The following is a 57671-nucleotide window of genomic DNA, read 5'->3' on the forward strand; positions in this document are numbered from 1 at the left end:
TGAACGTAGTCCAGATCTCTTCCAGACGATCCAGCTCGCGCTGCGAACGGTCGCGCAGCTGACGCATTTCGCGCTCGCCGCCGTCCTTCACCTTGCGACGTACGTCCGACTTGGCACCCTCGGCTTCGAGCTCGGCGATGTCGGCCTCGAGCTTCTGCGCACGAGCTTCGAGGTCGGCGTCACGCTGATCAGCGACCGACTTCTTCTCGACCTCCATCTCGGCCTCGAGAGTCGACAGCTCGTTGTGACGGAGCTCGTCGTCGACCGTCGTGATGACGTAGGCAGCGAAGTAGATGATCTTTTCGAGATCCTTCGGAGCCAGGTCGAGCAGGTAGCCCAGACGTGACGGGACACCCTTGAAGTACCAGATGTGCGTGACGGGAGCAGCCAGTTCGATGTGACCCATGCGCTCACGACGCACCTTGGCGCGAGTGACCTCGACGCCACAACGCTCACAGATGATGCCCTTGAACCGGACACGCTTGTACTTACCGCAGTAGCACTCCCAGTCCCGAGTGGGGCCGAAGATCTTCTCGCAGAAGAGGCCGTCCTTCTCGGGCTTGAGCGTGCGGTAGTTGATGGTCTCCGGCTTTTTGACCTCACCGTAGGACCACTGACGGATGTCGTCCGCAGTGGCGAGGCCAATGCGAAGTTCATCGAAGAAGTTGACGTCGAGCACGTAACTTCCTTTCCCCGTTATGGGTGTTGTACCAAACTGCCATTGAGAACAGTCATATGAGAAAGAGCGCCCTCGGGCCTGCGATAACCGCAGGCCCGAGGACCGTAGAACTACTGAGCGAGGTCGTCGACCGTTGCAGCTTCGTTGCGGGAGAGGTTGATTCCCAGGTTGGCTGCGGCACGCTCGAGGTCCTCGTCGTCACCGTCGGCCATCGTGATGGCAGCGCCGTCCGAGGACAGCACCTCCACGTTGAGGCACAGTGACTGGAGCTCCTTGAGGAGCACCTTGAAGGACTCGGGGATACCGGGCTCGGGAATGTTCTCGCCCTTGACGATTGCTTCGTACACCTTCACGCGGCCGACAACGTCGTCCGACTTGATGGTGAGAAGCTCCTGCAGCGTGTACGCAGCGCCGTAGGCCTGCATGGCCCAGCACTCCATCTCACCGAAGCGCTGTCCACCGAACTGCGCTTTACCGCCGAGGGGCTGCTGAGTGATCATCGAGTACGGCCCGGTCGAACGAGCGTGGATCTTGTCGTCGACCAAGTGGTGCAGCTTGATGATGTACATGTAGCCCACGGACACCGGGTATGGGAACGGCTCGCCGGAACGGCCGTCGAACAAGGTGGCCTTTCCGTCGGATCCGACCATCTGCTCGCCGTCACGGTTGGGAATCGTGCTGGCCAGCAGGCCGGTCAGCTGATTCTCCTTGGCGCCGTCGAACACCGGGGTAGCGATATTGCTGTCCGCAGGTGCCGAGAGCATCTCCTCCGGAAGACGCTCGGCCCAATCGGGCCGGGTGCCGTCCGTGGCCACTTGAACATTCCAGCCGGTCTTGCCGATCCACCCGAGGTGGGTCTCCAAGATCTGACCGATGTTCATACGACGCGGAACGCCGTGGGTGTTGAGGATTATGTCGATCGGGGTGCCGTCGGACAGGAACGGCATGTCCTCCTGCGGGAGGATCTTGCCGATGACGCCCTTGTTACCGTGGCGGCCTGCGAGCTTGTCGCCGTCCTGAATCTTGCGCTTCTGGGCGACGTAGACGCGGACCAACTCGTTGACGCCGGGAGGCAGATCGTCATCGTCGTCGCGTGAGAACACGCGAATGCCGATGACCTTTCCGTTCTCGCCGTGCGGAACCTTGAGCGAAGTATCGCGAACCTCGCGAGCCTTCTCACCGAAGATGGCACGCAGGAGACGCTCTTCCGGGGTCAGCTCGGTCTCGCCCTTCGGCGTGACCTTTCCGACCAGCACGTCGCCGTCACGAACCTCGGCACCGATACGGATGATGCCGCGCTCGTCGAGGTCAGCGAGGACCTCGTCGGAGACGTTCGGAATGTCACGAGTGATCTCCTCGGCACCGAGCTTGGTGTCGCGAGCATCGATCTCGTGCTCCTCGATGTGAATCGAGGTGAGAACGTCCTCTTCCACGAGACGCTGCGAAAGGATGATCGCGTCCTCGTAGTTGTGGCCTTCCCACGGCATGATCGCCACGAGCAGGTTCTTACCGAGCGCCATTTCACCGTCTTCGGTGCATGGGCCGTCGGCGAGGACCTGGCCGGACTCGACGCGCTGACCCTCGTCCACGATCGGACGCTGGTTGGCACACGTGCCCTGGTTGGAACGCGCAAACTTACGCATCCGGTAGGTCTTGCGGCTACCGTCGTCGGCCATGACCGTGACGTAGTCGGCGGAGACCTCTTCCACAACACCGGTCATTTCGCTGATCACGACGTCACCTGCATCGACTGCGGCGCGCAGCTCCATGCCGGTACCGACGATCGGCGATTCGCTGCGTACCAGCGGAACGGCCTGACGCTGCATGTTCGCACCCATGAGGGCACGGTTTGCGTCGTCGTGCTCGAGGAACGGAATCATCGCGGTTGCGACCGAGACCATCTGGCGCGGTGAAACGTCCATGTAGTCGATGTCCGAGGACGACACGAACTCGACCTCGCCACCCTTACGGCGAACAAGAATCTTGTCCTCGATGAAATGGTCGCTGTCGTCCAGAGGCGCGTTGGCCTGTGCGAGCGTGTGGCGATCCTCTTCATCGGCCGTCAGGTAATCGACATCGTCGGTGACCTGGCCGTCGACGACCTTGCGGTACGGGGTCTCGATGAAGCCGAACGGGTTGACCCGTGCGTATACCGACAGCGAGCCGATCAGGCCGATGTTCGGGCCTTCAGGGGTCTCGATGGGGCACATACGGCCGTAGTGCGACGGGTGAACGTCACGAACCTCGAGGCCGGCGCGCTCACGGGAGAGACCACCCGGTCCGAGAGCCGACAGGCGACGCTTGTGCGTCAGACCCGACAGCGGGTTGTTCTGGTCCATGAACTGCGACAGCTGGGAGGTTCCGAAGAACTCCTTGATCGCGGCGACGACGGGACGGATGTTGATCAGGGTCTGCGGCGTGATGGCCTCGACATCCTGAGTCGTCATACGTTCGCGAACGACGCGCTCCATGCGGGAAAGCCCCACTCGGATCTGGTTCTGAATCAGCTCACCGACGGTACGGAGACGACGGTTACCGAAGTGGTCGATATCGTCGACCTCGACAGGAACCTCGACACCATCCGGCGCCGTCATCGAGGTGTCACCTGCGTGCAAACGCACGAGGTACTCGATGGTGGCGACGATGTCTTCTTCAGTGAGCGTCGAAGCGACAATCGGCTGACCTGCATTGAGGCCGAGCTTCTTGTTGATCTTGTAACGACCCACGCGAGCGAGGTCGTAGCGCTTGTCCTTGAAGAACAAGTTCTCCAGGAGCGTCTGCGCGCTTTCCTTCGTGGGCGGCTCGCCCGGACGCAACTTGCGGTAGATGTCGAGAAGCGCCTCGTCGGTACCGGCTGTGTTGTCCTTCTCCAGCGTGGCCATGAGGATCTCGGAGAAGCCGAAGCGCTCCGTGATCTGCTCCGTGGACCAGCCGAGAGCCTTCAGCAGCACCGTGACGGGCTGACGACGCTTGCGGTCGATACGAACACCGACGGTGTCGCGCTTGTCGACGTCGAACTCCAACCAGGCACCGCGACCAGGAATAACCTTGACGCTGTGCAGGTCCTTCTCCGTCGTCTTGTCGACCGAATGATCGAAGTAGACGCCTGGAGAGCGAACGAGCTGGGAAACGACGACGCGCTCGGTGCCGTTGATGATGAATGTGCCCTTGCCGGTCATCATGGGGAAATCACCCATGAAGACCGTCTGGCTCTTGATCTCACCGGTGTTGTTGTTGATGAACTCGGCCGTCACGAACAATGGCGCCGCGTACGTCATGTCCTTGTCTTTGCACTCGTCCATCGAGGCCTTGACCTCGTCGAACCGTGGATCAGAGAAGGAAAGGGACATAGAGCCCGAGAAGTCCTCGATCGGGGACAGCTCGGTCAGGATGTCCTCGAGACCGCCGGAGACACCACTGTCTCCGCGCGCGGCGGCACGGTCGCGCCAACTCTGCGCACCTACCAGCCATTCGAAAGAGTCCGTCTGTACATCTAGGAGACCGGGTACCTCCAACGGCTCGCGAATATTCGCGAACGAAACCCTCCTCGGGGCTCCCGGTGTTCCGACAACTGCCTTGGTCTGGCTAGAGACTGCCAAGATGCGTCCTTCCAGCACCTCACGCGGGCCGCTCGTGCAGTGCGACCGCCGCTGTATCTGCTTGCTTAATGTGGGGCGAATTCGCTGGTCACAACCCGAACGAATCCCCATCACAACACCGACGAAGTAACCACTTCGCGGCACAGCAATCGAGAGGTGGACAGGAGGCACCCAGCGCAACGCCCAAAGGTACCCCATACGTGCGCACAGCGCAACAGGGGCATCAAAAGTAGCACCCGGGATTCGAACCTGCGAGGCCTTCAGAACGGCGTGTCGCAGACCGTGCGTTCCGACCGAACACTCCGGTCGTTCACCGCGGGGGTGCTTACTGACGACAAGACTGGACCCTGCGCGCCCGCGCGTCAAGAGGGCCGGGCGGCGAGTCCGCATTCCCTGCGCTTTCCATGCGCGTTCTACTCAGGTTTCGCCCAACCGAGGCCCGCACCCACCCCACCATCGCTTCAATGGGCCACTCATACGATCAGATGACTTGGGTGCGCCATTCATGCGACCGGGACGCTTGTTGTCGACATCGGAACGCTGTTCCGCTCACTTTCCGATCGTCGATATCGCTTGTTCATCTCGAGCGGGCGACGTGCCGGGCGGGCCGTAGGCACCCGACCACGCCCACCCGTCACCACCGTTGCCGGCTCGTTCTACTTCTTCTCGCGCCAGCGGGTCGCCTCTGCCAGCTCGAAACCGTAGCGGTCGGCCAGCTCCCCGAGCCGTTCGACATTCGCACCGTCCAGAGCGGTACCGAGGCTACGAAGTTCGAATTGCCGCGACAGCGACAACAACATCGTCTCGGCGAAGCATGCGTAAGTCAGGCCAGGTGCGAGGCCGAAAGTAAGACCGAAATCCGAACCCTCGGGCAGACGCACGATCCCACCGTCGAACACGGTCACGTCGGGGCGGACGAGGCCGACGTCGTAAGGAATGTTCGGCGGCTGAGCGACGTCACACACAATCGCGTTCGGAGCCAGGTCGGCTGCTTCGATCAACGCGTGTGGGGCCGACGTCGCCGCGATCACGATATGTGCGCGCGCAACGCCCGCTGCCGGGTCGTCGAAGAATTCCAGATGCCCCGATCCGATCAAGTCGTCGACCGAGCCCCCTGCCCGCTCTGCCGCATCGGCCAGCGCACCTCTCCCCCCACGCGCGGCAGCTGCGATTTCGATTGCTGCATCCCACAGTTTCGGGGCAATCTGTCCTCGTTCACCGGGACGGCCCACCAAAGTGACGGTGCCGACGTCGGGCGCCAGTGCTCGCGCAATCGTCCGACCGATCGCACCCGCGGCACCGAGGATGGTCACACGAAGATCTGCAAGGTCGAGCCCACGCTCAGCGCAAACACGTCGCACCGCTCGGATACTGGCTGCTGCGGTGAACGAGTTACCCGTCGTCACGACGCCCGACATCTCACCGAGCGCCAGACCGTTCGCGGTGACCACTGAGGAGTACCCACCCAGACCCACAACTTCGGCTCCCGCGTCGAACGCCAACTCCACTGCCGCCGACACCGACGCCACAGCTACTTCGGGCGGCAGCTTCAGCAGTGCCGCCGAGGTATACGGCAGGCCGATCAGGTACCCGTGTGCCGCAGCCCCTGATGTCGGAACCACTCGGCCACTGCCGATGACGAAGGGAGACGGATTCAATTCCGAGGTTGCCGAGGCGAATCGATTCAACAGTTCCGCTCGCTCCGCATGTGTGAATTCGACAAGAGTCGGGTCGAACGCACCGAACACCTCCAAGTTCAGAGGGTGCGCGATGAAGCCGAATCGGTGGTCGCTCTCCTGCGCCGGTAGGTGCGGGATCCGCCGAGCTCCAGTCGGATATACCGTCGGCTCCGCTTTGGCCGGCCGTCCGACGAGGTGGCCGATCAAGCCGCCCAGATCACCCTCTGCCACGAAGGAGAGGGCACGATCCAAAGCCGCCACGAACTGACGACATTCGGAGTCGGACACCGTCAGCGGTGGCTCGACACGAAGCACCCGCGCCCCGAACAGGGTCGGCGCGAGACGTATTCCTTCGACCCGTGACAGATAGGAGGAGATCATCACCGCAAGGTTCTCCTGATGCGCGATGGAGCCGAGGAGCGACTGCACACCCACGAAATTGATGTCGCCCGTCAGCTCGACACCGAGGAGAAGTCCACGCCCACGAACATCGGTGACGACCGACGGATACTTCTGTGCGACCCTTTCCAATTCACGCTTCAACACCTCACCGCAGTCACGGACTCGTCGGACCAACGCTTGACTGTCGGCAATCAATTCATTCACCACGGCCACTCCGACGCGAGCGGTCAATGCATTTCCGGCGAACGTCGAAGTGTGACGGAGAGAGAAGCTTTCACCAACCAACTCCGGCTTGCACAGCACTGCGCCACTGGGGAGAACACCGCCGCCCAGAGCCTTGGCAAGCGTCAAGATGTCCGGGACTACCGATTCGTGCTCGCAGGCGAACATCCTTCCAGTTCGCCCCAGCCCGGTCTGTACTTCGTCCACTGCCATGAGAACTCCATGTGCAGAGCAGATTTCACGTACGCGACGCAGGTATCCCTCCGGTGGCGTGATCACCCCACCCTCCCCCTGAATGGGTTCGACCATGAACACCGCGTACTGATCTGGATTGTCGGTGAGCGCCGCGTCGAGCGCGTCACTGTCACCGAACGCAATAGTGGCAAACCCGGGGGCCGGAGCGCCGAAGCCCGCCTGATACTTGGCATTCCCGGTTGCCGACAGTGCGCCGAGGGTTTTTCCGTGAAAGCTGTTGTCGGTGCTGAGAACTCCCAGTCGCCCTGTCGCTGATCTTGCGATCTTGATGGCGACCTCCACCGCCTCGGCGCCACTGTTGACAAACGTGACACGCCCCAAGCCCGCAGGCGCGACCGCGACCAAACTCGACGCAAGATCCCCCGCCGCAGAGAGCACCGCCGGTTGCACGAAGACGGCCTCACCACTGTTGCGTACGGCGTCCATCGCCTGCCACACACGTGGAGGATTGTGCCCGAACGGCAAGGCTCCGTATGCGCCCGCAAAATCGAGATAGCTTCGACCTTCGGCGTCGAACAAGACTGTGCCGTCGCCCCGTACATACTCCGTGTCCAGGTCGACGGCGCTCAACAGCCGCATCAGCTCGGGGTTCACCCGCTCCGAAAATCCGACCCTCCCGGTGGACTGCGTTGAAACTCGTGCAATTGTCGTGTCGGTCATGAATGCTCCGTCATCTCGCGAAACCCGCCCCTGGCCGCCCGCGCACCCCCGCGGCGACCTCGAGCAACCAGAGCTCGCCCCACTGCAGGACGCAGTCGCGATGTTAACCGCCGACAGTGTTCACCCCGCCCGTGAATCCAGTCACAAGGGCGCATCCGACCGACGAAACAGCACCTTTCAACCACTCATGGAATGCGAAACGAGAACAGCACTACTTATCCGACAGCGCCGACAACAGCCACTTCCCGTCGACCTTCTCGAGGTTGATGGTGATCGGTCCTTCGGCATTGCCCTGCGCGACACCGGCCTGCGTCGCACTGACATTCAGGTTCGCCACCAGTTCGGCTTTGTCGTCCTCGAGGATCGCGACACCGATGTCGGTCAAGCTTGCCTCTGTCGCCGTCTGAGTCTGCTGAACCGCCGACTTGGTCGTCTCGGCTGCCTTGTCGAAATCGGACAGCATCTGCGGATTCAGGTACGACCGTGCTTTGTCGAAATCCTCGTCGATGGTCGTATCCTTGTACGAGTACAACGTTACGACGGCATCCGTAGCAGCACGAGTGGCCTCGGATGTTGCGCCCTGATCTACCCATGCCTGGTTGTCGATCGTTGCGCCAGGCCGAAACGCCGCAACCACTGCAAAGGCCGCCAGGACGACGGCGACAGCGCCGACCGCAACGACCGGTTTCCAGTTCGTTCGATTCGAAGCAGTGACAGCGCCTGCTTTCGGAGCTTCGACGGGCTCTGTCGTGTCTGCTTTCTCGGCCTTCGTAGTGGACACCTTCGGCTTCGCTTGCGCTGTAGCACTGTTGGACTGTGAGGTTGGCTCGACCGTGCTCCCAGGGAACGTCGTGTCGGCCGCTTCTGGAGACCCTTCGGGGGCGACAGAATCCTGCAGCTGTGCAGGTTCTTCGTGTGGAGGTCGGTTCGATCCGGCGACCTTCTTGCGAGCCTTGCTGGTGGTGTTGGGGGGAACTATTTTCCGGCGCTGAGGAGGCACTTCGGACAACTCCTTGTGAGATACGTTCTTCGACCGACGCATACGTGGTTCGACGAACCATCGGGATGGACTTATGGTCCACCGGTCGCGTCGGGTACTGGCGCGGGACCTTCGACTGTGGACGGCGCCGCACCTGGATCAACCGGCACGGCATTCGGGTCCGCCGGGACTGCATTCGGATCGACAGCACCGTTGTCGAGGGCGATTCCGGTCCCTACGGGGTCGACCTTGCTGGCCTTCCACGTGCCGTCGACGTCTTCCATGAACAGACGCAAGGTCAGCTTGCTTTTGACTGCGGGGCGATCCGGCCAGGTCGTGGTCGTGGCGATGACCACGAGCGCCGTTGCGGTTCCCTCGTCGGCACTGAGTTCGGTGAGGGTGCCGTGAAGCAGTTCGGCTGAACCCTTGGCGCCCGAGTTGCGTACCTCGTCGGAAATGGTCGACTGAGTGGAAGTCAGGTCGTTCAACATCGAGTCGCCGGTGATAGAGGACTTCATGTCCTCGAACGACTGGTCGATATTGGCTGCATCGACGGTGTTGAGATTGATCGCCACCTGCTGCGCACCGGTCAGGGCGGAATCACGGGTGTCGGCGATGGGCTTGTCGACGAAGAGAGCTCGCCCCCAGCCAATTCCGAACCACACTGCAGCGACGAGCGCTGCGACGGCAACGAGGGATACGCCGATCAGGACCGGCCTTGCTTTGTTCTTCGACCCAGGAGACGACGGTGTGGCCTCCTGGGCGTCGGTGTTTGACGTCACACTCACAACCCTACTACTCAGTAACTTCGTTCCCTGTCTTCTATCGTTCCATCGGTAGGAACACAGCCACCGGCCACGCTACCGACGCTTACTTCGGCGACGCTCCTACCAGGGGCGCTAGCTGAGTGGCGATCGGATTCAGGTTGAGCTTGTCCGGATCGACCTTCGGCTTCAGATCCCATGGTTGGGGGGTCGCCGGGTCTGCGAAAACGATACGATTCGAGCTACGCACACCGGTGATACTGCCCTGTGGCGTCGCACAATTCGCTTGCAAGTTCAAGGGATAGTTTTCCTGGGTCGGATCGAAGTTGGGGTTCTTCGCCTTCTCCTCGTCCAGGATCGCCTGCGAACCCTCGTAGCCGATTGTGCAGGGTGGTGGATTGTTCGCTTCCAGCAATAACCCCTGGTGGACGGTGCCGTCCCCTGGCGTGATCGTGCTCGCGCCCGCTGCTAAGGCCGGCAGGAAGATCAGCAACGGTTTCAGCGCAAGCGTTCGCGGCGCGGCAAGCGAGGTCACCGAATTGATGTTCGTCAGATCCGTCGTCAGAGCCGGACCGGCTTCCGCAATCAACGCGCCCACCTGATCGCTTGCCGCTGTCCCGGTATTGATCAGCCGTCGGATATCCGGATCGTTGCTTCGGAGCTGGGCTGTCACGTTGTTCAGATCGTTGCTGAATTGCCGAATCGACGAGGACTGTTCGGATTGCGTGTCCAGAACCGTTCGGGTGTCACGAACGAGCGCGAGCGTCTGGGGTAGTGCCTCGTTACCGGTCTCCGTCAGCGTTCCAAGCGAATCGATCAGTAACTGCAGGTCGTCGCCCTTGCCATTGAATGCGGCTCCGAGTTCCTTCACTACGGTGGTCAGATTCTTTGTCGGAATCGAACTCACCAGCCGATCGGTGCTGGCGAGCACCTTTTCCACCGGGACAGGAGTCGCCGTGTTCGCCTCGGTGATGATCGAACCATCTTCCAGATACGGTCCCTCGTCGCCTGTCGGCTGCAGATCGACATACTGCTCTCCGATCGCGGATCTGTTGGCAACCACGGCCTTCGCCGAAGACGGAATGCTCGGTCCACCATCGTTCAACAGCAACTCCACGTTGATGCCATCCGAGGTCAGCGACAAAGCGCCGACCGTTCCCACCGGCACACCGCGGTAGGTCACTTCGGCATTCTTGAAGATGCCCCCGGAGTCCGCGAACTGAGCGTTGACGCTGTACTGCCCGAAACCGAGCAGGTTGTCGAGACGAACGTACTTTCCGCCGACGTAAAGAACTCCGAGCACGGCGACGAGGACGAACGCGATGAGCTGAAATTTGACCAGCCTCGACCTCACTGTCCACCTCCGAATTGCTCGATCAGATCATTGAGCGGACCGAACGGGGTCGGTTCCGCATCACCGTTCACAACTGCCGACACCGGCTCGGTGCCTGGTGCCACCGGCACACCGGGCGCCGGTGTAGGGGCAGGAGTGATTGGCGGCAACGGCAGCAACGAGACTGTGGGCCAGCCTGGACGTGGCCCGTTACCGTTGTAGTACGGGTTCGTCGGGTCGACCAACGGCAATGTGTCACCGAACTTCGGCGGGATGTAGACCGGATCGCCCTCCCCGACACCGAGATTACGCAGAGTAGTTCCGATCGACAGATCGAGTGAGAGGAAGAGATTGGCCGAGTTCCCCTGAGTCACCTCTTCGATACCGTCGGGGAACGGAAGCGTCGGGACAAGAGGCGCCGAGGTGACGATGTCGTCGGCCGCGCCCGCGAGCGCCTGCAGCGTCGGCCGAAGCGCACGTAGATCGGCGATGAGATCGTCCTTCGACTGCTCGATGACATCGGTACCGACGGTGCCGAGACGATCGAGCTGAGACAGCATCTGGGTGAGCTGCGGACGCTGCTGCTCCAACGTCGCCGTAGCGATCGGCAGGTCCTGCAACACCCTGTCGATCTTCTCCGTTTGACCACTGACCTCGGTCGTCAGAACATCGAGTCCGTCCAACGCTCTGGTGATGTCGTTGCGCTGCTCATCCAACCCGCCGATCAGCGTGTTCGCCTGCTCGAGCAAACTCCGGGTCGTCCCTTCTCGACCGGAAAAGGCCGCGTTGAGCTCCTTGACGATCGGGGCTAGCTGACCGACACCACCGCCGTTGAGCAGCAACGACAACGCGCCGAACACCTGCTCGATATTGGTGGTGGCACGAGTCCGATCCAGCGGAATCGTGTCACCGTCGGACAGCTTCTGCGGATCCGCATCGCCCTCGGGCACCGTCAGCTGAATGAATTTCTCACCAAGGATCGACGTCTGGTCCACGGCGGCAAAGGCATTGGCAGGCAGATCTACCGAGTTGTTGACGACGACACCTACATTGGCCGTCCATTCCCCGTCCGCGACTGTGATCGAGTCGACGCGTCCAACCTCGACGCCGTCGACCTTGACCGTCGATTGCGGAACCAGATCGAGGACGTCCTCGAACTGGATCGTGAGGTGCATCGGATCACTGCCGGTGTCCGCGCCACCGGGCAGCGGAATCGAGTAGACCCCTTGCGAGCATGCACTAGCCGACAATACGACGATTGCAGCTCCGACGATCGCGACAAGTGGGCGCCTACCCATTTTCGACGTGCTCACTGTCCCCCTCCAAGCGACTGCTCGATTCCGGGCAATGGGGTTCCGCTGCTCAGACGCGGTGAGACCGTTCCCGGCACAGTACCCGGAACCGCATTTCTTTGTTCCTTTTCACCGCTGAGCAATCCGAACGGAAGGATGAGATCCGGATTGTCGAGGACTGGTCCCTGGATCAGCTTGGTGAACTCACCGCACCGGTCGATGATCGGCTGAATCTGGGCACCCAGTTGTTCGAATCGCGGGTCGCCCGGCACGAGCTTGCCGAGGTCGATCAGCCTGCATACGGTTCCCAGCGGATCTTGAGTCTCACCTTGCAAGTTGGCACGGGAAGCAAGAGTTCCGGACTCCGCGTCGTACGAGTTGACCAGATTACTGATCGCAAGCGGCAGAATCGTCAGCGTTTCGACCAGCGACTCCTTGTGATCCGAAAGCGTCTGCGTCGGCTGCACCAATCCGTTGGCCGCTGTGACGAGCTGTTCACGGTTGTCTGCGACGAACACAGCGACGTCACCGAGGGAGATGGACAGTTGATTCAATGCAGCGCCCAGGTCATCGCGCTCTCCATTGAGGAAGCCAGTCAGGTCTGCGAGCTGATTGTTGAACTCCCGAACCTGCTGATCGTTTGCAGCAAGCGCCGACACGAAGGTCTGCAGGTTCTTCACCGTGTCGAACAAGTCTCCACGTGAGTCGCTGAGAGTTCGCGATGCCTCGGACAGCTGAGTGATCGTGTCCCCCAAAGCTTCTCCGTTACCTTCGAGGTTGGCTGCGCCGGTGTTGACGAGATCGGTGAGAGCACCGTTCTTGTTCGCCCCGTCCGGCCCGAGAGCACTGGAGAGCTCCTCGATACTGGCGTAGAGCTGATCGACCTCGACCGGGGTGGCAGTGCGTTCGCGCGGAATCACCGCGCCGTCGGCCATCGTGTCGCCGCCGGTGTAAGCGGGGGCAAGCTGAACGTATCGGTCGGACACCAACGATGGTGTGATCTGAGCGGCCTTGGCATCTGCGGGAATGTCGACACCACGCTGGACGCGCATCTTCACCTCGACTTGGTCCCCCTGTGGCACCACGGAGGTCACTTTCCCAACCTCTACCCCCAGCACGCGCACATCGGAACCGGAATAGATTCCGACCGACTTGTCGAAATAGGCGGTGATGTTCGTCGAACCAGCGCGGGTGAGCAGCCACCAGCCGCCGACTGCGACGACCAGGGCGACGATGACGACGCCGATGATGAGCACACGGCCCCCGCCGGCCTTCTTCACGGATTCTCCGGTGTCACTCATCAGTTGCCCCCCAGGTCTTGCGCAGGCTGACGGTAGCCCGGGATCAGCGGCAGGCCAGGAGGCGTGAGGTTGGCCAACGTGATGTCGAGCCAGCGTCCGTTACCGACGACGTTGGCGTAGAGCCGCACGAAGGGTGCGTAGAGCTCCAGTCCACGGGAGAGCGCGTCGTTGTTCTCGTTGAGAATGTCGATCACTCCGTTCAACTGCTGGAGCATCGGGTTGATCTGCTCTTCGTTGTCACGAACCAGCCCGGTGAGCTGCGTCGACAGGCGCTGAACGCCGGTCAGGAGCTGCGAGATCGACTGCTGCCGGTTGTTGAGTTCGGCCAACAATGGGCCGGCGTCGGTGATGAGGCGGTTGAACTCTTCGTTTCGGTCGGCGAGAACCTTCGACGTCTTGCCCGTCGCCTCGAAGAGCTTTTTCAGATCCGTGTCACGGCTGGCGATGGTCTCCGACAACCGGCTCACCCCGTCCAGCGACGCCCGAACGTCGGCCGGGGTTTCGGAGAACGCTTGCGATAGCGCCTCGAAGCTCGATGCCAGCTGTGGGGTGTCGATGTCGGTGATGGTCGATGCCGCGTCGGAGAACGCGTCGATTACGTCGTACGGGGACGTGGTGCGCTCCAACGGGATCGGGTCCTTGGGTTTGAGCACCGCGTCTCCGCGGGGATCGATGGCAAGGTACTTCTGACCCAGCACGGTCTTGATCTGGATGGACGCGGACGAGTTGTTGCCGACCCATGCGTCCTGGACTCGGAAGTCGACGACGACGCGGTCGCCCGCGAGTTCCACGGAGTCGACCTTGCCGACCTTGACCCCGGCGATGCGAACTTCGTTGCCGGGCTTCAGGCCTGCAGCTTCCGAGAACTCGGCGCTGAACGTAGAGCCGGCTCCGAGAATGGGAAGCTTGTCGAGAAAGAAGACCGAAATTGTCGCAAGCAGCACGATCGAAATGCCGAGCGCGCCTAGTACCAGCGGGCTTCGCTTTGTCATCCTTGAATCCCCCCAGCTTTGCAACGCGAAGCCGAGTTCGTGTACAGCGGCTGATTCACAGTCGGAAGTCCGGTCGGCAAATTCAGATTGGGTGAAGAACCCGGCCCGGCCTTGATGTCGAGACCACACAGATAGAAGGTGAACCACGATCCCTGCTGTGCGGTACGAACCAACTTGTCGAGCTTCTTCGGCAACGTCTGGATCACCTTCGTCAGGTCACCTTCTCTGTTGTTCAACGTCGTCGCCAACGTGTTGAGCGAAGCGATCGAACCCTGAATCGCCGGACGTGTCGGTTCGAGCAAGCCAGCCGTCGCATCGGTCAGCCCGGCGAGCGAGGTGACGGCCGAACCGACTACCTCACGGTCGGCGGAAAGTCCCGACACAAGTTGCTGGGTATTGACGATCAACGAATCGAGTTCCTTGTCATGCTGATTGACCGTTTGCAGCACCGTATTGAGATTGGTGATCACGGCACCGATCACCTGGTCCTTGTCTGCAACGGTGTTCGTGAGGCTCGCGGTGCTGCGTACCAACTCCGAGATCGTCCCCGACTCACCCTGGAAAACCTGGATGATCTGGTACGACAGCTTGTTCACGTCGTCGGCGTTGAGTGTGGTGAACAACGGACGGAAGCCGTCGAACAACGTCGTCAGATTCACCGCGGGTTTCGTCTGCGCCAACGGAATCGTCTCGCCCGGGTTGATCTTGCGGCCCTGCTCACCGGCACCCTGCTCGAGGGCGATGTAACGCTGGCCTACCAGGTTCCGGTACCGCAGATTCGCAGTTACGGTGGCCGGCAGCCAGTCTCGACCCGACACCGAGAACTCGACTTCCGCCTCGCGCTCGTTGACGATCTTGATGTCTTTGACGTCACCGACGCGGACGCCGGCGATGCGGACCTCGTCGCCCTTGTTCAGCGACGCCACATCGCTGAACACAGCGCTGTATGTCTCGCCACCGCCACCACTGATGTTGGCAATCGAGAATGCGAGCGTCGCGGTGGCCAAGATCGTCACCACTGCGAACGCGATCAACTTGACGAGTGGAGCAATAAGTCCCCTCATTTGATGGTCACCTCCGCTCCTCTCAGTGCCGGCGCGCCCAAAGTCGTCGTCCACGAGGGAATCTCGTCCGGGGTCACTCCCCCTGCCTGGCCGTAGATCACGGCCAGGGTGTCGCGCTCGTAATCGGAACCCTCGTAGCTTGCCGGAGCACCGTCACCGGTTGTCGCCGCCCGGGGAACTGTCGAGTACTGAGGGACCGGCAGCTCCGGAATATCTTGCGGGCCTGGGTTTCTGGATGGAACCTGGTAGGAGCCGTCGTTCGCCGAACCACCGGGATACTGGGGAAAGAACTCGCCTGCAGCAGTGTCCGCCGGGGTGTAGCAGCGCGGTCCGCGATCGTCGAACAAGCGCGGCTCATCCTGATTGGGCAAATACCGCCCCTTGGGGTTGACGAATGAGGCCGAGACGTTGATACCTCGATACTCGTCACCAACGCCGACGACCTCTTGCGCGCGCGCCACAATGGGGGCGAACTGTGCAAATGTGCATCCGAACGACGGCGAATACTGTGCCAGCAACTCCAGCGCCTCCCTCGAATCGGCAGCGATAGCGATCAGATTCGACGAGTTGGCCTGGAGGAAATCGGCTGTACTCGAACTGGTCGACGTCAACGAGGTAATTAACGTATCCACCGCAGGACGCTGTTCTACCAACGTGTTTCCGGTGACGCTGAGATTGTCGAGAGCATCGATCAGCTGCGGAGCCGCATCGGAATACGTCTCGGAGAAGTCGGCAAGGCCACGCAGACCCTGCTGAATATTCGGGAGTTCGGTGTTCAAGCCTTTGAAGATATTTTCCAACCGGTCGATCGTGAAGCCGAGCTGTTCACCGCGCCCGCTCAGCCCCTGCGCCAGCGCACCGAGCGTACTCGCCAGGTCCTGCGGCGGAATCGCTTCGAGCAACGGCAGCAGATTGTCGAGCAATTGACCGACCTCGATCGCATTGCCGCTGGTGTCCTGCTTCAACACAGTGCCGTTGGTAATCGGCGACGCCGTATCACCCGGTGGGACTATCAGCGATACGTACCGCTCACCGAACAACGTCTTCGGCAGCAGCCGAGCCGTGGTGTTCGACGGGATCAACTCCGCCTTGTCCGGATCGATTGCCAGATGTGCAGTGACCACTCCGTCTTGGGTAGACGCCGAGCGCACCTCACCGACGATGAGGCCGCGGACCTTGACGTCTGCGTTGGACGGCAAGGCGTTGCCTACCGAATCGGTCACGAGATCGATACTCACGACCTTCTTGAAGGTCTTGTTGTACGAGGTGATCGACCACCCGACGAACAGGATGAGAATCAAGAAGAATGCAAGCCCGAGCAGAAGTCGCCTCAATCGCGATGGCGAGTCGATCATCCGGCAACCCTCACTGTGGTGGTGGTTCCCCAGATAGCGAGACTGAGGAAGAAGTCCAGAACAGCAATCGTCACGATGGCGGTTCGAACAGCGCGTCCCACGGCGACACCCACGCCCGCCGGACCGCCCGAAGCATGGAATCCGTAGTAGCAATGGATCATGATCAACACGAAGGCGAAGATCAATACCTTCAGGAACGAATACAGAACGTCTTCCGGCGGCAGGAAGAGGTTGAAGTAGTGGTCGTACGATCCGCCGGACTGACCGTTGAAGATCGTGCTGATCCCACGCGAAGCGATATACGACGCGAGCAGACCTACGATGTACAAGGGAATGACGGCGACGAACCCTGCAATCATGCGGGTCGTGACCAAGAACGGCACGCTGGGGACCGCCATGACCTCCAGCGCGTCGATCTCCTCCGAGATGCGCATCGCTCCGAGTTGCGCTGTGAAGCCGGCTCCTACCGTCGCGGACAGTGCGAGACCGGCGACGATGGGGGCGATTTCGCGGGTATTGACGTATGCGGACAAGAAGCCGGTGAGGACGGAACTGCCGAGCTGCTCCAGTGCGGCATAGCCCTGCAGTCCGACGACGACGCCCGTTGCGCCGGAGAGCATCACGATGACACCGATAGTGCCACCGATGACGGCGAGCGCACCACTACCGAAGGTGACCTCTGCAAGAAGACGCAGAACTTCCTTCTTGTAATGAATCAGAGTCCGAGGTATCCACCCGATGGCACGGGCGTAGAAGGACATTTGCTCGCCGGCTTTGTCGAGCACGTTCAGCGGTGCACTCGCAACGCGTTTGACGCGCATGAGGGTACGGTCGCCCCGACCTTTCGAGATGGTCATTGCGGGTCAGCTTCCCTTCGCCGGAACGACCTGGAGGTAAACCAGGGTGAGAATGAGGTTGGCGAAGAACAACAACAGGAAGGTGATGACCACCGTCTGATTCACTGCCTCACCCACGCCCTTCGGACCCGGGTTCGGGTTGAGGCCCTTGTAGGACGCGATGATTCCGGCGATGAGGCCGAAGATGGCCGCCTTCAATTCCGCAACGTAGAGATCCGGAAGCTGGGCGAGCGCCGAGAACGACGAGAGATAGGCGCCCGGAGTTCCACCTTGGAGAACGACATTGAAGAAGTAACCACCGGTGATGCCGACGACCGATACGAGGCCGTTGAGCAGCAACGCGATTAGGATCATCGCGAGGACTCGAGGAACCACCAGTCGATGCACCGGATCGATCCCCAACACGCGCATTGCGTCGATCTCTTCGCGGATTGTCCGCGAACCGAGGTCGGCGGTCACTGCAGAACCAGCAGCGCCGGCAATGAGCAGTGCCGTGACGATCGGACTTCCCTGCTGAATGACGGCCAGAACACTCGCGGCGCCGGTGAAGGACTCTGCACCGAGCTGCTTGATCAGCGAACCGGTCTGAAGCGAGACGACCGCGCCGAACGGAATAGCAACCAGAGCCGTCGGCAATATCGTGACGCTGGCGATGAACCAGGCCTGCTCGATGAACTCACGGAATTGAAAAGGCCTTCTGAACGTGTTCCGTGCGACGTCTACGAGCAGTTCGACAATGTTTCCGGCTTGCGCAATTGCGGCTTCCGCCGGAGCGAAAACGGATTTCTTGGAACTGCCCATAGCCCTTACTGTCCCCGCCCCTGCGATGGGTTGTGGCCCGGATCGCTGTGCCCCGCCTCGTAACCAGAGTTGTCGTACCCGGAGTTGTCCTGACCCGGGTTGCTGTAACCGGAGTTGTCATAGGCAGCGTTGTCATAAGCAGCGTTGCCGTAAGCAGCGTTGCCGTAAGCAGCGTTGCCGTAAGCAGCGTTGCCGTAACCCTGGTTTCCGTAGGCAGCGTTGTCGTTGACCTGGCCCTGACCTGATTCGGCGTAAGTGCCATCTTCGTATGAGCCCGCGCCACTGTATGCCGGAATGTGGTCACCCGGGTCGGTGGTGTCGAGGCTTTCCTGAATGGCGACCTGTGCGCTGTGCGGGAGCGTGTGCATGATCTGGCGTACTCGTTCCTGACGACGCCCGACCGCCTTGCGCACCGGGGTGCCTGGGGTGGCCTTCATCTGCGGGACAATGCCTTCGACGTCCTCGACGCCGCCGGCATGGTGCCCGGCATCGACCATCGCCTGCTCCTGCGCCATCTGCGCTTCGTCCTTCTCCTCCGACATTCCGATCGGTCCGATCATCGTGCCGTTCAAGAACTGCTTCACCACCGGCTCGTCGGAGGTCAAGAGCACCTCACGGGGACCGAACATCACCAGCTGACGACGGAAGAGCATCCCGATGTTGTCCGGGACCGTCCGCGCCAGGTTGATGTTGTGCGAGACGATCAGAATGGTCGCATCGATCTCGGCGTTGATGTCGATCAAGGTCTGCGAGATGTAGGTCGTGCGCACGGGGTCCAAACCGGAGTCCGGCTCGTCGACGAGGATAATTTCCGGGTCGAGTACCAGAGCACGAGCCAGGCCGGCTCGCTTGCGCATACCGCCGGAAATCTCACCGGGAAGCTTCTCCTCCGCGCCGATCAGACCCGTCAGCTCCAGCTTCTCCATGACGATCTTGCGGACGTCCGACTCGGACTTCTTCGTGTGCTCACGAAGCGGGAACGCGACATTGTCGTAAAGATTCATCGAGCCGAATAATGCGCCGTCCTGGAACAGGACCCCGAACAACTTGCGGATCTCGTAGAGCTCACGTGAGGAGCACTGCAAGATATCCGTGCCGTCGATGAAAATCTTGCCGTGCTCAGGACGGAGCAAACCGATCAACGACTTCAGGAACACCGACTTGCCCGTACCCGACGGCCCCAGCAGCGCACTGACTTCGCCCGACGGCAACGTCAAAGAGACGTCCTGCCAAATCTTCTGTACACCGAAAGACTTGGTCAATCCCTCGACCGAAACCTCGACTCCCACGCTGACCTCCACAGTTCATTGACATCGACCCTCATGTGGGTTGCGTCACTCTATCGCATGTAAGTGTCCGCACCGACATTGGAGCCTACTGCCGAGTAACAACATCCTCGGACCCGGGCCCGAATCCTGTAGTCAGTGTGACCCATCACAGCGCGGCACGCGGGCAACTCGCCGAATTTGCGCTCAGCTCCGAGTGTCGGCGCTGTGAACGAGCGCCGGTATGTCGCCGAACACTGTTTTCGGCGGGTCGATCGACCATCCGGTCACCATTCGGCGCATAAAGCAGAAGGCACGCTCCGAAAGAAATCTCTCCAGAGAGCACGAAAGGGCCATCCCCGGTGTGGGGATGGCCCTTTCGTAGTAGCAGAACAGACCGACAAGACGGCCCATCAAGAATTACTTGATGGAGATCTTCGCGCCTGCTGCTTCGAGCTTCTCCTTGGCTGCCTCGGCAGCATCCTTGGCGACCTTCTCCAGGATGGCCTTCGGAGCGCTCTCGACGAGATCCTTGGCTTCCTTCAGGCCGAGGCCGGACACGACCTCACGGACGACCTTGATGACCTGGATCTTCTTGTCGCCAGCCGACTCGAGCACGACGTCGAACTCGTCCTGCTCTTCTGCAGCCTCGGCCGGAGCGCCGGCTGCGCCTGCAGCGGCAACTGCGACGGGAGCGGCTGCGGTGACCTCGAAGGTCTCCTCGAATGCCTTTACGAACTCACTGAGCTCGAGGAGGGTGAGCTCCTTGAACTGGCCGAGCAATTCTTCGGTGCTGAGCTTCGCCATGGTGGCGGGTCCTTCCTGATAAGTACTCCAGTCGCTGATCCGCGACAAAAGTGTTTCGGGTTGAGCTGTTCGCTGGTGCGCGGATCAGCTTTCGGCGGGAGCTTCCGCCGGGGCTTCTGCTTCTACAGGAGCCTCGGCAGCTGCGGGTTCTCCTGCTGCCTTCTTCTCCTGCAATGCGAACGCCAAGCGGGCGAACTGCGATGCGGGAGCGTTGAACAGGCCTGCAGCCTTCGACAAGTTGCCCTTCATGGCACCTGCGAGCTTTGCCAACAGGATTTCGCGCGACTCGAGGTCGGCGATCTTGTTGATCTCGTCCACGGACAGCGTTGCGCCGTCCATGTAGCCGCCCTTGATGACCAAGGCCTTGTTGTCCTTAGCGAAGGCCTTGATGGCCTTCGCAGCGTCGACCGGCTCGCCCTTGATGAATGCAATGGCGGTCGGTCCGACGAACAATTGGTCGAGCCCGGTAATACCGGCCTCGGCAGCTGCACGCTTGACCAGGGTGTTCTTGGCGACGGAGTACGTGGCACCATCGCCAAGTGCACGTCGGAGCTGCGTCAGACCGGAAACCGACAAACCGCGGTATTCCGTGACGACAGCAGCCGTCGATCCCTTGAACTGTTCGGTGATCTCCGATACTGCTGAGATCTTTTCGGGCTTTGCCATACTTCGCCTCCTCTCGTTGAGGTTTTGTCGATCGCGAGAGGGCCGGAAAACGACGAACGCCCCGGCGCAAGAAGCACACGGGGCGTAGACATACATACGGCTCGGAGGCCGTGCAGCAGGTCCCTGACCTCGTTCTCCTGCGTGGGTCGTCCGAACATGCTCGGACCTTCAACCGCATACCTCTCAGGACGTTCTGAAATCAGAACAAGCCCTCGAGAAAGGCGGTGACCAACGGTCTTGGGTAGAACTTGATTTGGGCGGATCATCCCGCGGTCACTCGAAGGTCACCGTGATCAGAACCGTCGCCCAGGCTACCTCAGCCAGGGCGCCAACTCCAAACGAGCGGAGACCGGCCCGCCTGGCTTCTGGAAAGAGCTGCATGCGGGGCATGGTCGGCTTCCTGTGATTGCACACCAACTACTCGCCGAACGCACTGTCAGTTGGGACAATATTGCCGTGTTGTAAGACAAACGGCGTCGATGACTGTTCAATCGGATACATGACGGCAGCACAACTACGTCCACTGCTTCGCCCCGGTCGCGCCCCCGGGTCGGGAAGCGAGCGCGACCCCAGCGGGGGTACCGCAGCTCAGCGGTGGCGTGCACTGATCGATGAGCACCCTCTCCACCCGAAGATCGCGATCTCGAAGAACGTACGAATACCGATGAGCGACGGCGCTGTGTTGCGCGCCTACGTCTTTCGCCCTGCCGATGCATCTGGACGTGCTGTGCACGCCGAGTTTCCTACCGTCCTCAACATCACGCCCTACAACAAACTGCTGATCAAGGGGATCGACTCGGTCCTCGACACGCCGGTGCTCGGCCCCCTGATCAGAAAGTTCTCTGCATCGTTCGACCTGAGGGGAACCCCATTCGACGGCATCACCGAGATGACTCGGGTCGTCGCAGGTGGAGCCGCCGACCTTATGTCGGTCAATCGCCATTTGGTTCGCAGTGGATACGTGCAGATCATCGTCGACGTTCGCGGAACCGGGTCATCGACGGGTACGTGGGATGTTCTCGGCACCCGTGAGCAACTCGATTCGCTCGAGATCATCGAATGGGCAAGGGCCCAGGGATGGTGCAACGGCCGAATCGGCATGGCAGGAATTTCGTATTCCGCTATCAACGCGCTTCAGTCTGCTTCGAAACGCCCCGCCGGACTCGAGGCAGTGTTCGCCGTGGAAGGGTCCGTGGACATAGTTCGGGAAATCTTCGCGACCGGTGGCGCGCCGTCGCTGTTCATTCCCTTGTGGCTCACCGCAGTCAATGCGCTCAAGTGGGTACCGTCCCTCGGCGATCTCGAGTACTCGCACTGGCTACGGGACCGATTGCGTTCGCCCGCAACCGATCTCCTGGACTTGGCCAGAGGCTTCGTCACAGGTGGCGATCCACGAATCTACGACGTCGACTACTACGACACGATCAACGCAACGATCGAGGAGATCACCGCCCCGACATTTCTTTACGGCTGCTGGCACGACATCTTCGGCGGATCGGCACCTGATATCTACAACCGGTTGTCACTACCGCGCGGAGACAAGCAACTTCTCGTCGGTGACGGCTACCACGGGAACCCGGGTATCGGATTCGGCGAACCCGGATTTCCACCACGACTCGATGTGCTCGAGCGCGCCTGGTTCGACAAGTGGCTTCGCGACGAGGACAACGGAATCGAGCACTACGGACCCGTCACCCTTCGGCAGCAAGGCGGACAGTGGACCGCGCACGGCAGGTTCCCCGCACCGCAGGCGCAACCCACGCGGCTGTATCTCTCGGCTGCGACGTCGGGGACGGCGTCACATGCGGTGGACGATGGAAGCCTCGGGAGCTCACCCGACGGGACGAGGGGTGAATTCACAGTGCGGCCGTCGTTGTGGTCGGTCATCTCGCGCGACACCACTCAGGTTCTCGCCGGCATCCCCGCAATTCTCGGTGGCGGATTCACCTATGACAACAGAACCGCCGAGCGCGGGGCACTGACCTTCACGACACCCGTCGCCCATTCCGACACCGTCATTTCGGGGCCGACGAATCTCCACCTCCGAGTGGTATGTCATGCCCCGGAAGCACTGTGGGCGATCATGCTCTGCGACGTCGATCCCCACGGGCGATCCACCGTCCTGACCAACGGCGCGCTATTGACCACCCGTCGCGCGGTGGACGACGAGTTGTCTCTCTACGCACCCAACGGTGACTACACCCGCCCACATCACCCCCTCACGTCGGCCACGCTCCTGCCGGTTCCGATCGGTCGGCCGTTGACCCTCGATATCGATCTACTGACCACCGAAGCGATGATCGCAGCGGGACATCGTCTCCGAGTCGACGTCTTCCCCACCGACGCACCACGATTCATGCCTATTCTTCCGGATCTTCTCCGTACCCGGGGGCGAAGACAAGACCTGATCCTCGACCCCGAGCACCCAAGTTTTCTCGTGGTTCCGCTACTCGGCGAGCCTGGCTGGTAAGGAAAATCATGCACTCCACAACGGGTTTCGCGACGTCGAACTCGATCGAGATCGCCTATGAGGACATGGGCAACCCGAACGACCCTGTGGTGCTGATGATCATGGGTCTGAGCGCCCAGATGACGTTGTGGCCGCGTGAGTTCTGCGAACGGATTGTCCACCAGGGCTTTCGAGTGATCCGATTCGACAACCGCGATATCGGACTGTCCACCAAAATGGACGGCCACCGTATCGAAGGTTCTATACTGCTGCGGTTGTTACGTACCGAACTCGGTGCATCCAGCAATGTTCCGTACACGTTGAAGGACATGGCACTCGACGCGCTCGGACTGCTCGACTACCTCGAGATTCCTCGCGTGCACGTCATCGGCGCATCGATGGGCGGAATGATCGCGCAGGTCTTCTCCGGCCTGTATCCGGACCGAGTATCGAGCACCGCAATCATCTTCTCCAGTACGAACGAGGCCTTCCTGCCGCCACCTGATCCACGGGCGTTGCTCCCGCTCATGAAGGGCCCAGGACCGGATGCAACGCGCGAGGAGATCATCGCGCACTCGGCCAATACCCGTCGGGTCATCGGCAGCCCTGCCTACCCGACACCTCTCACCGAACTACTCGTGACAGCCGGTGAGATGTACGACCGCAACTACTATCCCGCGGGCGCACTCCGCCACATGGCGGCCGTTACCGGTACCGGCAGTCTACGGCGCATTGCCGCCTCGATCACCTCACCTGCCGTCGTCATCCACGGGCGCGCCGACAGACTGATGCGGCCGGCAGGCGGGAAGGCGGTCGCGCGTGCAATCGAAGGATCGAAACTGCATCTGATCGACGGCATGGGGCACGACCTCCCTAAACCGCTCTGGGACGAAATCCTCGGCGAGCTGTCCACCAACTTCGCGAGGGCCGCAACCAACTGATAGAAAAAGGCCGGCCCCATCGAGGGGGCCGGCCTTTTTCTTGTCGTTGCGGTGTGACTACGCGGTCACATCGTTCTCGAGAAGGTTGCGCGTGCGGGTCGGGTCGACCTGAATGCCGGGGCCCGTCGTGGTCGATACGGTGATCTTCTTGACGTAGCGGCCCTTGGCGGACGACGGCTTTGCGCGCAGGATCTCGTCCAGTGCAGCGCCGTAGTTCTCCACCAGCTTGGTCTGATCGAACGACGCCTTGCCGATGACGAAGTGCAGGTTGGCCTGCTTGTCGACACGGAAGTTGATCTTGCCGCCCTTGATGTCGTTGACGGCCTTGGTCACATCGTTGGTGACTGTGCCCGTCTTCGGGTTCGGCATCAGGCCACGCGGTCCGAGGACGCGAGCGATGCGGCCGACCTTGGCCATCTGGTCGGGTGTTGCGATCGCTGCGTCGAAGTCCAGGAATCCGCCCTGAATGCGCTCGATCAGATCCTCGGCGCCGACAACGTCGGCTCCTGCTGCTTCAGCCTCGATGGCCTTCTCGCCAGCGGCAAAAACAATAACCCGAGCGGTCTTGCCAGTGCCGTGGGGAAGGTTGACGGTGCCGCGCACCATCTGATCGGCCTTGCGAGGGTCGACACCGAGACGAACAGCAACCTCGACGGTCGGATCGAACTTGGTCGACGCCGTGTCCTTGGCCAACTGTGCTGCTTCGAGCGGCGAGTACAGGTTGTCAGCGTCGATCTTCGCTGCCTGCTCGAGGTACGCCTTACTTCGCTTTGCCATGTTTACTGTCCAATCGTTGGTTCAGAAGTGGTTGACGGGCCTGGCCGGCCCTACCACGTCGTACGGTGGTCAACTCCTGGTAGGAGCTGACCGAGGAGGTCATCCCTCTACGGTGATACCCATCGAGCGAGCAGTGCCTGCGATGATCTTCGCGGCCTGATCGATGTCGTTGGCGTTCAAGTCTTCTGCCTTGGTCTTGGCGATCTCGCGCACCTGATCCATGGTCACCTTGGCGACCTTGGTCTTGTGCGGCTCGCCTGAACCCTTGGCTACGCCTGCTGCTTTGAGGAGCAGTTTGGCTGCCGGCGGAGTCTTGAGCTTGAAGTCGAACGTGCGGTCTTCGTAGACCGAGATCTCGACCGGCACGACGTTTCCGCGCTGCGACTCCGTCGCTGCGTTGTACGCCTTGCAGAACTCCATGATATTGACGCCGTGCTGACCCAGCGCGGGACCGACGGGAGGGGCCGGGTTGGCCATTCCTGCCTGAATCTGGAGCTTGATAATCCCGGCTAGCTTCTTCTTCTTCTTCGGGGGCATTTCTTTTTCCTTGTATTCGCTCGGGTTTCTTGCGGTTGCTACTGCAAGTTGTGAGGAGGCCGGCTAGATCTTGGCGACCTGGGTGAAGCCGAGTTCGACCGGAGTCTCTCGACCGAAGATCGACACCAGAACCTTGAGCTTCTGCTGCTCGGCGTTGACCTCGCTGATACTGGCAGGAAGGGTCGCGAACGGGCCGTCCATGACGGTGACCGACTCGCCGACCTCGAAGTCGACCTCGATGGTCGGCTTCGAAGAAGACTCGCCCTGATCGCCGGACGTCTTCGAATCCTTGGCGTCCTTCTTCGAGCCTTCCTGCGGCATGAGGAACTTGACGACCTCGTTGATGGTCAACGGGGAAGGGCGCGAGGTCGCGCCGACGAATCCGGTCACACCGGGGGTGTTGCGCACCGCGCCCCAGGACTCGTCGTTCAGTTCCATGCGGACCAAGATGTAACCCGGCAGAACCTTGCGGTTGACCTGCTTGCGCTGGCCGTTCTTGATCTCGGTGACCTCTTCGATCGGAACCTCGACCTGGAAGATGTAGTCGCCGACGTCGAGGTTCTGAACTCGGGTTTCGAGGTTGGCCTTGACCTTGTTCTCGTAGCCTGCGTACGAGTGGATGACGTACCAGTCACCGGGGGCACGCCGCAACGCAGCCTTCATCTCCGCAACTGGATCCTCGGGTTCGGCAGATATATCGGCATCGACGCTTGAATCGACGTCGTCCCCTTCGGTCGGAACGTCCTCACCGGCGGCTGCCGCGACGTCGGCCTTGATGGCTTCGTCGGTCTCGCGGTCCTGAGCGGCCTGCTCCGCTTCGAGGCCCTGCTTGGTCGCCTCGACATCGGCGTCGAATGCGGCCACTTCGGTGGCGTCGTTATGCGGCGTGCTCACAGCAGCACCCTTTCTTTCGTTTCGTGCGTGTCGGCGGTCGTCGACCTGGTCGTCGCAGTATTTGGTCGTGATATTTCAGCCGAACAGCCAGCCGATACCCTTGATGAACGCCAGATCCGCGCCGCTGATGAACGCAACCATGAACACCACGAACGCGAGCACCACCGAGGTGTAGGTGACCATTTGCTTGCGGTTCGGCCAGATGACCTTACGCAGCTCGGCGATGACCTCACGGAGAAACTTACGCAAGCGCTTGAAGATATTCATGCGCTTCGGCTGACGAGTTCTGTCAGCACGAGTCGAGATCTTGGCTGTCGACGACTTGGTGACGGAGACCTTGCCGGAAGATGCTCCAACGGAAGACTCTGCGTCCGACGCGGTGCGCGTCCGACGAGTTGTTCGCTTACCGGTCGGCCGAACCGCTGCTGTCGAATCGGCTGCACCCTCGGTGCCAGCTCGGTCGGCGGTGCGGGCGGCGTCGTCGGGCGTCGACGAGTCCTCGGACTGGTCGTCGCGCTTTCCGCGCTCCTCGCTCACCGTCGTTCCTCTCAGTAGCTGACACCGTTGCAGCCCCCGCCGACGGCGGGAGATGAGCAACATGGGCAGGGGCGACAGGACTTGAACCTGCAACCTACGGTTTTGGAGACCGTTGCTCTACCAATTGAGCTACGCCCCTTCGGTACTACCCGCACGCGGGTGGAACCGTCCTGGAATTACACAACATTGCGTCACACAACATACGCGCCGACCCTGGACTTTCGAAACGATAGCCATGGCAGCGCGCAGCGCTGAGTAACCCCAGAAATCTCAGTGTACTGCACGGCGTGGAAACCCTGAAATCCCTGCGCGGGATCAATGGATCTACAGGCCGTTTATGCCAGACGGACGGTCGCAGTAGCCCGTCCGAAGATCTTCTTGCCCTCGAACTTCGCGGTGATCGCGATGACTGCCGACTTGGACTCCGTATCGACCGATTTGACCTTGCCGGTGTATTCCACGGACGCAGCCGAATCTGCCGGAACGTACACCGAACTGGTGAACCGAACGTTGTACTCGGTGACCGCACCTGGATCGCCGAGCCATGCCGTCAGAAAACCCGCCCCTAGACCCATCGTCAACATGCCGTGCGCGATCACGTTGTCCAACCCGGCGAGCTTGACGACCTCGTCGCTCCAGTGAATCGGGTTCGGATCTCCGGACACCCCGGCGTAGTTGACCAAGTCACCACGAGTGAGCTTGACGATCCGGTCGGGAAGTTCCTCACCGACCGTGACATCAGCGAAACTACGAAGCGCCATGCATGATCACGTCCTTCACTGCGTGGGCGATGTTCTCGTCGACTTCGCCGCCCGTACGGGCCACCAGGGTCGTCCAAGTGGTCTGCACGAGTTCGCCGTGTTGATCCGTGACGATGTTCTTCGTCGTGATGATGTCGCTACCACTCATCTGACGGAAAGATTCGAGGTGCACATCGCACGTGAGCTCGTCGCCGACCTGGATTGCCTTGTGAAACTGCAGACGCTGATCGGTCTGAAGAATCTGACTCGGATCGTAACCGGTGATGATCTCTCTGAACATCTTCGACTGCGCGATGATGCCGACGAGTGAGATGAAGGTCAGCGGCGCAAGCAGGCCGTCGTAGCCGAGTGCCTTGGCGGCGTCCTCATCATGATGCGCCGGATGCAGATCCTGCACGGCGCGTGCATACTCCCGCACCTTTTCGCGACCAACCTCGTACGGGTGGTCCACCCGGTAGTGGTGGCCGACCATACCGGCAGCGTGCGCGGCGGGATCTTGAACTGACTCAGTCACGCGGTATAGAACCTTTTCTACCCAGGACGCCGCAGACGTTAGGGTTCGAAGAGTAAGCCCAACGCGTGGCATCGACTCCGAACGAAGAAGAGCGGCCGGCGAACCGGCCGCTTCCTAACGAGATTCGCGGTGAGAGCGGTGCGTGCCGCAGTTCGGGCAGAATTTCTTCAGCTCGAGGCGATCGGGATCGTTACGACGGTTCTTCTTCGTGATGTAGTTGCGGTGCTTGCAAACCTCGCAGGCCAAGGTGACCTTGGGCCGCACATCGGTGGAGGAGGCCACTGGACGCCTACTTTCGGGTAAATCTGATCCGGTTAATCAGGACTGTGCGTACTTCTGGTGCTGCGTGTATCTGGTCTTCTTGTGTAGCGGTGACCGGACTTGAACCGGCGACGCAACGATTATGAGTCGTTTGCTCTACCAACTGAGCTACACCGCCTCAGGTGCTCACCCCTACACCTTCTCACTTTCGAGTATGTAACCGAAAGTAAGGGTGCCGACGCGAACCATCCAACCCAGCGAGCCCCCTAACGGAATCGAACCGTTGACCTTTTCCTTACCATGGAAACGCTCTACCGACTGAGCTAAGGGGGCGTTGCTTCGAGCACGGCAAGCCGTGCACTGAAGCCTTCAAGAGGTTACACATTCCTAGCGTCGAGTACCAAATTGCATGCTCAGCGCCGGTGAAACGTAACTCTTCAAGTAGAAACCCCAGCGAGTCGAAACTCGCCGGGGCTCCTGGGTGGCAGATGTAGGATTCGAACCTACGTAGGCATAAGCCGACGGATTTACAGTCCGCTCCCATTGGCCGCTCGGGCAATCTGCCGTGCTTGCACCGAAGAGATTCGCTCTCCTCGATGCGGTTTGAAGAATACAACGAACGTGCCCCCCGAACGCAAACCGGGTGCATAGAGGCCGTGCAAACGGGCTAACGTCGGGGTAAGTGCCTTACGCAATTCGATTCGACACAGGAGTAGTCAAGTGGCAGATTCGTCCTTCGATGTGGTGAGCAAGGTCGACCGTCAGGAGGTCGACAACGCAGTAGGACAGGCGGCGAAGGAGCTGTCGACACGCTTCGATTTTCGCGGCTCCGACACGACGATCGAGTGGTCGGGCAGCGGCGAATCAGAGGTGATCGTCATCACGTCCGAGAGTGAAGAAAAGGTCAAGGCAGCGCTCGACGTGTTCAAGGAAAAGTTGATCCGTCGTGACGTCTCGCTCAAGGCATTCGAGGCCAACGATCCGTCGCCATCCGGCAAGATCTACAAGGTCACCGGCAAGCTGGTACAGGGCATCACCACCGAGAACGCCAAGAAGATCACCAAGAAGATTCGCGACGACGGCCCCAAGGGCGTCAAAGCGCAGATTCAAGGGGACGAACTACGCGTCAGCAGCAAGAAGCGTGACGATCTGCAAGCCATACAGTCGATGCTCAAGGGCGAGGACTTCGGCATCGCATTGCAGTTCGTCAACTATCGGTAGGTGACCGACTCAGGTTGGAACGACGTGGGTGGGAGCTACGTGAGCTCGGCTTCCCACCTACGTCGTCAACCACCCCTGGCCATTCGCTCGAGTCGCTCGATTCGGTCCGCCATCGGCGGGTGAGTCGAGAAGAGCCGTCCGACCTTCTCTCCCGCTCTGAACGGGTTCGCGATCATCAGGTGCGACTCCGCGGCGATCCGCGGCTCAGGCGGCAATGGGGCAGCCGCAATGCCGCGCTCCAACTTGCGCAGCGCCGACGCCAACGCCAACGGATCACCGGTGAGCTCGGCGCCCGACTGATCGGCCTGATATTCACGCGACCGCGACACCGCGAGCTTGACGACGGTTGCCGCGATAGGTCCCAGCAACGAAACGAGTATGAGCGCGATCGGATTGGCGCCCCCGTTTCCGCGGCCACCGAACATGGACGCGTACAGCGCAAAGTTCGCGAGACCGCTGACCACTGCCGCCATCGCCCCTGCGACGGAGGAGATCAGTATGTCCCGGTTGTAGACGTGAGAAAGCTCATGTCCCAGAACGGCTCGGAGTTCACGTTCGTCGAGAATCGCCAGGATGCCCGTGGTGCAGCACACAGCCGCGTTCCTCGGGTTGCGACCCGTGGCGAACGCATTGGGACTGTTGGTGGGACTGATGTACAGCGCCGGCATGGGCTGATGCGCGGTGGTGGCCAGCTCGAGCACAATCTTGTACATGGCGGGCGCCTCGAGCTGAGTCACCGGCTGGGCATGCATCGACCGCAGCGCGAGCTTTGCACTGTTGAAATAGACGTAGCCGTTCATTCCGACGGCAAATACGACCGAGCCGAAGAGGATGACCGGGCTCCGAAACAGTGCACCGATGAATACGATCAGCGCAGACATCGCGACCAGCAGCCCGAACGTCTTTGCCCCGTTTGCGAAGCGCAATGGTGCCTCTTCCTCGAGTGTCGTGGTTGTTCACTGTGAGAACGTCCCCGACACTCGACAAGGTTCCCTGCGGTCAGCCCACTCGCTCGACGGTGTAGTGGACCAGGCGTCCCAGCGCGTCGTTCGCGGCACCCTGTGGGAGCTTTGCCAGCTCGGCGTAGGCCTTGTCGGCGAACTCTTCGAGTGTGGCTTTGGCCTTCGCCATTCCTGGGGAGCGTTCCAACAGTTGGAGTGCTTCCGCCAATTCGGCGTCATCGGTGACCGGTCCGTCCAGCAGTACTCGGAGGCGGTCGCCGTCGACGCCCTGCTCGGCGAGTGCGTAGAGCACAGGCAGAGTGTGGACACCTTCGCGCAGATCGGTGCCGGGAGTCTTACCGGACTGCTCGGCCTCCGAAGAGATGTCGATGATGTCGTCGGATATCTGGAACGCCGTGCCTACGGCATCGCCCAGCCGTTCGAGGCCGGCGACATGGTCGCTGTCCCCGCCCGAGAACGTCCCGCCGAACCTTCCGCACGCGGCGATCAAGGACCCGGTCTTCTCCCACACGACCTTGAGGTAGTGCGCGACGGGATCCTGGTCCGCTTTGACACCGATCGTCTCGCGCATCTGCCCGGTGACCAGCTCCGCGAATGTCTCGGCGATGATTCGAACTGCTTCGGGACCGAGCGTGGAGACCAGCCGCGACGCGTGCGCGAACAGGTAGTCCCCTGCCAGGATCGCGATACTGTTTCCCCATCGCGCATTGGCGCTCTCGGCACCACGTCGCATCGAGGCCTCGTCCATGACGTCGTCGTGGTAGAGCGTGGCCAAGTGGACGAGTTCGACGACCGTCGCCGCGGTCACCACTGCATCATCGGTCGGATTGGGTCCCAGCTGGGCGGTCAGCACGGTGAACAACGGGCGGAAACGCTTTCCACCGGCCCGTGCGAGATGCAACGCGGCCTCGGTGAGGAAGTCCTCACCGTCGGACAGTTCCGAGATCATCAGATTCTCGACGCTGACCAAACCTGCGGCCACGGTTCGTGCAAGCTCTGGATCGACCAGATCCACCCCGGCAACGACCGTCGATCCGGCCGTGTCGTCTGTGCTCACGTTTGTTGGTCCTGTCCTCGGTGTCTTGATCGGATCTGAAATCTCGTCTGCTGTCGGCGCCCCCGGATACCCGCTACTACCGTAGTGAATCTAGTGCGCGCCGTACCCGGAAGGTGCTTCACCCCACGTCCGGGCGCGGTGGGAAGCGCCGCGGTCCACTGCATACTGGATCTGTGTCCACTACTGCGGAGTTTCCCACCGAAGCCGAAGTGCTGGTAATCGGCGCAGGCCCCGCTGGTTCGGCGGCAGCTGCCTGGGCGGCGCGCGCCGGTCGGCAGGTAGTTCTCGCCGACGCTGCGACGTTCCCACGTGACAAGACGTGCGGCGACGGCCTGACCCCACGTGCCATCGCCGAGCTCGATCGCCTCGGCCTCGGCGAGTGGGTCCGCGGACGCGTCGAGAACCGTGGTCTGCGACTGTCCGGGTTCGGGCAGGAATTGCAGCTCGAGTGGCCAGGCGGTTCACTTCCGACGGTAGGCAGCGCGGTCCCCCGCTCGGAGCTCGACGACAGAATCCGTCGCACTGCCTTGGGGTCCGGCGCTCGGATGTTCGAAGGCGCCAAGGCTGTGTCGGTAGCCCGGAACGAGCGAGGTGTCGAGTCGGTCACCTTCGAGCACGGCGGCATGGAACGCACTCTCACGTGCAAAACGCTGATCATCGCTGACGGCGTCCGGTCGTCCCTCGGTAGGAAGCTAGGCCGCGAGTGGCATCGGGACACCACGTTCGGGGTCGCCGCTCGTGCCTACATATCCTCCGGCCGTAGCGAAGACCCGTGGATTTCCTCACATCTCGAGCTGCGCGACGGCGAGGGAGTGCTGCAACCGGGCTATGGCTGGATCTTCCCGCTCGGCACCGGCGAGGTGAACATCGGTGTCGGCACGCTGGCGACGGCCAAGCGGCCTGGGCCGGGCGCCCTGCGTCCGCTGCTGGATCTCTACACCGAGCAGCGTCGCGCAGACTGGGGACTGACCGGCGACCTTCGGGCTGTGGCGTCGGCCCTGCTGCCGATGGGTGGTGCGGTGTCCAACGTCGCAGGAAAGAACTGGGCGATCATCGGCGACGCGGCGGCCTGTGTGAATCCGCTCAACGGTGAAGGAATCGACTACGGGCTCGAAGGTGGACGCTTGATCGCGGACATGCTCGACGAGAACGACCTGAGCGAGGCGTGGCCCGCGCTGCTGCGCGAGCATTACGGGCAGGCATTTTCCATAGCCCGCCGACTCGCAGGCCTACTCACGGTCCCCCGGTTCCTACCCGCAACGGGACCTATCGGCATGCGTTCGACAGCACTGATGAAGATCGCGGTGCGAGTGATGGGAAACCTCGTCACCGAAGCCGATTCGGACCTCGTTGCACGAGCGTGGCGTGCATCGGGCAGCGCGTCACTGAAAGCCGATTCCCGACCGCCGTTCAGCTGAGGTGATCAGCGAACGGCACGATGCAGAGCCACGACCCCACCGGTCAGGTTCCGCCACTGCACGTTCGACCAGCCACCGTCGGCGATGCGCGTCGCGAGTTCATCCTGTGTGGGCCATGCCCGGATCGACTCGGCCAGGTACACGTACGCGTCAGGGTTGCTCGAAACCGCCCGAGCGACTGCGGGAAGCGCTTTCATCAGGTATTCCATGTAGACCGTGCGGAACGGCCGAAAGACCGGCGTCGAGAATTCGCAGACGACAAGCCTCCCGCCGGGCTTGGTGACGCGGGCGATCTCACGTAGTCCGGCCTCGAAATCCGAGACATTGCGCAGCCCGAAGGAAATGGTTGCGGCGTCGAAGCTCGCGTCGGCGTACGGCAGGTGCATCGCGTCGCCCGCAACCATCGGAACCGGACGACCGGAACCTGCCTGCAGCATCCCCTTCGAGAAGTCGGTGGCAACGCACCACGCGCCACTTCGAGCGAGTTCGACCGTCGACACCCCGGTCCCGGCGGCGAGGTCGAGAACTTTCTCACCCGCTTTCAGGTTCAGCGCGGCACGCGTGGACTTCCGCCAGCTGCGGTCCTGGCCGAAAGACAGCACGGTGTTGGTGATGTCGTATCGACGGGCGACGCCGTCGAACATCGATGCGACCTCGTGTGGGTCCTTTTCGAGCGTTGCACGCGAACTTGTAGGCACGTCTCGAGCTTACGGGTCATGCCGTTCTGAGCGCGGCGCGGTTTTCCCAACCGAGGACTTCGCAGTAGTGCCCGAGAAGTTCTTCGCAGATCACGGGCCACGTGCGGTGCAGCACGGACCTCCGCGCTGCCTCACCGAACCGGGCGCGCATCTTCGTCGACGCGAGTGCCGACACTGCGCTCGGGAGGAGTTCTGCGAACCGATCCACCGGCAGCAGATACCCGTTGCGGCAGTGCGTGATCAGGTCTCGGGGGCCACCTGCATCAGGTCCGATGACGGGAATTCCACTGGCGAGGGCTTCCTGGACGGCCTGACAGAACGTCTCGTGTTCGCCGGGGTGAACGAAGATGTCGAAGCTCGCGTACGCCTGGGAGAGTTCCTCGCCGCCGAGCTGACCGGTGAAGATCGCCGAGGGCATCAGCTTCTCGAGCGCACCCCGCTCCGGACCGTCACCGACGATCACGAGTTGGGTGGACTCGCTCAGCGAGGCAAGCCGCTCGAGGTGCTTTTCGGGTGCAAGCCGTCCGACGAACCCGACGATGAGCTTGCCGCTCGGCGCCCACTGTCTGCGCAATGCTTCTCGGCGGGCGGAAGGTGCGAACCGGACAGCGTCGACGCCTCGCGCCCAACGATGGACCCGTGGAACGCCGTGTTGCTCCAGCGCTTGAACCGCGGACGAGGACGGCGCAAGCGTCCGCGCCGCACCGCAGTGAACCCGACGCGTCCACCGCCACACAGCTTTCGATGTCAGGCCGAGCCCGTAGCTTTCGGCGAAGCCTGCGACATCGGTCTGGTAGACCGCGACCGAGGGAACTCCGAGCCGTTTGGCGGCTACTACGCCGCCGGCACCGAGAAGGAACGGCGATGCGAGATGCACGATGTCGGGGCCGAACCCGCGCAGAGCCGCCGTCAGGGAAGGCCCGGGCACCCCGACGGGGAGCGAGCTCACCCTGGGCAACATCACGGCCGGCACCCGGTGGATCGGGATTCGCCCGTGCAGGGTGGGAGCCCGCGGGCTGCCCGACGGGTTGTCCGGCGCGAAAACCATGGCGTCGTGGCCGGTTCGTTCGAGATGCTCTAGCACTCTGAGCACCGAGTTGGTGACGCCGTTCATGTTGGGTAGGAACGATTCCGCAACGATGGCTACTCGCACGTTTGTCAGTGTGGGCAACATCTTCGGCTACCAGGGAGCGTCGACGTTACGGGCGAGCGAAGTTCATGCGAACGGTTACCGATCGGCTTCTTCACGCCGACGAAGAAGCAGTTGCGTCGGAACTGCAATCAGCCAGGTCACGACGATGACCGACGCGGCCGGGATGATCGCAACGCTCGCATCGCGGCCGGATACGCGAACGAGATCAGGGTCGGCCTTGTTGTATTCGACGTCGATTCGTTGTCCGGCAACCAGATTGGTCGGATACAGCACACCCAGTTGTGGATTGTGGGTGACCCCGTCGGGAGTGATGAAGCTGACCGCAGAGCGGAGTCTTCCTGCCGAGAGGACCTCTGCCGTCGCCGTTCCCTCGTCGGAAGTGATAGTTCGATCGTTCTGCCACGCCGCGACGACAAGGAGAATCGCCAGCACGGAAATTCCGATTGCGACGACAAGAACCGAAATCCGCGTACGAGCCAACCCCTTGTTCGGTCCGTCGGCACTGTCGGGGGCATCCACGTCGATAGAGGTTACTTCCCGAGTTCGGCGCACAGGTGAGCGCCTGACGGTAGCCTCTGCTGACATGTCGCGCGATTTCGAATTCACCATTTCCTCCGAACACACTCCCACCCAGGTCTACCTGGCACTGACCAGCGAGGAACAGTGGATGACCAGATTCGCCAAAGCCGAGAAGACCGAGGGTTACAAGCTGACCAGTCACGAAGACGGCGGTCTGACGGTGGACATCTCGGAGGAAGTCGGGGTGACGGAGCTGCCGGCATTGGTCAAGAAGGTCATCAAGGGCACCCTGCTGATCACCAGGTCCGACCATTGGGGCCCGCTGCAGGGTGACCATGCGGACGGCACCTTGACGGGCGGATCATCCTCGCTCCCCGCCAAGGTCGCAGGCACGTTTGCACTCCGACCCGAGGGCACCGGGGCTGTGCTGACGGTCAGAGGCAGCTCGACGGTCAAGATTCCACTCATCGGCGGGAAGATCGAGTCGCTCGTCAACGACATGATCAAGGGCATCATCGATACCGAAACCCAGGAAACCATCGATTGGGTTGCCGCACAACAGGATCCGAACGAAACTCTCTAGAGGCGTGACCGAATCCCCGCGTGCAACTCCCGTAGCCCCGAACGCTCGGTGGTGACCTCGAGGACTCGAATACCATCGGCATTGCCCTCCAGCAGAACGGCAAGCTCCGCCGTGTCGACGCTGCGATGCGGGATGCGGTACGCCGCGCACAGCGCCGCCAGATCCATGCCGTGAGGAGTTCCGAACACTCGCTCGAAAGCACCGGCGTACTGCGGATCCCCCTGCTCCAGAAGTTCGAAAATGCCGCCGCCGTCGTCGTTGGCGACGACGATCGTCAGATCACTCGGCCTCGGCTCCCCCGTACCGATGAGCAGGCCGGACGCGTCGTGGAGAAAAGTCAGGTCGCCGAGTAGCGCAATCGTGCGACCTCCTCCAGCCAGCGCCGCACCGACGGCCGTCGAGACGGTGCCGTCGATTCCCGCAACCCCACGGTTGGACAACACGGAAACGCCTTCGCTCGGATAGCTCACCAAGGCCGCGTCGCGAACCGGGTTCGACGCTCCCAACAGCAACCGATCGCCGACGCGTAGCGAGGACATCACCGTTGCCGCGACGTGGAGTCCCGTCGGCTTGGGATGCGCATCGAGCTGATCGCGGACGGCGTGGTCCGCCTTCGCGGACAGCGTCGCGCAGCGCTCCAACCAGGCCGCCCTCGGCGTCCCCGCCACCAGCGCACGGGTGCCGGTGGCAAGGACGTTGCCGGACACGTCGGGCCACCGCGGACCCGTCGTCAAGGCGAAGACGTCGACTGCGGGATCGGCCAGCACCTTCGAGACGGTTCGATGCAGTGTCGGACGCCCGGTGATGATCACCTGACGCGGCTTCAGTTGCGACAGGGCCATCGGATGCAGTGGAACGCCATGCACGGGGGCCGTCGGTTCCGCTACGGTCGGCAAACCTGCCAATTCGGGCCTCAAGGCTGCGCCGTGACCGGATACGACGATCGTGTCCACGGTGAGATCGACGTCGACCGGCACGTCGAGGGTTGCCTGCTGGGTCGTCGTCCAGGCTGCGCCGTCGGGACGACCGAGAGCGGCAGGCTCACGGTCGCCGATGTCGGGTACCAAAGGTTCACGTAGCGGAATATCGAAATGCACCGGACCGGCGTTGCCCGATCGAGTTCCGCGCGCTGCCGCCAGCACCCTGCACACCGCGCTGCGCCACTGACTGTTCTGGCCTGACCCGTCCTCGGCCAGCCCGAGGCTGATCGTCGCTCGCACCTGACTGCCGAACAGCCCCAACTGCTCTATGGTCTGATTGGCGCCGGTGCCGAGCATCTCGTAAGGCCGGTTCGCACTCAGCACGATCAGCGGCATCCGTGCATAGTTCGCTTCGAGAACGGCGGGCCCCAGATTGGCGACCGCGGTTCCGGAAGTCATGACCACCGGAACTGGACGACCCCCGGCCAGAATCAATCCGATCGCAAGGAACCCCGCGGTTCTCTCGTCGATCCGCATGTGCAGCCGCAGCACGCCTGCAGCGTCGGCTTCCTGTAGTGCGAACGCGAGCGGAGCATTGCGCGAGCCCGGGCACAGCACGACCTCACGAACACCACCCCGAACCAGCTCATCGACGACAGCGGTGGCCTGAGCACTGGACGGATTCACATCTCCAAGGTTGTCAGATTGGACGCGCCGAGGCGTATTCGGCCTAGGCTTCGAACTTCAGGTCGATCTTCGAATCCCAGGCCGGTCTTTCGAATAACCGATACCGACTGCTTGAAAGTCCGTTGCACTACCGGCGGGTTGGCCGAGGACTTTGACACTATGAACCGATGCGCACCGTCTTCCATCCGTCCGAAATGCCCCCGAGCGGCTTCTATCGCCTGCTCACCGCCTCGGTCGTGCCGCGACCCATCGCCTGGGTGTCGACACTGTCATCGGAAGGTGTGGCGAACCTCGCTCCCTACAGCTTCTTTTCGGTGTCCTCGGCCAACCCGCCGGTCGTGCAATTCACCTCCGTAGGACGAAAAGACAGCCTGCGGAACATCGAGGCAACGGGCGAGTTCGTGATCAATCTCGCCACCGAACCCCTCATGGAACAGGTGAATGCGTCGTCCGCCGACTACGAACACGGCGTCAGCGAACTGGACGAACTCGGCATCTCGCACGAGCCCAGCGAGAAGGTCTCGCCCCCGCGCGTCGCCGAATCACCGATAGCCATCGAGGCGACCCTGCATCGGATCATCGAAGTCGGCGACTCCTTCGTCCTCATGGGCAACGTCGTCGCCGTCGCGGTGCGCCCGGAAGTCCTCGCCGAAGACGGCCTACCGTCGTTCGCCGACATCGCCCCACTCACCAGGCTCGGCCGAACCGAATGGGGGCTCCCACCTCGGGTGCGCTCGATCGATCGCCCCACCCGCCCCTGACGGTGCCGCCCGCTGCAGGACCTGACCCACTTGCGAGACCGCCAGGTTCTACAGTTCACCTATGCCCAACGCTCCCCATGGCCACGCCGTCGTCACCAGCATCGGTGAGGACGACAAACGGTCTTTCGCGACGCTGCGGGTTCGTCCGACGCCGAGGGCGGAGCGATACGAGCTCGGTCGCAGCCTGCGCGAGAAGGTCTCCCGCGAATCGATGGGCGACTGGTCCGCGCCCCCCGACCGACCGGATCCGATCCGGCAGATCGAGTTCTCCCACGACGGTCGCATCGACTGGCTGATACCTGTGCGCGTGGAGCGGATGGCCGAGTCTCCGTACGGGTTCCTCCGCGGGACTGCGATCGTCATGGCACGAGATGTCGCACTGTTGCCGTCCACGGGAATCACTCCGATCATCAGCGGGGACTCGCACCTGGGCAATTTCGGATTCTACGCTTCCCCCGAACGTGACCTGGTGATCGATCTCAACGATTTCGACGAGGCACATCCAGGCGGCTGGGAGTGGGATCTACGACGCCTCGCCGCGAGCATCTGGGTGGCAGGGCGGCAGAACGGCCGCAGCGAATCCCAATGCGAGGAAGCGGTAGCTGCCTGCGTCCGCGCCTACCGACTCGAAGTGTCGAGACTGGCCGACGAACCACTGATGTCGCGGTCCTTCCAACGCCTGACCGCCGAGAAACTGGAGGCAGACGTCACCGAAGGGTCGTTGCGTAAGGAAATCAAACGGGCATCGAAGAAGGCTCGGCGAAGTACCAGCGACCGTGCGCTCCCCAGATTCACCGTCGAACACGAGGGGCAGCGCCGCCTGGTCGAGGAACCGCCGATCACCACACGCATCCCGGCCCGTGACGAAGAACTTCTCGCCCAAGGACTCGACGAGTACCTGGCCACTTTGTCCCCGCATTGGCGCCGCGTACTCGGCGGCTACACGTTGATCGACGTCGCGCACCGCGTCGTCGGCGTCGGCAGTGTCGGCCTACGCGCCTACGTGGCGCTCCTGGAAGGCAGCAGTCCCGACGACGTCGTGTTCCTCCAACTCAAGCAGGCACGACGCTCGGTCCTGGCCCCCTATGTCCACGGTGAGTCCGCGTGGCATGCGCACCAAGGCCAACGCGTCGTGGAATACCAGCAGGATCTGCAGACCGTGAGCGACCCACTGCTGGGGTGGACGACCATCGACGGGCGCCAGTACTACGTGCGACAGTTCCGCAACATGAAGGGCACCATCGACCTGTCCTCGATCGACGCCCCCGCCCTCGTCGACTATGCAGGTGTCGTCGGCAGATTGCTGGCGAAAGGTCACGCCCGAACCAGCGGGGCCTCGATGATCGCCGGCTACGTAGGCACATCCGACGTTCTCGACGTGGCGCTTTCCCGATTCGCGCGGCTGTACGCCGATCAGACCGAAGCTGATCATGCGCTGCTACTGCAGGCAATCAAGAACGGTCGCCTCGCAACCAGATGAAGGGGATACGTCCTTGCGAACGTATCCCCTTCACCCGAGACGAAGTCGCCTAGCCTGCGTACTTGGTGACCAGGTCACCGACGCGCGGCAACGCCTCGGCAACATTCTTCTTCGCCGAGCCACGAAGGCTCCCGTAGAACTTCTTCACCACGCTCTTGTCCGTCTCATCGATCCGCTCGTCCGTGACCGCCAGCAGCGCGTCGGATGCCTGATCGGAGTTGGCAACGAGATAGTCCGAGAACGACCCCACCGGAGCAGCATTGTACGACTGCCACAGCGGCTCCAACTTGTCCACGAACTCCGGCCACAGCTGTTCGACGGCCCGCTCGATGTACGACGGGCCGACCTTCTTGACCGCCCCGTAACCGCCCTTGACGGCCAAGCCGCTCGCGCCCTTCTTGTCCGACACCTCCGCATCGATCAAAGCCAAGACATCACGCAACAGAACATCGCGCTTGGACTCGTCGAGCAACGATTCCTTCAGTGCAGCAACCACTTCGAAATTCCTCCCAGATCTTCACGTTCGGCGAACGACGTGGGAAAGAGTACCGCAGGATTGTTTCCTGGGCACTCCGCAGGCTGCGCTCCCGCTTCCCTGGTCACTCCGCAGGCTGCGCTCCCGCTTCCCTGGTCACTCCGCAGGCTGCGCTCCCGCCCAACACCGCCGCACCCGCTCACGCCACCACCGCACCCGATCCTCCGGTGCCGCCAGCGACGTCAACCGCTCCGGATCGGGCTCGACAGGCTCGGCGCGCACAGTGCCGTCGAGAAGTTCCTGCGCGGCAACGACATCGGATTCGAACAGATTTCCGGTGCCGAGGCCGCAGGCGAACTCGAGTTTCGGAATTGCCGCCGCGGCAGCAAGTCCGGATGCCATACCGACAGCGGAGTCCAAGGCGCTGGAGACCACCACGGGGACCCCGTATTCGCCCAGTTCGCCTGCCAGCTCCAGCAACGCGCGCATCCCGCCGAGCGGCGCCACTTTGAGTACGGCGATGTCGGCTCCCCCAGCTCGAACGACTCGAAGTGGGTCCTCGGCGCGCCTGATACTTTCGTCGGCTGCGATCCGAACGGTCGGCAGACGTCGACGAACCTCGACGAGTTCCGGCACCGTCGCACACGGCTGTTCGGCATATTCGAGTTCGCCGTCGTCGAGCAACCTCGACAGCACCTCCACGGCTTGATCGACGGTCCAGCCTCCGTTCGCGTCGACGCGAACCCGCGGAACGAGTGCGCGCACGGCACGCACGCGTTCGACGTCGTCGGCGACGCTCTGACCCTTTTCGGCTACCTTCACTTTCGCGGTGTCGACGCCGGGAAACCGATCCAGAATTGCGGGGACCTCGGCCGCGGACACAGCGGGCACTGTCGCGTTGACGCGGACCCGCTCGCGGTACGGCGCAGGCGGCCCCTCCCATCCAGCTTCGATGGCAGAGCGCAGCCACGCGGAGGATTCCTGGTCGTCGTACTCGATGAACGGCGAGAATTCGCCCCACCCTGCCGGTCCTCGGACCAGCATGACTTCGCGGGTGGTGATGCCGCGAAACTTGGTGTGCAACGGAATCGAGAGAACGTGGGATCCATCGAGAAACTCCTCGACGGACGCTGGGTTCACTGCTGCCCCTCCAGAAGCTGCAGCATCAGCGCATTGCAGTCGGCGAGAACATTGCCCTCCAGATCGCGTAGTACGGCGTTGATGAACGTCTTACGGCCTTCGACGCGCTCGACACTGCCCTCGACGACGAGTTCGGTGTCCAGTGGAGTGATCTTGCGGTAATTGACGTGCAGGAATGCGGTCCGGCTGATCGGCCTGCCGTAGGCATGCTGAATCATCCCCAACATGTCGTCGAACAGCAACGGAAGCGTGCCGCCGTGCGCAGCACCGTTTCCACCGAGGTGATAGCGGCGGAACACGCCACGGCTACGGACTCCTTCGGCGTCGAACTTCTCGATGGTCCAAGGCAGCATCAGTAGCGAGCCGCGACCGGGAAGGGTCATCACACGGCCGGCGGGCGCCTGTCCCTCCGGCACCTGGAACGGGGTCAGCAGATCGATCAATGCTTCGACCCGTTCGGCGGCCTCGACAGTCGCCTCCGGCGTCGGCGCCGCGCTCACCGCCAGATCCTGAAGCGTTCGCAGCCCCGCCACGAGCCTGCCGTATTCAGGCCCGACGTCGGCTTGTCGGTACTTCGGAAACCCGCCGTGGCGCTCGTACTGGTCCTGGCCTGCCTGTTCGCTCATTCCAGCACCGTAACCCGTAGTCAGGAACCGGGTATTCGCGACGTACCGATCGTGGCGCTCTATCGTGACCAGGTGACCTTCACTCCTTCCCTGTGGCAAACCGTTCCCGGCTTCGAAAACCTCACCGATATCACCTACCACCGCCACGTACGTGACGACACCGTTCGCGTCGCGTTCGATCGACCCGACATCAGGAACGCATTCCGTCCCCACACCGTCGACGAGCTGTACCGCGCACTCGAGCACGCTCGGATGAGCTCCGACGTCGGCACAGTGCTGCTGACCGGTAACGGACCGAGCTCGAAAGACGGCGTGTGGTCGTTCTGTTCCGGCGGTGACCAGAGAATCCGAGGCAGAAGCGGTTATCAGTACGCCGACGGCGAGACTGCCGAGACGGTGGACCGAGCACGCGCAGGCCGACTACATATCCTCGAAGTGCAGCGACTGATCCGCTTCATGCCGAAAGTCGTCATCTGCCTCGTCAACGGCTGGGCAGCGGGGGGTGGCCACAGCTTGCACGTCGTATGCGACCTGACCCTCGCCAGTCGCGAACATGCCCGGTTCAAGCAAACCGATGCCGACGTCGGCAGCTTCGACGGCGGCTACGGCAGCGCATATCTCGCCAAGATGGTGGGACAGAAGTTCGCTCGCGAGATCTTCTTCCTCGGCGATACATACACGGCCGAGGACATGCATCGCATGGGTGCCGTCAATCGCGTCGTCGATCACGACGAACTCGAAAACGTGGCCATCGAGTGGGCCGCGAAGATCAACGCCAAGTCTCCGCAGGCGCAACGGATGCTCAAGTATGCCTTCAACCTGCAGGATGACGGCCTCGTCGGTCAGCAGCTGTTCGCGGGCGAGGCGACACGGTTGGCATACATGACCGATGAAGCCGTCGAAGGCCGTGATTCGTTCCTCGAGAAGCGCGACCCCGACTGGTCTCCGTTCCCCCGTTACTTCTAAAAGAGTCGACACCCCCTCATGTCCCTCTCGCGCGAAGCCCTACCCAGTCGTCGGCCACCGGCCGTCGGCGCGCGGACGGCTGTCGTCGAGTGGTTCACGGCAGCTCACGACTACGAATGGATGCGAGAGTTCCAGAACTCGCATCGTTCGGGCAAGGTCATCAGGCTGCTCATCGCGCTGTCGATGATCAATATCAGTCTTATGTCGTTTCTGTCGTTGTACGCCGCCGGCGGCCCGAGCGGTCCTGCCGCGACGATCTGGACGTTGACACTGTGCACTACCAACCTGATCGTTGCGGCACTGTGGATACTGCTGTCATTTCCTGGACGGCTCGGGGTTGTCCTGTTCGCCTTGTACGCAGATCTCGGCATCGCATCCACGTTGGTGTTGTTCGAACTTGGGAACGCTCTACTCGGTTGCGTCCTGTTCGCGGTGATCGGTGCGTTCGTCACGTTCTTCATGAGCCCGCGATGGGTCGTTCTGCACCTGGTCTTCGCATCCGCCGTCGTACTCGGCATCGCGGGGGCCTTGTACCTGCAGGGCCGGACGGACACACTGAACCTGCTGGTCCAAACCAACGTGGTACTCCTCGCCATCATGAGTGTGCCGATCACCTCCCACATCTTCCTGACCACATTGTCGGCAGATGCTCGGAGCTCGGTCCTCGATCCGCTGACCGGACTACTCAACCGCAGAGGACTGACGACAGCGATCGAGGACCTGCTGCCCCGGGGACAACGGCACGGATGGTGCGCCGCGGTGGTGGTCGTCGACATCGACAATTTCAAGTCGGTCAACGACATCTACGGTCATGACGAGGGCGACGCGGTCATCTGCCGAGTCGCGGAACGTCTGACCGCCCATGTGTCCAGATACGGGGTCGTCGGCCGTACCGGTGGCGAGGAGTATCTGGCTGCCGTCGTCACCTCGCGGCTGCACATCGACGCTTTGATTCACGGCGTCAGGCGTGCACTCCATGGCGCGAACGACGCTATACCGGTGACTGCCAGCATTGGAGCCGCCATTCTCTACGCCGAATCGGATCTGTGGACCGATAGCGCCGATCCCGTCGGCACCGCGACTCGCGTCGCGGATTCGATGATGTACGAGGCCAAAGCAGCCGGTGGCAACCGAGTGGTGACAACCCTGATCTGAGGAACCAGGTTCGGATCCAGCCGGTGGGGGCATGCCTGCGTCATGAGCAACGATCGCCAGAACCCCGAGCCCGAGCATGTACGGCCGGCGAACACTTCCGATGACACTGTCGCGGCGATCGGCAAGGTCTCCGAAGCCCTCGAAACCATCGAACGGGCCCGCGGCCACCTCTATTCGTTCCACCAACTGATGGGTCACGCCGATCTCCAACTCGGTGAGGCAGTCTCTGTGCTGCGCGAGGCCGGGCATCTCGCGCAGGCGGACAGGCTCGAAACCGAGATGGTCGGACGCAATGCGATCGACGGACGGTGGTCGTTCCAGATCGTCGAGGAATTCGACGATCTGTACTGGTCTCATTTCCGACGCCACGAGCAACAGGTACGTGCCGAACTGCAGGAGGGAAAGCGGCATGTATTCGAGGCCGAGATGAAGGAGTCGCGCAGAACTCACGACGCCCTCGGCCACGAGGCGACTCCATGACGGCGACCGACGGGTCGACGCATATGTGATATCGATGTGGTGTGGAGATCTTGAGTAGTCGAACAATTTTGCGCCCTACCGACTACCAGCGCACCCTCGAGTTCTACCGGGACGGCCTCGGTCTGGCCATACATCGCGAATACAGCGCCGGCACCGTGTTCTTCGCCGGCCAGAGCCTCATCGAGATCGCCGCACACGGCGGAGCGAGCGGACCGACGTCGTTCGATGGCGCGCTGTGGCTGCAGGTTCGCGATATCGAGTCCGCCGCGACCGAACTGCGTGCTCGCGGGGTTCGCATCGAACGAGCAGCGAAAACGGAATTCTGGGGTTTGATCGAGATGTGGTTACGCGACCCGGACGGGGTCGATATCGTGTTGGTCCAGATCCCGCCCGATCACCCGCTACGCCGCGATGTGCGCGGCGACTGATCACCACTCAGAAGGCGGAGGACCGCGCCGGCCGACTGCGGGTGTGACCAGAGGAAACCTTGGGCCAGTGTGCATCCGAGTTCGAGGGCGATATCGGCCTGTTCACGGGTCTCGATACCTTCGATGATCATCGACAGGCCGAGTTCCCGCGTGACTTTCGAGATGGCGCCGAGCAGAGCTTTGCCGCGAGGAGTATCCACCAGCCGAGACAACCGACCGTCGATCTTGATTCCGTCGGGTTCGAGGGTGACGAGCCGTTCCAGGGATGACCAGCCCGAGCCGAAATCATCGAGCAGTACTCGAAACCCGAGGGCGTGTACGTCGTCGATGTGTCGTCGAATCAGCGGACCGTCGGTCACCGCGGACGTTTCGGTGAGCTCGAGCGAGATCGAGCGCGGATCGACATCGGCCTCCGCCACTGCGCACTGCAGCTGGGCCACGGCGTCCGGATGTGCCAGATGACGCCCGGACAGGTTGACGCTGAGTCGCACCCCCGGGCGAAGTTTCTGCCATGTCTCCGCCGCGCGGACGGCCTGCCGCAGAACTTCCAGGTCGACGTCGATGATCAGTTCGCTCGACTCGGCCAGGGGGACGAAGTCCGCCGGCGAGACCAGACCGTTGATCGGGTGATGCCATCTCGCCAACGCCTCGAAGCCGACGATCTCCTCGGTACGGAGGTCGACGATCGATTGGAACCACGGCACGATCTGACCGCCACGCAATGCGCCGGCCAGATCGATATCACTGTCGAGCTTGGCGGTGGTGGACCCGACGCGTCGATGCAGGTCCAGTTGCTCCTCGAGAACGGACGCGAATTGCTCCAGTTCCTGTAATTGGCCGTCACTGACCTCACGCGGCATCAGGTCGAGTAGACACAGTGTCCCGATCACCAGGCCTTCCCGACCACGAAGCGGAACCGACGCATACGACTCCAGCCCGACCTGATCGAGAATGTCGCGTTGCCGAACAGTCGCGTCGACGCGATTGCGGGACACTACTGCCGGCTTACCACTGCGGACGACGTCGTCGCACAGCGTGATGGAGCGATCCATGGTCGACATCGGCGGCAAACCTATATTGACCAGGGTGTACAGGGTTTGTTCATCGAGTACGTTCAACTGCGCAATGGCAAATCCGACGCTCTTCGCGGCCAGTTCCACGGTGTTCCGAAGGGCCGGAGTGGTTGCCTCGACATCGAGGTAACGCCGTGCCGAGTCGCTCTGCCTTCGCGCCCGCGGCCGAAGATTGGGCGACGTGGGATCGTGGTCCACCGGCGTCTCCCTGCTCTCTGCGCGGTCCGACCGACTACGTATTCGTCCAGCTTAACGGTGCGCGCCCTCGACTAGATCAGATAGTCGGAAGCCTCGTGTGCAAAAGGCGGTGTCGGAGCAGGGCCGCTGCGAGTCGAACGCCGTCGGGCGACGGGGTTTCCGAGAACTGTCCGGACCGCGAATCAGGGAACGAAAACGCGCCCAAAGCCGTCAGTTCGGCGGTCACGACGTCGGCGAGTGGCTCGATGTCGGCGACGCCAGGAGATTCACCGCTGTGCGTCCACCCTTCGGCGGCCAGCAGCGCCGAGGTGAGTCCCGTGGTCTCGACGGGCCTACGTCCTCGGGCGACCTCGCCGAGCACCACTTCGGCGGCAATCGTTTCCGGGTGGTACTGGGTCCCGACCAGTCGGGAGACGAGGGTGCGCCACATCCCGTCGGCACTCATTCCACGAGCCCGGGCCGTCGGCACCAGCCGACCGTGGTGTTTGCGAACCAACCCGAGCCGCAGCAAGAGGCGCCGAACGGTCAGCACCGGTGCTGTCTCGCGTTCGGAGCCGGCAGGAAACGGCCATTCCCTCGGCGACCACAAGGTGCCGATAGCACGCTCCACGACCGAGTCGGGAAGAAAACCGGTGTCGGTCAGGGTGATGCCGTCGCCAACGAGGTCGAGGATGCCTTCGAGTCGACGGACGCATCCGAAAGCGGGTTCGTTCGCACTGTGCAGCTCTTCGGTCAGTCCGCGATAGAGCTCGGCCCGCGGGGTGCTGTAGGCAGACCAGATCGCGATCCGGTGGTCGAGTAGCTGTTCCAGGAGCACGCCACCGAGCCGATCGGTGCGCAGAACCGCATCGGTCATTCCGCGCCGACGGGCGGCCAGCGCACTCGCCTTCAGCGGCGGTGCGTGAGGCCTGGACGGCGTGAACTCACCTGCAACCGTGGCTACTTCGAGGGTCTCTCCGATCAGGTCGACGATGGCTCGTTCGGTACCTTCCGGGGTCTGTTGCCAGGTGACCAATTCGGTGTCCGCCGGCCCGATTCCGGATTCGGCGACGGCGGTGAGGTACTGCTCTTGCCAGGTTGCGTCGTCTACCGCCGAGAGCAGAGTTCGTGTCTGTTCACTTCGCGCTATGTCGGCGTACCTGGCGTGGCCGAGACGATCGAGCAGATCGGCGAGTGCCCGCGCTACTTCCCACGAACGATCCCGATCCTCGCCGAGAAGGCGTAGATGCATCCACAGAAATGTTTGCACCGAGGTCTGAGTGGGACCGGAATCCGGAGACACATCCTGCAGTCCGTCCCAGCCGATGCGAGCGTCCGCCCCGGATGCTGGATCGACGGAGTCGAGGTACGACAGCGCGGCGGCCACAGAGTCGTCCCGCCCACCGAGCTCACCGCCGATTCCATCGTCGAATTCCACGGGCTCCACTGTCCCACAGCCGTCTCCGAAGGCTCTGTCGGTACGACGTGACGCAGACCTCTTACGAATCGGACATATAGGACCCTCGAGTGAACGGAAGGTGAACAGGTAACGTCGGGCGGGGACCGAAGAAGAACACTTCGGGGGAAGTTAACGGATCGAGGTGTCCAGGCGTCACACTTTGTAGTGTGAGCGCAGAATTCGTCGTACTTCTGGTTGTCGTCGTGACCGCTTTGGCGTTCGACTTCACCAACGGTTTCCATGACACCGCCAACGCCATGGCGACGTCGATCGCAACAGGGGCACTGAAACCCAAGGTTGCAGTCACCCTGTCCGCCGTCTTGAATCTCGTCGGCGCATTCCTGTCCGTGGAGGTGGCAGCGACGGTCGCCAAAGGCATCGTCAACCTCGGCGATACCGGTGGCCAAGCGCTGCTGACCATCATTTTCGCCGGTCTCGTCGGCGGGATCCTGTGGAATCTCGCAACGTGGCTGCTCGGCATACCGTCCAGCTCGTCACATGCACTGTTCGGCGGGCTCATCGGCGCGACAATCGCGGGTCTCGGCACGTCGGGGGTCGTCTGGGACGGCGTTTGGAGCAAAATCGTGCTCCCCGCCGTGCTCGCACCCGTCGTCGCAGGTCTCGTTGCCACCGTCGGCACCCGGCTGATCTACCGCATCACCAATGCGGTGCCGGAGAAGTCGAGGGAGCGCGGCTTCCGCTGGGGCCAGATCGGCTCCGCATCATTGGTCTCGCTCGCCCACGGCACCAACGACGCACAGAAGACTATGGGCGTCATCTTTCTGGCTCTCGTCGCGTACGGCACGGTCGGTCCCGAAGCCGAGATGCCGTTGTGGGTCAAGTTCACCTGCGCACTCGCGATCGCCCTGGGCACATACCTCGGTGGGTGGCGAGTCATCCGCACACTCGGCAAGGGACTCGTCGAAATCGCGTCCCCCCAGGGAATGGCAGCGGAATCTTCCTCCGCCGCAATTATCCTGACCTCCAGCCACCTGGGGCTTCCGTTGTCGACGACGCAGGTCGCGACCGGATCCATTCTCGGCTCGGGCGTGGGCAAACCGGGCGCACAGGTCCGCTGGAACGTCGCGGGACGCATGGCAGTCGCGTGGGTCATCACCCTGCCCCTCGCAGGTGTCGTCGGCGCGGCATGCTGGCACCTTGCCGACTTCGTGGGCGGATTGCCCGGCGTGCTGGTCGTCTTCGCCATTCTCATCGCCTTGGCAGCCTTCATGTACCTGCGGTCGCGTCGCCAGCCGATCGACCCGAGCAACGTCAACGACGAGTGGGACGGTGGCCTCCTTCCGGCCGACGAAAAGTCCCCCACAACGGTTTAGGAAGAACGGCAATGGAAACTCTCACGCACACGCTGGACTCGCTGTGGAAAGTTGTACTCGTCGGACTGCTTCTCGGAGCAGGCCTGCCGGCAATCTTCGCTCTAGGCCTCAGAGCCCTCGCCGTCGGCGAGACACCGGACGATGCGACCGGCACCACCCAGCTCCGCACTACCCGCCCGGCCGCAGCCACCGCCGTAGCGGCGCTCTGCTTCGCCGTTGTCGTACTCGCCATCGCCGCTGGGATTCTCTTCATCATGAAGGACTTCCTCGACAACACATTCGGAATTTCCGTCTTCTGATCCACTTCGCTATTCGACCAGGAAGGACAAGCATCATGACCGACCCCAAAACCACGTTTCCCGCATCCGTCCTCCAATGGTTGCGTGCCGGCTACCCGGAGGGCATACCTCCGAAGGATCGCTTCCCCCTCGTGGCTCTGCTGCGTCGCGCCGAACTGAGCGACGCTCAAGTACACGAGGTCGTGCTCAGCCTCGTCGCTCCTATCGGTGGTGCACTGAGTGACGGGGCGATCTCGAACGACGAGATCTCGGAATTCATCAAGGAATTGATCGACACCGAGCCGACCCCCGAAGACATTGCTCGGGTCTCGGCCCGACTCGCTGCAGGTGGATGGCCCCTCGCAGATCCGGTATCGCTGAAGTAGATGGCGGTTCCTTCGTTCCTCACCGCGATCCTCGATTGGTTCCGCGTCGGGTATCCCGAAGGCGTACCCGACGCGGACTACATCCCGTTGCTGGCATTGCTGGCCCGCCGACTGTCCGACGACGAGGTTCATTCCGTCAGGGACGCGCTCATCGCCGACGGACAACTTCCCGCGGACAAGGCGGGTATCGCGGTGTCCATCACAAAGGTCACCAACGAGATGCCACGTGAAGAGGACATCGATCGGGTTCGGTCGAATCTCGCGACGGGCGGATGGCCTCTCGCCGATCCGTTCACACTGGGAGCATCCGATTAGGCTCGCCGATGTGGACCTGCTCGAAGAACTACCTATCCCGGCCGGACCAGCCGCTGCCGCTCTGTTGCCGGGGCTGAGCGACATACTCGACGGGAATTGCCCTGCGGTACTTCCGGTCCCAGCGTCCGACGCTCGCGAGAGCGCCCGGTTGCGCGACGCGCTGGCCCCAGGCACGCCGATCGAGTCCGCCGCAGCCCTCGTCGTGGCCACCTCCGGCACCACGGGAACCCCGAAGGGTGCGATGCTCTCCGCGGCCGCGTTGAGGGCAAGTGGCACGGCAACGTACGAGCGCATCGGCGGCCCCGGCTCATGGCTGTTGGCGCTACCGGCCCATCACATCGCCGGACTACAGGTCTTGCTACGCAGTGTTCTCGCCGGCACCGAACCGGTGATACTCGACGTCTCCACCGGCTTCGACCCGTCGGCGCTGCCTGCTGCCGTCGGCGCGCTCGCCGGCCCGCGTCGATACACCTCGCTCGTTCCAACCCAGCTCGTCAAAGCGCTGGACCACCCTGCGGCCGTCGAGGCACTCGCATCGTTGGATGCGGTACTGCTCGGTGGCGCGGCCGCACCTGTCCCCCTCCGCGAACGGGCGGCCGAAGCCGGAATTACCCTTGTCGGTACCTATGGGATGAGCGAGACCGCCGGCGGCTGCGTGTACGACGGTATGCCGCTCGATGGCGCCCTGGTCCGGATCGACAACGGCAGAGTCGTACTCGGTGGGGCCACCCTCGCGTTCGGCTACCGCGGCACCCCTGCTCACCCTGCCTTCGCCGAGCCGGGGTGGTTCCGCACCGACGACGCCGGAGTTCTCCTCGATGGCGTGCTGTCGATACAGGGCCGCCTCGACGAGGCCATTACGACCGGTGGGCTCACCGTCGTACCGCAAGTGGTGGAAGCCGCACTCTCGACGCATCCGGCCGTGCGCGAGTGCGCGGTGGTCGGCCTCGACGACGAGCGCCTCGGGCACCGCGTCGTGGTCGCTGTCGTCGGCGGTCCAGTGACATTGGCGGCATTACGCGAACACGTCGGAAGCACCTTGGACGTCACCGCCGCACCCCGCGAGCTGTACCTGCTCGACTCCCTTCCCACCCGTGGCCCCGGCAAACTCGATCGGGCGGCGCTGCGTCTCAGGCTGGCTGGGCTTACGCCGTCGTAGGTCTCGCTGCTTGGGTGAGCGCGCACCGTTTTTGTAAACCGAAACGCCATTTCGACGTCCGAGGACGGGGGTGCGGTTGGCAAAAAGGGTGTGCGCTCGGGATGCTCCGCCTCGACCGAGTAGGAACTGTCGGAGCGTTCGTGCAAACATTTCGGGCATGAGCACTCTGGTCTGCTTTCACGCCCATCCCGACGACGAGGTCTTCACCACCGGCGGGATCATGCGTCTCGCCGCCGACGCCGGTCACCGCGTCGTTCTGGTCACCGCAACCGATGGTGCACTCGGCGAGTTCCCCGACGGCATCCTCCGCGCCGGCGAAACCCTCGTCGAGCGACGCAAGTTCGAACTGGAGAGCTCGGCGTCAGTGCTCGGCGCCGATCGTGTGGTGATGCTGCATTATGCGGACTCGGGGATGGCAGGAACCGTCGAGAACGACAATCCCGACGCGTTCTGCAATGCCGACGTGGATGCCGCGGCGCGCAAGCTGGCCGACGTACTCGAAGAAGAACAAGCCGATGTCGTCACGATCTACGACCCCAACGGTGGTTACGGGCACCCCGATCACATAAAGGTGCATGTCGTGGGTATGCGTGCAGCCGAACTAGCAGGCATCGCCAACGTCTACGAGGCAACGACGAATCGCGACCATATGAAGGCCCTCGTGATGGCGAACCCGAATTGGTCCGAGGAGAACTCTCCGCCCGACCTCGATTCGTTCGGGCTCCCGGAAGCGGAGATCACCACGATCGTCGACGTCAGCGCCGCGATGGACGCCAAGCGGGCAGCGATGCACGCGCACGAGACTCAGGTCGGCGACTTCGGACCGTTCCTGGATATGCCGCTCGACATGCTCACAGCGGCATTCGGCCGCGAATGGTTCCGACGCGTCGGCGCAGAGTCTGGTCCGACGGAGACCGCATTGCCGCTGTGACCGTCAGTGTGCGGACTGCACTTTCAGGTCACCGAACATCGAGAACGATCGAATCTTGATGGTGGGCGCATACGGGCCCGGGTCCACCGACCCCGTATCGATGTCGCGATCGCCGAGGATGTCGAATCCTCCGATCTCGACGTTCACGCCGTCGGGCACGACGAGCTCGGTGTCGCCGAAGAGCGAGACGATGGTAATGGTCGATTCGTTGGAGCCGATGATCGCAGACCGTAGATCCAAGGTGAGGTCACCCATGATCAGCATCGCGACTGTCGACTTTGCCAAAGCCCATCGGCCGGCGCGCTTCACATCACTCAACAGGCACAGGATTTTCGACTGAGATCGTGCACGTGCCGGGACGGGTTCCATCGTGTTGGGCGCTATCGCATCGAGTTCGTTCTGCTCTACCGTCGGCGCCCACACCACGGCCGCATGGTCGGAGTATTGCGCAAGCGTCAATCTCCCCTCACCGACTGCTCGTTCCAGCCTCGTTTGTGCAGCACCACGGGCATTCTCGAGTTCACTTCCATCGGACATAGTGCACAGGGTACGTCGGGTTCGTCCGTTTCAGCATTTCTTGGGGCGCCCTCGAACACAGGACCCGCAAAGGCGATCGACCAGTCGACGCTTGCCCGCTCAATGGTGCTGTGGTGCCGACTCGAGCGTCGTTCCGTGACCGTCCGTGATGTTCCCAGGAACTGGTTCAATGCGCCTGGTGACGCCGACCCTCCCATCGAGCACGGCCTGCTCGATGGTGCTGTGCAACGCGGGGCAGCGCATGTTCGTAGCGTCGTGCGCCTGTGTCGCATTCGGCGCAGTATCGCCATAGTCGGCAAACCGGCGACACGAAGTCGTCGTGTCGGCGAGCCACTGCACACTGGTATGGCGGGGGCTGTACTTCTCCACGAGCACGGTCGTACCGCACAGGCTGCATTCGATCGGTTGCATCTTCACCCCTGACCGGTAGCGACGCTACCCGCGGCCGCCTGCTCATCTCGGTTGGCCAAGTTGCGTTCGATCTCCTCATCCCAGTACTCGGTGGGCTTGGAGATGTCGATCTCGAACTCGAAACGCGTGGTCATGTCTTGTGAGATATCCGCGGTGTCCACGCAGAACTGCTTGTACCAGCGGCGCAACTGGTAAACGGGACCGTCTTCCTCGCACAGTAGCGGGTTGTCGATCCTCGATTTCGTTTTCCAGATCGCGATGTCCTGCTCGAATGTCGCCAACGTGGCTTGCCCGTATTCCGCAGCCATATCCTGTGCCGCCTCATTCGAGATTCCCGCAGGCTTTTTCACCATGACCCCGTACTGCAGAACGAACGAGTCTGGAGATATCGGGTAGTGGCAGTTGATCAACACTGCTTCTACCGGATGGTCTCCGGTATCGGCAACCAGGCGGTTGATCATGTAGGACGGGCCGAAATACGAAGCGTAGGACTGCGTCAAAATTTCATCCCCGAAGTTCACGAAATCACGCCCGCGCATATCCCCACGCGGCAGAAACGACATCTCCTGCGTGGCGACGTGCCCCTCGAAGATGTTCCGGAACGACTGCGGCAGATTGAGATGTACGTAAAAGAAGTGGGCCATATCGACCACATTGTCGACGATTTCTCGACAATGTGAGCCCTCTACGACGACACTGTTCCATTCCCAATCAGTCCACTGATCGCTACCGTAGCCCTCGATCTCGGGGATGGTCACCTCGTCGGTCGGCTTGGAGCCCTCGGGGTCGTTCCACACGAAAAGCTGGCCGTTCCGCTCGAGCGTCGACCAGGTCTGGGTGCGAGCCAGCGGCGGAACACGTCTGGCATACGGGATTTGCTTGCACTTGCCATCCCCGCCCCACCGCCAGTCGTGGAACGGGCAGGCGATCTCCTCGCCCTTGATCGTGCCCTTGGATAGGTCGCCACCCATGTGGCGGCAATATGCATCGAGTACCTTCAGTTCGTCTTTACGGTCTGCCCACACCACGAGCTTGTGACCGAACGCGTTGATCGAGTGAGGAGTACCGTCACGAAAGTTCTTGGCGAGGCCGAGACAATGCCAGCCCCGAGCGAACCGTGTCGGATTGCTGCCGGCATCGATCGAACGCACCTCGTCCTCGACGTGAGGTAGGTGTTCGTTGGTGATCGTCATCGCGTGACTCCTTTTCCCGTCTGTGGCCTGCGGCCCTCGAGATGCATTCCGGGGCCCGTTCGTGTTCTGCATCACACTGTGGGACAAGCGTGCCGGTTTGATCAGGCCGTCTCCCGCCCAGAGGGATCTACGCTCCGAAATCGCTGGTCGGAGGCAGAGTGAGATACTGTGGACCAGATCACAGTGGGGCCGTCGTCCCTACCGAAAGCGCGGGAGGTTGGTGACCGATGCATGTACATGTCGACCCGCCCTCGGACCAGCTCAGCAGGGCCGAGCTCATGCTCGAGACATTACAGACAGAGGGCTTTCTGACACTGACGCAAATGGTTCATGCCACCGGGATCCCGCGCTCGTCGGCGCACCGTCTACTCGAACGCATGGTCCGACTCCGGTGGCTGTTACGTGTCGGTGATGTATATGAAATCGGCGTTCGGATGTTCGAACTCGGCTCAGAAGGCGTGCGCACCCACTGGTTCTATCGGCTGGCCCGTCCTCATCTGTTCGAACTGCAGCAACGCACAAAGCTAGTTGTGCACCTCGCCTACCTCGACGGCGGAGACGTTGTGTATTGGGAAAAGCTCGATGGCGAATTCGGTGCACATATACCCACGCGCATCGGGGGCCATCAGCCAGCGCACCGCACAGCACTGGGTAAAGCGCTGCTGGCCGCCGAGCCGGAAGAATACCTACACTCTCCAGTGTTCGACCGCATGAAACCCGGCACACCCAGAACGATCGTTACCCGAGAGGAACTTTCGCGGGAGGTCGGGAACGTACGCAGAGATGACATAGCCTTCGACCGCGGGGAAGGACTCGTCGATATCGGCTGTGTGGCAAGCGCTGTCAGCGCAGGCCAGGCCATGTCGAGCGACGGCCGTCATACCGTGGCCGCCATTTCCATCTGCGGTCCACTCGATCACATCGATTCTCGAATGGTCAGCGCGGTACGCTCCGCGTCGCGCGAGATTTCTCGTTCTGTGGGAGTCAATCCGATGTCCAAGGCATGAGCATCACAGGTTCTGGCGAAATTCGGGATATGTAGCAACCAGGGACGCAAGGCGTGTGCCGGCGCCGCAGTGCGGCCACCACCTACGCAGCGAGCGTTCGATCATGCTGCAGTGCAGCATGATCGAACGCTCGCAAACCTGCGGTCTTGCGTGCGGTCCGGCCTGAGTCACATCAGCGCTACGCCGTTACGTGACCGCACTTCTTTTCATTCAAGCGTTGTCGGCCGCGTCTCGAGCTTCCGCCAGTTCCCGTGCCCAAGCCCAGTCATGGCCCCAGTAGCTGTCCTGCGTAATTTCTTCGGAAGTGTAGAAAGCCTCGTCGACGAGCGAGCCTTCGGTTCCGTACTCGATGTCCCATCCACCGGGTGACTGGACATAGAACGAGATCATCTTGTCGTTGGTGTGCCGACCGAGGGTCGACGATACCGGGAACCGCCGTTTCATCACCTCGTCGAGCGCCCGTCCGACCGCGTCCAGTTGGTCGACTTCGACCATGATGTGCACCAGTCCAGGATCTTTGCCTTCGGGGACCGGCATCAGGGCGAGGCTGTGGTGACGCTGATTCACGCCGAGAAATCTGATCCGCTGTACGCCGAACTCCGCAGGCACGGGCATCCGCATAGCTCCGCGCGGTAGGAATCCCAGTGTCTCGGTGTAGAAACGATAGGTTTCATCGAAGTTCGTCGATGGGACGACCACATGCCCCAACCCCTGATCGCCCGTGACGAACTTCTGGGCATGCTTGGTGAGCACCGGACTGTGGTCGAGAACCGGTCCGTGAAAGAACTCGAGAGGAGTGCCGCCCGGGTCCGTCATGGCAAACCCTTCCTCGACCCGTCGAGCGTCGGTTGCCTCCTGCGACATCGGCTCGACGACGTAACCTGCCTCTTCCAGCCGTGCTCGAAGGTGAGCCAAGGCCAACTGATCGCGCACTTCCCATCCGACTGCTGTCACTCGATCGTGCGAACTCGGGACCACGGTCAGCCGTGAGGCGCGCTCGTCCATTCGCAGATACAGGGTTTCTTGATCCGGGCCGGACCCCTCGTCGAAACCCAGTACATCGAACGCCAGCTCGCGCCACCGATCGATATCTGTTGCCTCGATGGTCACATATCCGAGACCCTTGACTTCACTCATGATTCCTCGTTTCCCGTTCAAAAGTTTGGGGAGAGAACGACATTGCTGTGACTGCAGCGCCTCTTCGCTGTGCAGTCGAAACTCGCTCTGCCCGAAGACCGACAACCGACAACCGACAACAACGTATTGCGTCTGTTCGACTATCGAAGTGAGCCCTTCCGCTCATCGGGAAGCCGGCCGGAACAATGGAGTGGCATCATGCGGCGCGAGAAGCTCCACCGACCAGTCCGCTCAGTAGGAGTAGCGGCGTTCAAGACTGTGGACGGCCGTATTTTCTTCACATGACCCCTACCGAAGTCACCAGAGAGAAGGCTCTCTCCACCGTCAACCAGTACCTGACCGCGATCGCTGATGCGACCTCGACGGAGCAAATCGCAATCCTGTACGCCGAAGGAGCAACAGTGCAGGATCCGGTCGGGTCAGATCCGATCTGTGGCAGGAAAGCGATTGCGGCCTTCTTCACGCCGTTGATTCAGACCCGACGAGAGACCGAACTGCTCAATTTCCGCCACAGCGGCGATTCAGCAGCTTTCCACTTTCGGGTACGCACCTACACGGCGGACGGAGTTGTCACAATCGAGCCGTTCGATGTGATGACGTTCGATCTCGAAGGACATATCACCTCGACGAAAGCATATTGGTCACCTGAGGACGTCCGGATGTCATGAGATCGGACGATTCGAGCCACTGCAGGCGATCACCGCGAGCATGATTGCCGCCTTCGACGTAGTCGGAGCAACACTGCGCTTCCGATGAGCGGGAGCTCCCGTTCTTTCGGAGGGCCGCCGGAACCTACTGTGATCAAGGACTCAGCTACAGGGTGAGTCGCCCGACATCACACGGAGGTACACGATGACGCATGAAGTGGTTCTCAAAGTCGAGGAAATTGCCGCTCAGTTGGC

Annotated in this window: 58 protein-coding genes and 4 tRNA genes (2 of these 62 only partly in view); 21 read left to right on the forward strand and 41 right to left on the reverse strand. The window is 62.0% G+C overall.

What is annotated here, in order from left to right; genetic code table 11:
* From QMK32_RS01060 to rplJ, 16 genes are all read right to left on the reverse strand, one after another.
* A protein-coding gene (locus QMK32_RS01060; protein WP_283472461.1) for a DNA-directed RNA polymerase subunit beta' crosses the window boundary here: on the reverse strand, positions 1 to 679 show its 5' portion. Its footprint begins 3278 nt before the window's first position; only the first 679 of its 3957 coding nucleotides appear in the window; its start codon is at positions 677 to 679; the stop codon falls past the left edge of the window.
* 110 nt (positions 680 to 789) lie between these two features.
* Positions 790 to 4296: a DNA-directed RNA polymerase subunit beta gene (gene rpoB / locus QMK32_RS01065; protein WP_283472462.1), complete on the reverse strand. Its 3507-nt coding sequence runs from the start codon at positions 4294 to 4296 to the stop codon at positions 790 to 792.
* Between the two features lie 638 nt (positions 4297 to 4934).
* Entirely contained in the window at positions 4935 to 7496 is a 2562-nt protein-coding gene (locus QMK32_RS01070; protein WP_283472463.1) for an aminotransferase class III-fold pyridoxal phosphate-dependent enzyme, read from the reverse strand.
* Between the two features lie 211 nt (positions 7497 to 7707).
* Entirely contained in the window at positions 7708 to 8496 is a 789-nt protein-coding gene (locus tag QMK32_RS01075) for a hypothetical protein (protein WP_283472465.1), read from the reverse strand.
* 71 nt (positions 8497 to 8567) lie between these two features.
* Entirely contained in the window at positions 8568 to 9257 is a 690-nt protein-coding gene (locus QMK32_RS01080) for a hypothetical protein (protein WP_502943497.1), read from the reverse strand.
* A gap of 88 nt (positions 9258 to 9345) precedes the next feature.
* The gene (locus QMK32_RS01085) at positions 9346 to 10593 is read right to left on the reverse strand and encodes an MCE family protein (protein ID WP_283472466.1); all 1248 of its coding nucleotides are present in this window, start codon (positions 10591 to 10593) and stop codon (positions 9346 to 9348) included.
* Positions 10590 to 11870 (reverse strand): MCE family protein, encoded by a 1281-nt coding sequence (locus QMK32_RS01090; RefSeq protein ID WP_283473138.1) that lies wholly within the window; start codon positions 11868 to 11870, stop codon positions 10590 to 10592. Before QMK32_RS01090 ends, QMK32_RS01085 begins: the two co-directional genes overlap by 4 nt.
* A gap of 11 nt (positions 11871 to 11881) precedes the next feature.
* Entirely contained in the window at positions 11882 to 13165 is a 1284-nt protein-coding gene (locus QMK32_RS01095) for an MCE family protein (RefSeq protein ID WP_283472467.1), read from the reverse strand.
* Entirely contained in the window at positions 13165 to 14157 is a 993-nt protein-coding gene (locus QMK32_RS01100; RefSeq protein WP_084346131.1) for an MCE family protein, read from the reverse strand. Before QMK32_RS01100 ends, QMK32_RS01095 begins: the two co-directional genes overlap by 1 nt.
* Positions 14154 to 15221 carry an MCE family protein gene (locus QMK32_RS01105; RefSeq protein ID WP_283472469.1) on the reverse strand — a complete coding sequence of 356 codons (1068 nt, stop codon included), beginning with the start codon at positions 15219 to 15221 and terminating at the stop codon, positions 14154 to 14156. Before QMK32_RS01105 ends, QMK32_RS01100 begins: the two co-directional genes overlap by 4 nt.
* Positions 15218 to 16576 (reverse strand): MCE family protein, encoded by a 1359-nt coding sequence (locus tag QMK32_RS01110; protein ID WP_283472471.1) that lies wholly within the window; start codon positions 16574 to 16576, stop codon positions 15218 to 15220. Before QMK32_RS01110 ends, QMK32_RS01105 begins: the two co-directional genes overlap by 4 nt.
* Complete coding sequence (locus tag QMK32_RS01115) at positions 16573 to 17433, reverse strand: MlaE family ABC transporter permease (RefSeq protein WP_084346134.1); 861 nt, start codon at positions 17431 to 17433, stop codon at positions 16573 to 16575. The genes QMK32_RS01110 and QMK32_RS01115 overlap by 4 nt, the downstream gene beginning before the upstream one ends.
* A gap of 6 nt (positions 17434 to 17439) precedes the next feature.
* Positions 17440 to 18234 carry an MlaE family ABC transporter permease gene (locus QMK32_RS01120; RefSeq protein WP_136171191.1) on the reverse strand — a complete coding sequence of 265 codons (795 nt, stop codon included), beginning with the start codon at positions 18232 to 18234 and terminating at the stop codon, positions 17440 to 17442.
* A gap of 5 nt (positions 18235 to 18239) precedes the next feature.
* Positions 18240 to 19535 carry an ABC transporter ATP-binding protein gene (locus QMK32_RS01125; protein WP_502943498.1) on the reverse strand — a complete coding sequence of 432 codons (1296 nt, stop codon included), beginning with the start codon at positions 19533 to 19535 and terminating at the stop codon, positions 18240 to 18242.
* A 384-nt stretch (positions 19536 to 19919) separates the two neighbouring features.
* Entirely contained in the window at positions 19920 to 20306 is a 387-nt protein-coding gene (gene rplL, locus QMK32_RS01130; protein WP_084346137.1) for a 50S ribosomal protein L7/L12, read from the reverse strand.
* Positions 20307 to 20390: 84 nt separating this feature from the next.
* Entirely contained in the window at positions 20391 to 20972 is a 582-nt protein-coding gene (gene rplJ / locus QMK32_RS01135) for a 50S ribosomal protein L10 (protein WP_084346138.1), read from the reverse strand.
* Positions 20973 to 21471: 499 nt separating this feature from the next.
* Here rplJ and QMK32_RS01140 point away from each other — a divergent pair, with 499 nt between their 5' ends.
* A complete protein-coding gene (locus QMK32_RS01140) occupies positions 21472 to 23442 on the forward strand; it encodes a CocE/NonD family hydrolase (RefSeq protein WP_283472476.1) in 1971 nt (656 codons plus the stop codon).
* Between the two features lie 8 nt (positions 23443 to 23450).
* A complete protein-coding gene (locus QMK32_RS01145) occupies positions 23451 to 24362 on the forward strand; it encodes an alpha/beta fold hydrolase (RefSeq protein ID WP_283472478.1) in 912 nt (303 codons plus the stop codon).
* Positions 24363 to 24419: 57 nt separating this feature from the next.
* Here QMK32_RS01145 and rplA read toward each other — a convergent pair whose 3' ends face one another.
* From rplA to QMK32_RS01200, 11 genes are all read right to left on the reverse strand, one after another.
* The gene (rplA, locus tag QMK32_RS01150) at positions 24420 to 25139 is read right to left on the reverse strand and encodes a 50S ribosomal protein L1 (RefSeq protein WP_283472480.1); all 720 of its coding nucleotides are present in this window, start codon (positions 25137 to 25139) and stop codon (positions 24420 to 24422) included.
* Positions 25140 to 25238: 99 nt separating this feature from the next.
* Positions 25239 to 25676, reverse strand: a complete 438-nt coding sequence (rplK, locus tag QMK32_RS01155) for a 50S ribosomal protein L11 (RefSeq protein WP_084346142.1) — start codon at positions 25674 to 25676, stop codon at positions 25239 to 25241.
* Between the two features lie 63 nt (positions 25677 to 25739).
* Positions 25740 to 26570 (reverse strand): transcription termination/antitermination protein NusG, encoded by an 831-nt coding sequence (nusG, locus tag QMK32_RS01160; RefSeq protein WP_283472482.1) that lies wholly within the window; start codon positions 26568 to 26570, stop codon positions 25740 to 25742.
* A 75-nt stretch (positions 26571 to 26645) separates the two neighbouring features.
* Positions 26646 to 27107 (reverse strand): preprotein translocase subunit SecE, encoded by a 462-nt coding sequence (gene secE / locus QMK32_RS01165; RefSeq protein WP_283472484.1) that lies wholly within the window; start codon positions 27105 to 27107, stop codon positions 26646 to 26648.
* Positions 27108 to 27173: 66 nt separating this feature from the next.
* A tRNA-Trp gene (locus tag QMK32_RS01170) sits at positions 27174 to 27246 on the reverse strand.
* Between the two features lie 196 nt (positions 27247 to 27442).
* Entirely contained in the window at positions 27443 to 27868 is a 426-nt protein-coding gene (gene hadB / locus QMK32_RS01175; protein ID WP_283472486.1) for a (3R)-hydroxyacyl-ACP dehydratase subunit HadB, read from the reverse strand.
* Positions 27855 to 28340 carry a (3R)-hydroxyacyl-ACP dehydratase subunit HadA gene (gene hadA / locus QMK32_RS01180; protein WP_179142253.1) on the reverse strand — a complete coding sequence of 162 codons (486 nt, stop codon included), beginning with the start codon at positions 28338 to 28340 and terminating at the stop codon, positions 27855 to 27857. Before hadA ends, hadB begins: the two co-directional genes overlap by 14 nt.
* A 156-nt stretch (positions 28341 to 28496) precedes the next feature.
* Positions 28497 to 28664 carry a 50S ribosomal protein L33 gene (gene rpmG / locus QMK32_RS01185; protein WP_084346147.1) on the reverse strand — a complete coding sequence of 56 codons (168 nt, stop codon included), beginning with the start codon at positions 28662 to 28664 and terminating at the stop codon, positions 28497 to 28499.
* Between the two features lie 84 nt (positions 28665 to 28748).
* Positions 28749 to 28821 (reverse strand) — tRNA-Met (locus QMK32_RS01190).
* 82 nt (positions 28822 to 28903) lie between these two features.
* Positions 28904 to 28976 (reverse strand) — tRNA-Thr (locus QMK32_RS01195).
* Positions 28977 to 29125: 149 nt separating this feature from the next.
* Positions 29126 to 29208: transfer RNA gene (locus tag QMK32_RS01200), tRNA-Tyr, on the reverse strand.
* A gap of 155 nt (positions 29209 to 29363) precedes the next feature.
* Between QMK32_RS01200 and QMK32_RS01205 the strand changes: the two genes are divergently transcribed.
* Positions 29364 to 29864 (forward strand): YajQ family cyclic di-GMP-binding protein, encoded by a 501-nt coding sequence (locus tag QMK32_RS01205; RefSeq protein ID WP_084346148.1) that lies wholly within the window; start codon positions 29364 to 29366, stop codon positions 29862 to 29864.
* A gap of 65 nt (positions 29865 to 29929) precedes the next feature.
* On the opposite strand, the gene htpX is transcribed toward QMK32_RS01205, so the two are convergent.
* Together htpX and QMK32_RS01215 are read right to left on the reverse strand one after the other, a co-directional pair.
* Positions 29930 to 30790: a zinc metalloprotease HtpX gene (gene htpX, locus QMK32_RS01210; protein WP_269304948.1), complete on the reverse strand. Its 861-nt coding sequence runs from the start codon at positions 30788 to 30790 to the stop codon at positions 29930 to 29932.
* Positions 30791 to 30863: 73 nt separating this feature from the next.
* Entirely contained in the window at positions 30864 to 31883 is a 1020-nt protein-coding gene (locus tag QMK32_RS01215; RefSeq protein WP_283472487.1) for a polyprenyl synthetase family protein, read from the reverse strand.
* A 173-nt stretch (positions 31884 to 32056) separates the two neighbouring features.
* Here QMK32_RS01215 and QMK32_RS01220 point away from each other — a divergent pair, with 173 nt between their 5' ends.
* Positions 32057 to 33301, forward strand: a complete 1245-nt coding sequence (locus tag QMK32_RS01220; RefSeq protein WP_283472488.1) for a geranylgeranyl reductase family protein — start codon at positions 32057 to 32059, stop codon at positions 33299 to 33301.
* A gap of 5 nt (positions 33302 to 33306) precedes the next feature.
* Here QMK32_RS01220 and QMK32_RS01225 read toward each other — a convergent pair whose 3' ends face one another.
* From QMK32_RS01225 to QMK32_RS01235, 3 genes are all read right to left on the reverse strand, one after another.
* A complete protein-coding gene (locus QMK32_RS01225) occupies positions 33307 to 33999 on the reverse strand; it encodes a demethylmenaquinone methyltransferase (RefSeq protein WP_283472489.1) in 693 nt (230 codons plus the stop codon).
* A 16-nt stretch (positions 34000 to 34015) separates the two neighbouring features.
* Positions 34016 to 35152 (reverse strand): glycosyltransferase family 4 protein, encoded by a 1137-nt coding sequence (locus QMK32_RS01230; RefSeq protein WP_283472490.1) that lies wholly within the window; start codon positions 35150 to 35152, stop codon positions 34016 to 34018.
* A gap of 75 nt (positions 35153 to 35227) precedes the next feature.
* Complete coding sequence (locus QMK32_RS01235; protein WP_269304940.1) at positions 35228 to 35671, reverse strand: DUF3592 domain-containing protein; 444 nt, start codon at positions 35669 to 35671, stop codon at positions 35228 to 35230.
* A gap of 64 nt (positions 35672 to 35735) precedes the next feature.
* Between QMK32_RS01235 and QMK32_RS01240 the strand changes: the two genes are divergently transcribed.
* A complete protein-coding gene (locus tag QMK32_RS01240; RefSeq protein WP_283472492.1) occupies positions 35736 to 36254 on the forward strand; it encodes a DUF2505 domain-containing protein in 519 nt (172 codons plus the stop codon).
* Here QMK32_RS01240 and menD read toward each other — a convergent pair.
* Positions 36251 to 37861, reverse strand: a complete 1611-nt coding sequence (gene menD / locus QMK32_RS01245; RefSeq protein ID WP_283472493.1) for a 2-succinyl-5-enolpyruvyl-6-hydroxy-3-cyclohexene-1-carboxylic-acid synthase — start codon at positions 37859 to 37861, stop codon at positions 36251 to 36253. The two genes, QMK32_RS01240 and menD, sit on opposite strands and share 4 nt — an antisense overlap.
* Before the next feature lie 167 nt (positions 37862 to 38028).
* Here menD and QMK32_RS01250 point away from each other — a divergent pair, with 167 nt between their 5' ends.
* Both QMK32_RS01250 and QMK32_RS01255 read left to right on the forward strand, forming a co-directional pair.
* Positions 38029 to 38622, forward strand: a complete 594-nt coding sequence (locus QMK32_RS01250) for a flavin reductase family protein (protein ID WP_283472494.1) — start codon at positions 38029 to 38031, stop codon at positions 38620 to 38622.
* 61 nt (positions 38623 to 38683) lie between these two features.
* On the forward strand, positions 38684 to 40102 hold the full coding sequence (locus tag QMK32_RS01255) for a DUF2252 domain-containing protein (RefSeq protein WP_269304931.1): 1419 nt from the start codon (positions 38684 to 38686) through the stop codon (positions 40100 to 40102).
* A gap of 49 nt (positions 40103 to 40151) precedes the next feature.
* Here QMK32_RS01255 and QMK32_RS01260 read toward each other — a convergent pair whose 3' ends face one another.
* From QMK32_RS01260 to QMK32_RS01270, 3 genes are all read right to left on the reverse strand, one after another.
* The gene (locus QMK32_RS01260; RefSeq protein ID WP_269304929.1) at positions 40152 to 40598 is read right to left on the reverse strand and encodes a DUF6918 family protein; all 447 of its coding nucleotides are present in this window, start codon (positions 40596 to 40598) and stop codon (positions 40152 to 40154) included.
* Positions 40599 to 40733: 135 nt separating this feature from the next.
* On the reverse strand, positions 40734 to 41717 hold the full coding sequence (locus tag QMK32_RS01265) for an o-succinylbenzoate synthase (protein WP_283472495.1): 984 nt from the start codon (positions 41715 to 41717) through the stop codon (positions 40734 to 40736).
* Positions 41714 to 42343 (reverse strand): PaaI family thioesterase, encoded by a 630-nt coding sequence (locus tag QMK32_RS01270; protein ID WP_269304925.1) that lies wholly within the window; start codon positions 42341 to 42343, stop codon positions 41714 to 41716. The genes QMK32_RS01265 and QMK32_RS01270 overlap by 4 nt, the downstream gene beginning before the upstream one ends.
* 72 nt (positions 42344 to 42415) lie before the next feature.
* On the opposite strand from QMK32_RS01270, the gene QMK32_RS01275 reads away from it, so the two are divergent.
* From QMK32_RS01275 to QMK32_RS01290, 4 genes are read left to right on the forward strand one after another with little or no spacing between them, the layout of a single operon-like run.
* The gene (locus QMK32_RS01275) at positions 42416 to 43309 is read left to right on the forward strand and encodes a 1,4-dihydroxy-2-naphthoyl-CoA synthase (protein ID WP_186627842.1); all 894 of its coding nucleotides are present in this window, start codon (positions 42416 to 42418) and stop codon (positions 43307 to 43309) included.
* A gap of 18 nt (positions 43310 to 43327) precedes the next feature.
* Positions 43328 to 44464, forward strand: coding sequence for a GGDEF domain-containing protein (locus tag QMK32_RS01280; protein ID WP_283472497.1), 1137 nt, complete (start codon positions 43328 to 43330; stop codon positions 44462 to 44464).
* Between the two features lie 42 nt (positions 44465 to 44506).
* Positions 44507 to 44944, forward strand: a complete 438-nt coding sequence (locus tag QMK32_RS01285; protein WP_283472498.1) for a hypothetical protein — start codon at positions 44507 to 44509, stop codon at positions 44942 to 44944.
* Between the two features lie 41 nt (positions 44945 to 44985).
* Positions 44986 to 45372 carry a VOC family protein gene (locus tag QMK32_RS01290; protein ID WP_283472499.1) on the forward strand — a complete coding sequence of 129 codons (387 nt, stop codon included), beginning with the start codon at positions 44986 to 44988 and terminating at the stop codon, positions 45370 to 45372.
* Here the strand turns inward: QMK32_RS01290 and QMK32_RS01295 are convergent.
* Both QMK32_RS01295 and QMK32_RS01300 read right to left on the reverse strand, forming a co-directional pair.
* Positions 45339 to 46643, reverse strand: a complete 1305-nt coding sequence (locus QMK32_RS01295) for a sensor domain-containing phosphodiesterase (protein ID WP_283472501.1) — start codon at positions 46641 to 46643, stop codon at positions 45339 to 45341. The genes QMK32_RS01290 and QMK32_RS01295 overlap by 34 nt on opposite strands.
* A 76-nt stretch (positions 46644 to 46719) precedes the next feature.
* Complete coding sequence (locus QMK32_RS01300) at positions 46720 to 48060, reverse strand: hypothetical protein (protein ID WP_283472502.1); 1341 nt, start codon at positions 48058 to 48060, stop codon at positions 46720 to 46722.
* A 188-nt stretch (positions 48061 to 48248) separates the two neighbouring features.
* Between QMK32_RS01300 and QMK32_RS01305 the strand changes: the two genes are divergently transcribed.
* The 6 genes from QMK32_RS01305 (at position 48249) to QMK32_RS01330 (ending at position 52484) form a co-directional block, all read left to right on the forward strand.
* A complete protein-coding gene (locus QMK32_RS01305) occupies positions 48249 to 49415 on the forward strand; it encodes an inorganic phosphate transporter (RefSeq protein ID WP_283472503.1) in 1167 nt (388 codons plus the stop codon).
* Between the two features lie 11 nt (positions 49416 to 49426).
* Positions 49427 to 49714 carry a hypothetical protein gene (locus QMK32_RS01310; RefSeq protein ID WP_283472504.1) on the forward strand — a complete coding sequence of 96 codons (288 nt, stop codon included), beginning with the start codon at positions 49427 to 49429 and terminating at the stop codon, positions 49712 to 49714.
* A 35-nt stretch (positions 49715 to 49749) separates the two neighbouring features.
* On the forward strand, positions 49750 to 50079 hold the full coding sequence (locus QMK32_RS01315) for a DUF3349 domain-containing protein (protein ID WP_283472505.1): 330 nt from the start codon (positions 49750 to 49752) through the stop codon (positions 50077 to 50079).
* Positions 50080 to 50394, forward strand: a complete 315-nt coding sequence (locus QMK32_RS01320) for a DUF3349 domain-containing protein (RefSeq protein ID WP_269304908.1) — start codon at positions 50080 to 50082, stop codon at positions 50392 to 50394.
* A 10-nt stretch (positions 50395 to 50404) separates the two neighbouring features.
* A complete protein-coding gene (menE, locus tag QMK32_RS01325; protein WP_283472506.1) occupies positions 50405 to 51553 on the forward strand; it encodes an o-succinylbenzoate--CoA ligase in 1149 nt (382 codons plus the stop codon).
* Positions 51554 to 51710: 157 nt separating this feature from the next.
* Complete coding sequence (locus QMK32_RS01330; RefSeq protein ID WP_283472507.1) at positions 51711 to 52484, forward strand: PIG-L family deacetylase; 774 nt, start codon at positions 51711 to 51713, stop codon at positions 52482 to 52484.
* Between the two features lie 3 nt (positions 52485 to 52487).
* Here QMK32_RS01330 and QMK32_RS01335 read toward each other — a convergent pair whose 3' ends face one another.
* A complete protein-coding gene (locus QMK32_RS01335) occupies positions 52488 to 53021 on the reverse strand; it encodes a LiaF domain-containing protein (protein WP_283472508.1) in 534 nt (177 codons plus the stop codon).
* A 135-nt stretch (positions 53022 to 53156) separates the two neighbouring features.
* Between QMK32_RS01335 and QMK32_RS01340 the strand changes: the two genes are divergently transcribed.
* On the forward strand, positions 53157 to 53444 hold the full coding sequence (locus QMK32_RS01340; RefSeq protein WP_283472510.1) for a hypothetical protein: 288 nt from the start codon (positions 53157 to 53159) through the stop codon (positions 53442 to 53444).
* On the opposite strand, the gene QMK32_RS01345 is transcribed toward QMK32_RS01340, so the two are convergent.
* On the reverse strand, positions 53435 to 54625 hold the full coding sequence (locus QMK32_RS01345) for a 3-ketosteroid-9-alpha-monooxygenase, oxygenase component (protein ID WP_283472511.1): 1191 nt from the start codon (positions 54623 to 54625) through the stop codon (positions 53435 to 53437). The genes QMK32_RS01340 and QMK32_RS01345 overlap by 10 nt on opposite strands.
* A 227-nt stretch (positions 54626 to 54852) precedes the next feature.
* On the opposite strand from QMK32_RS01345, the gene QMK32_RS01350 reads away from it, so the two are divergent.
* The gene (locus QMK32_RS01350; protein ID WP_084346170.1) at positions 54853 to 55632 is read left to right on the forward strand and encodes an IclR family transcriptional regulator; all 780 of its coding nucleotides are present in this window, start codon (positions 54853 to 54855) and stop codon (positions 55630 to 55632) included.
* 210 nt (positions 55633 to 55842) lie between these two features.
* Here QMK32_RS01350 and QMK32_RS01355 read toward each other — a convergent pair whose 3' ends face one another.
* On the reverse strand, positions 55843 to 56769 hold the full coding sequence (locus QMK32_RS01355) for a VOC family protein (protein ID WP_283472512.1): 927 nt from the start codon (positions 56767 to 56769) through the stop codon (positions 55843 to 55845).
* Between the two features lie 281 nt (positions 56770 to 57050).
* Here QMK32_RS01355 and QMK32_RS01360 point away from each other — a divergent pair, with 281 nt between their 5' ends.
* Both QMK32_RS01360 and QMK32_RS01365 read left to right on the forward strand, forming a co-directional pair.
* On the forward strand, positions 57051 to 57437 hold the full coding sequence (locus QMK32_RS01360; RefSeq protein WP_283472514.1) for a nuclear transport factor 2 family protein: 387 nt from the start codon (positions 57051 to 57053) through the stop codon (positions 57435 to 57437).
* Positions 57438 to 57621: 184 nt separating this feature from the next.
* Positions 57622 to 57671: the 5' end (the start) of an acyl-CoA dehydrogenase family protein gene (locus QMK32_RS01365; protein ID WP_283472515.1), read on the forward strand. The gene runs 1135 nt beyond the window's last position; only the first 50 of its 1185 coding nucleotides appear in the window; it begins with the start codon at positions 57622 to 57624; the stop codon falls past the right edge of the window.

Source organism: Rhodococcus sp. H29-C3 (assembly GCF_030063405.1).
Classification (GTDB): domain Bacteria; phylum Actinomycetota; class Actinomycetes; order Mycobacteriales; family Mycobacteriaceae; genus Rhodococcoides.

Coding starts and splice junctions, on each gene's coding strand:
- rplK (WP_084346142.1), bottom strand. CDS start 25,676: ATGCCCCCGAAGAAGAAGAAGAAGCTAGCCGGGATTATCAAGCTCCAG.
- QMK32_RS01115 (WP_084346134.1), bottom strand. CDS start 17,433: ATGACCATCTCGAAAGGTCGGGGCGACCGTACCCTCATGCGCGTCAAA.
- rplA (WP_283472480.1), bottom strand. CDS start 25,139: ATGGCAAAGCGAAGTAAGGCGTACCTCGAGCAGGCAGCGAAGATCGAC.
- hadA (WP_179142253.1), bottom strand. CDS start 28,340: ATGGTCGGCCACCACTACCGGGTGGACCACCCGTACGAGGTTGGTCGC.
- QMK32_RS01255 (WP_269304931.1), top strand. CDS start 38,684: ATGCCCAACGCTCCCCATGGCCACGCCGTCGTCACCAGCATCGGTGAG.
- QMK32_RS01320 (WP_269304908.1), top strand. CDS start 50,080: ATGGCGGTTCCTTCGTTCCTCACCGCGATCCTCGATTGGTTCCGCGTC.
- QMK32_RS01330 (WP_283472507.1), top strand. CDS start 51,711: ATGAGCACTCTGGTCTGCTTTCACGCCCATCCCGACGACGAGGTCTTC.
- QMK32_RS01315 (WP_283472505.1), top strand. CDS start 49,750: ATGACCGACCCCAAAACCACGTTTCCCGCATCCGTCCTCCAATGGTTG.
- QMK32_RS01285 (WP_283472498.1), top strand. CDS start 44,507: ATGAGCAACGATCGCCAGAACCCCGAGCCCGAGCATGTACGGCCGGCG.
- QMK32_RS01095 (WP_283472467.1), bottom strand. CDS start 13,165: ATGAGTGACACCGGAGAATCCGTGAAGAAGGCCGGCGGGGGCCGTGTG.
- QMK32_RS01335 (WP_283472508.1), bottom strand. CDS start 53,021: ATGTCCGATGGAAGTGAACTCGAGAATGCCCGTGGTGCTGCACAAACG.
- QMK32_RS01120 (WP_136171191.1), bottom strand. CDS start 18,234: ATGGGCAGTTCCAAGAAATCCGTTTTCGCTCCGGCGGAAGCCGCAATT.
- QMK32_RS01360 (WP_283472514.1), top strand. CDS start 57,051: ATGACCCCTACCGAAGTCACCAGAGAGAAGGCTCTCTCCACCGTCAAC.
- QMK32_RS01100 (WP_084346131.1), bottom strand. CDS start 14,157: ATGACAAAGCGAAGCCCGCTGGTACTAGGCGCGCTCGGCATTTCGATC.
- QMK32_RS01140 (WP_283472476.1), top strand. CDS start 21,472: ATGACGGCAGCACAACTACGTCCACTGCTTCGCCCCGGTCGCGCCCCC.
- QMK32_RS01350 (WP_084346170.1), top strand. CDS start 54,853: ATGCATGTACATGTCGACCCGCCCTCGGACCAGCTCAGCAGGGCCGAG.
- QMK32_RS01070 (WP_283472463.1), bottom strand. CDS start 7,496: ATGACCGACACGACAATTGCACGAGTTTCAACGCAGTCCACCGGGAGG.
- rplL (WP_084346137.1), bottom strand. CDS start 20,306: ATGGCGAAGCTCAGCACCGAAGAATTGCTCGGCCAGTTCAAGGAGCTC.
- QMK32_RS01250 (WP_283472494.1), top strand. CDS start 38,029: ATGCGCACCGTCTTCCATCCGTCCGAAATGCCCCCGAGCGGCTTCTAT.
- rplJ (WP_084346138.1), bottom strand. CDS start 20,972: ATGGCAAAGCCCGAAAAGATCTCAGCAGTATCGGAGATCACCGAACAG.
- QMK32_RS01145 (WP_283472478.1), top strand. CDS start 23,451: ATGCACTCCACAACGGGTTTCGCGACGTCGAACTCGATCGAGATCGCC.
- QMK32_RS01240 (WP_283472492.1), top strand. CDS start 35,736: ATGTCGCGCGATTTCGAATTCACCATTTCCTCCGAACACACTCCCACC.
- QMK32_RS01280 (WP_283472497.1), top strand. CDS start 43,328: ATGTCCCTCTCGCGCGAAGCCCTACCCAGTCGTCGGCCACCGGCCGTC.
- QMK32_RS01310 (WP_283472504.1), top strand. CDS start 49,427: ATGGAAACTCTCACGCACACGCTGGACTCGCTGTGGAAAGTTGTACTC.
- QMK32_RS01355 (WP_283472512.1), bottom strand. CDS start 56,769: ATGAGTGAAGTCAAGGGTCTCGGATATGTGACCATCGAGGCAACAGAT.
- QMK32_RS01270 (WP_269304925.1), bottom strand. CDS start 42,343: ATGAGCGAACAGGCAGGCCAGGACCAGTACGAGCGCCACGGCGGGTTT.
- QMK32_RS01090 (WP_283473138.1), bottom strand. CDS start 11,870: ATGGGTAGGCGCCCACTTGTCGCGATCGTCGGAGCTGCAATCGTCGTA.
- hadB (WP_283472486.1), bottom strand. CDS start 27,868: ATGGCGCTTCGTAGTTTCGCTGATGTCACGGTCGGTGAGGAACTTCCC.
- QMK32_RS01345 (WP_283472511.1), bottom strand. CDS start 54,625: ATGACGATCACCAACGAACACCTACCTCACGTCGAGGACGAGGTGCGT.
- QMK32_RS01110 (WP_283472471.1), bottom strand. CDS start 16,576: ATGATCGACTCGCCATCGCGATTGAGGCGACTTCTGCTCGGGCTTGCA.
- QMK32_RS01105 (WP_283472469.1), bottom strand. CDS start 15,221: ATGAGGGGACTTATTGCTCCACTCGTCAAGTTGATCGCGTTCGCAGTG.